The organism is Sphingobium limneticum, from assembly GCF_008710155.1.
Lineage (GTDB): Bacteria > Pseudomonadota > Alphaproteobacteria > Sphingomonadales > Sphingomonadaceae > Sphingobium > Sphingobium limneticum.
Genome location: NZ_VYPZ01000009.1, coordinates 54,812 through 110,876 on the forward strand (window position 1 = coordinate 54,812; position 56,065 = coordinate 110,876).

General features: G+C 65.2%; 57 protein-coding genes and 1 riboswitch (2 of these 58 cut by a window edge). Of the genes, 12 read left to right on the forward strand and 45 right to left on the reverse strand.

Going from position 1 to position 56,065, the window contains the following annotated elements; translation table 11 throughout:
* From gcvPA to F4U94_RS12910, 26 genes are all read right to left on the reverse strand, one after another.
* A protein-coding gene (gcvPA, locus tag F4U94_RS12785) for an aminomethyl-transferring glycine dehydrogenase subunit GcvPA (protein WP_120250624.1) crosses the window boundary here: on the reverse strand, window positions 1-176 show its 5' portion. The gene continues 1,183 nt to the left of window position 1, outside the view; the window shows 176 of its 1,359 coding nt (coding positions 1-176); the start codon lies at window positions 174-176; its stop codon lies beyond the left edge, outside the window.
* A gap of 147 nt (window positions 177-323) precedes the next feature.
* On the reverse strand, window positions 324-695 hold the full coding sequence (gene gcvH, locus F4U94_RS12790) for a glycine cleavage system protein GcvH (RefSeq protein WP_120250625.1): 372 nt from the start codon (window positions 693-695) through the stop codon (window positions 324-326).
* Window positions 696-722: 27 nt separating this feature from the next.
* Entirely contained in the window at window positions 723-1,871 is a 1,149-nt protein-coding gene (gcvT, locus tag F4U94_RS12795) for a glycine cleavage system aminomethyltransferase GcvT (protein ID WP_120250626.1), read from the reverse strand.
* 177 nt (window positions 1,872-2,048) lie between these two features.
* Window positions 2,049-2,148, reverse strand: a riboswitch (glycine riboswitch).
* 54 nt (window positions 2,149-2,202) lie between these two features.
* A complete protein-coding gene (locus tag F4U94_RS12800) occupies window positions 2,203-2,493 on the reverse strand; it encodes a DUF6966 domain-containing protein (RefSeq protein WP_120250627.1) in 291 nt (96 codons plus the stop codon).
* Window positions 2,494-2,589: 96 nt separating this feature from the next.
* Window positions 2,590-3,750, reverse strand: a complete 1,161-nt coding sequence (locus F4U94_RS12805) for a deoxyguanosinetriphosphate triphosphohydrolase (protein WP_120250628.1) — start codon at window positions 3,748-3,750, stop codon at window positions 2,590-2,592.
* A 316-nt stretch (window positions 3,751-4,066) separates the two neighbouring features.
* The gene (locus F4U94_RS12810) at window positions 4,067-6,016 is read right to left on the reverse strand and encodes a tetratricopeptide repeat protein (RefSeq protein ID WP_428842948.1); all 1,950 of its coding nucleotides are present in this window, start codon (window positions 6,014-6,016) and stop codon (window positions 4,067-4,069) included.
* 123 nt (window positions 6,017-6,139) lie between these two features.
* Window positions 6,140-7,588: a cell division protein FtsZ gene (gene ftsZ / locus F4U94_RS12815; RefSeq protein WP_120252129.1), complete on the reverse strand. Its 1,449-nt coding sequence runs from the start codon at window positions 7,586-7,588 to the stop codon at window positions 6,140-6,142.
* A 107-nt stretch (window positions 7,589-7,695) separates the two neighbouring features.
* A complete protein-coding gene (gene ftsA, locus F4U94_RS12820; protein WP_120250630.1) occupies window positions 7,696-8,979 on the reverse strand; it encodes a cell division protein FtsA in 1,284 nt (427 codons plus the stop codon).
* 6 nt (window positions 8,980-8,985) lie between these two features.
* Window positions 8,986-9,930: a cell division protein FtsQ/DivIB gene (locus F4U94_RS12825; protein ID WP_120252130.1), complete on the reverse strand. Its 945-nt coding sequence runs from the start codon at window positions 9,928-9,930 to the stop codon at window positions 8,986-8,988.
* The gene (locus F4U94_RS12830) at window positions 9,923-10,873 is read right to left on the reverse strand and encodes a D-alanine--D-alanine ligase (protein WP_120250631.1); all 951 of its coding nucleotides are present in this window, start codon (window positions 10,871-10,873) and stop codon (window positions 9,923-9,925) included. The genes F4U94_RS12825 and F4U94_RS12830 overlap by 8 nt, the downstream gene beginning before the upstream one ends.
* On the reverse strand, window positions 10,870-11,778 hold the full coding sequence (murB, locus tag F4U94_RS12835; protein ID WP_172598773.1) for a UDP-N-acetylmuramate dehydrogenase: 909 nt from the start codon (window positions 11,776-11,778) through the stop codon (window positions 10,870-10,872). Before murB ends, F4U94_RS12830 begins: the two co-directional genes overlap by 4 nt.
* A gap of 5 nt (window positions 11,779-11,783) precedes the next feature.
* Window positions 11,784-11,981, reverse strand: coding sequence for a hypothetical protein (locus F4U94_RS12840; protein ID WP_120250633.1), 198 nt, complete (start codon window positions 11,979-11,981; stop codon window positions 11,784-11,786).
* Window positions 11,981-13,420 carry a UDP-N-acetylmuramate--L-alanine ligase gene (gene murC, locus F4U94_RS12845; protein WP_120250634.1) on the reverse strand — a complete coding sequence of 480 codons (1,440 nt, stop codon included), beginning with the start codon at window positions 13,418-13,420 and terminating at the stop codon, window positions 11,981-11,983. Before murC ends, F4U94_RS12840 begins: the two co-directional genes overlap by 1 nt.
* On the reverse strand, window positions 13,417-14,583 hold the full coding sequence (murG, locus tag F4U94_RS12850) for an undecaprenyldiphospho-muramoylpentapeptide beta-N-acetylglucosaminyltransferase (protein WP_120250635.1): 1,167 nt from the start codon (window positions 14,581-14,583) through the stop codon (window positions 13,417-13,419). Before murG ends, murC begins: the two co-directional genes overlap by 4 nt.
* Window positions 14,580-15,782 (reverse strand): FtsW/RodA/SpoVE family cell cycle protein, encoded by a 1,203-nt coding sequence (locus tag F4U94_RS12855; RefSeq protein ID WP_120252131.1) that lies wholly within the window; start codon window positions 15,780-15,782, stop codon window positions 14,580-14,582. Before F4U94_RS12855 ends, murG begins: the two co-directional genes overlap by 4 nt.
* A gap of 47 nt (window positions 15,783-15,829) precedes the next feature.
* Window positions 15,830-17,236: a UDP-N-acetylmuramoyl-L-alanine--D-glutamate ligase gene (gene murD, locus F4U94_RS12860; RefSeq protein ID WP_120250636.1), complete on the reverse strand. Its 1,407-nt coding sequence runs from the start codon at window positions 17,234-17,236 to the stop codon at window positions 15,830-15,832.
* A gap of 4 nt (window positions 17,237-17,240) precedes the next feature.
* Window positions 17,241-18,314 carry a phospho-N-acetylmuramoyl-pentapeptide-transferase gene (mraY, locus tag F4U94_RS12865; protein ID WP_120250637.1) on the reverse strand — a complete coding sequence of 358 codons (1,074 nt, stop codon included), beginning with the start codon at window positions 18,312-18,314 and terminating at the stop codon, window positions 17,241-17,243.
* On the reverse strand, window positions 18,314-19,705 hold the full coding sequence (locus tag F4U94_RS12870; protein WP_120252132.1) for a UDP-N-acetylmuramoyl-tripeptide--D-alanyl-D-alanine ligase: 1,392 nt from the start codon (window positions 19,703-19,705) through the stop codon (window positions 18,314-18,316). The genes mraY and F4U94_RS12870 overlap by 1 nt, the downstream gene beginning before the upstream one ends.
* Window positions 19,706-19,802: 97 nt before the next feature.
* On the reverse strand, window positions 19,803-21,257 hold the full coding sequence (locus tag F4U94_RS12875) for a UDP-N-acetylmuramoyl-L-alanyl-D-glutamate--2,6-diaminopimelate ligase (RefSeq protein WP_120252133.1): 1,455 nt from the start codon (window positions 21,255-21,257) through the stop codon (window positions 19,803-19,805).
* On the reverse strand, window positions 21,257-22,960 hold the full coding sequence (locus F4U94_RS12880) for a peptidoglycan D,D-transpeptidase FtsI family protein (RefSeq protein ID WP_120250638.1): 1,704 nt from the start codon (window positions 22,958-22,960) through the stop codon (window positions 21,257-21,259). Before F4U94_RS12880 ends, F4U94_RS12875 begins: the two co-directional genes overlap by 1 nt.
* Window positions 22,960-23,610, reverse strand: coding sequence for a colicin transporter (locus F4U94_RS12885; protein ID WP_120250639.1), 651 nt, complete (start codon window positions 23,608-23,610; stop codon window positions 22,960-22,962). The genes F4U94_RS12880 and F4U94_RS12885 overlap by 1 nt, the downstream gene beginning before the upstream one ends.
* Entirely contained in the window at window positions 23,607-24,560 is a 954-nt protein-coding gene (rsmH, locus tag F4U94_RS12890; protein WP_120250640.1) for a 16S rRNA (cytosine(1402)-N(4))-methyltransferase RsmH, read from the reverse strand. The genes F4U94_RS12885 and rsmH overlap by 4 nt, the downstream gene beginning before the upstream one ends.
* A complete protein-coding gene (locus F4U94_RS12895) occupies window positions 24,557-25,054 on the reverse strand; it encodes a division/cell wall cluster transcriptional repressor MraZ (RefSeq protein ID WP_120250641.1) in 498 nt (165 codons plus the stop codon). Before F4U94_RS12895 ends, rsmH begins: the two co-directional genes overlap by 4 nt.
* 186 nt (window positions 25,055-25,240) lie before the next feature.
* Complete coding sequence (locus F4U94_RS12900; RefSeq protein WP_232015716.1) at window positions 25,241-26,548, reverse strand: GldG family protein; 1,308 nt, start codon at window positions 26,546-26,548, stop codon at window positions 25,241-25,243.
* A 108-nt stretch (window positions 26,549-26,656) separates the two neighbouring features.
* Window positions 26,657-26,968, reverse strand: a complete 312-nt coding sequence (locus F4U94_RS12905) for a hypothetical protein (protein WP_120252135.1) — start codon at window positions 26,966-26,968, stop codon at window positions 26,657-26,659.
* Window positions 26,969-27,009: 41 nt separating this feature from the next.
* Window positions 27,010-28,005 (reverse strand): cysteine synthase A, encoded by a 996-nt coding sequence (locus F4U94_RS12910; RefSeq protein WP_120252136.1) that lies wholly within the window; start codon window positions 28,003-28,005, stop codon window positions 27,010-27,012.
* A 196-nt stretch (window positions 28,006-28,201) separates the two neighbouring features.
* Here F4U94_RS12910 and F4U94_RS12915 point away from each other — a divergent pair, with 196 nt between their 5' ends.
* Window positions 28,202-29,188 (forward strand): cell wall hydrolase, encoded by a 987-nt coding sequence (locus tag F4U94_RS12915; protein WP_120250642.1) that lies wholly within the window; start codon window positions 28,202-28,204, stop codon window positions 29,186-29,188.
* A 363-nt stretch (window positions 29,189-29,551) separates the two neighbouring features.
* A complete protein-coding gene (locus F4U94_RS12920; RefSeq protein WP_056683165.1) occupies window positions 29,552-29,680 on the forward strand; it encodes an entericidin A/B family lipoprotein in 129 nt (42 codons plus the stop codon).
* A 329-nt stretch (window positions 29,681-30,009) separates the two neighbouring features.
* Here the strand turns inward: F4U94_RS12920 and tatC are convergent, their stop codons facing one another.
* From tatC to F4U94_RS12965, 9 genes are all read right to left on the reverse strand, one after another.
* Window positions 30,010-30,798, reverse strand: coding sequence for a twin-arginine translocase subunit TatC (tatC, locus tag F4U94_RS12925; protein ID WP_120250643.1), 789 nt, complete (start codon window positions 30,796-30,798; stop codon window positions 30,010-30,012).
* Window positions 30,795-31,262 (reverse strand): Sec-independent protein translocase protein TatB, encoded by a 468-nt coding sequence (gene tatB / locus F4U94_RS12930; protein WP_120250644.1) that lies wholly within the window; start codon window positions 31,260-31,262, stop codon window positions 30,795-30,797. The genes tatC and tatB overlap by 4 nt, the downstream gene beginning before the upstream one ends.
* A 26-nt stretch (window positions 31,263-31,288) precedes the next feature.
* On the reverse strand, window positions 31,289-31,537 hold the full coding sequence (locus F4U94_RS12935) for a twin-arginine translocase TatA/TatE family subunit (RefSeq protein ID WP_120250645.1): 249 nt from the start codon (window positions 31,535-31,537) through the stop codon (window positions 31,289-31,291).
* A 28-nt stretch (window positions 31,538-31,565) separates the two neighbouring features.
* Window positions 31,566-32,159, reverse strand: a complete 594-nt coding sequence (gene scpB, locus F4U94_RS12940) for an SMC-Scp complex subunit ScpB (protein WP_120250646.1) — start codon at window positions 32,157-32,159, stop codon at window positions 31,566-31,568.
* Window positions 32,156-32,935: a segregation and condensation protein A gene (locus tag F4U94_RS12945; RefSeq protein WP_120250647.1), complete on the reverse strand. Its 780-nt coding sequence runs from the start codon at window positions 32,933-32,935 to the stop codon at window positions 32,156-32,158. Before F4U94_RS12945 ends, scpB begins: the two co-directional genes overlap by 4 nt.
* The gene (nagZ, locus tag F4U94_RS12950; protein WP_120250648.1) at window positions 32,932-33,945 is read right to left on the reverse strand and encodes a beta-N-acetylhexosaminidase; all 1,014 of its coding nucleotides are present in this window, start codon (window positions 33,943-33,945) and stop codon (window positions 32,932-32,934) included. Before nagZ ends, F4U94_RS12945 begins: the two co-directional genes overlap by 4 nt.
* A gap of 66 nt (window positions 33,946-34,011) precedes the next feature.
* Entirely contained in the window at window positions 34,012-34,734 is a 723-nt protein-coding gene (locus F4U94_RS12955; protein ID WP_120250649.1) for an SPOR domain-containing protein, read from the reverse strand.
* A 13-nt stretch (window positions 34,735-34,747) separates the two neighbouring features.
* The gene (gene argS, locus F4U94_RS12960) at window positions 34,748-36,475 is read right to left on the reverse strand and encodes an arginine--tRNA ligase (RefSeq protein WP_120250650.1); all 1,728 of its coding nucleotides are present in this window, start codon (window positions 36,473-36,475) and stop codon (window positions 34,748-34,750) included.
* Between the two features lie 193 nt (window positions 36,476-36,668).
* Complete coding sequence (locus tag F4U94_RS12965) at window positions 36,669-37,277, reverse strand: hypothetical protein (protein ID WP_120252137.1); 609 nt, start codon at window positions 37,275-37,277, stop codon at window positions 36,669-36,671.
* 174 nt (window positions 37,278-37,451) lie between these two features.
* On the opposite strand from F4U94_RS12965, the gene ispH reads away from it, so the two are divergent.
* The 3 genes from ispH (at window position 37,452) to rnhA (ending at window position 39,931) form a co-directional block, all read left to right on the forward strand.
* Window positions 37,452-38,411 carry a 4-hydroxy-3-methylbut-2-enyl diphosphate reductase gene (ispH, locus tag F4U94_RS12970; protein WP_120250651.1) on the forward strand — a complete coding sequence of 320 codons (960 nt, stop codon included), beginning with the start codon at window positions 37,452-37,454 and terminating at the stop codon, window positions 38,409-38,411.
* 99 nt (window positions 38,412-38,510) lie between these two features.
* Window positions 38,511-39,488 (forward strand): homoserine kinase, encoded by a 978-nt coding sequence (thrB, locus tag F4U94_RS12975; RefSeq protein ID WP_120250652.1) that lies wholly within the window; start codon window positions 38,511-38,513, stop codon window positions 39,486-39,488.
* Window positions 39,485-39,931 (forward strand): ribonuclease HI, encoded by a 447-nt coding sequence (rnhA, locus tag F4U94_RS12980; protein ID WP_120250653.1) that lies wholly within the window; start codon window positions 39,485-39,487, stop codon window positions 39,929-39,931. The genes thrB and rnhA overlap by 4 nt, the downstream gene beginning before the upstream one ends.
* A gap of 9 nt (window positions 39,932-39,940) precedes the next feature.
* Here rnhA and F4U94_RS12985 read toward each other — a convergent pair whose 3' ends face one another.
* Together F4U94_RS12985 and F4U94_RS12990 are read right to left on the reverse strand one after the other, a co-directional pair.
* On the reverse strand, window positions 39,941-40,732 hold the full coding sequence (locus F4U94_RS12985) for a nucleotidyltransferase family protein (RefSeq protein ID WP_120250654.1): 792 nt from the start codon (window positions 40,730-40,732) through the stop codon (window positions 39,941-39,943).
* A 40-nt stretch (window positions 40,733-40,772) separates the two neighbouring features.
* Complete coding sequence (locus tag F4U94_RS12990) at window positions 40,773-42,305, reverse strand: M23 family metallopeptidase (RefSeq protein ID WP_458225674.1); 1,533 nt, start codon at window positions 42,303-42,305, stop codon at window positions 40,773-40,775.
* A 227-nt stretch (window positions 42,306-42,532) separates the two neighbouring features.
* Between F4U94_RS12990 and F4U94_RS12995 the strand changes: the two genes are divergently transcribed.
* The 7 genes from F4U94_RS12995 to F4U94_RS13025 all read left to right on the forward strand — a co-directional run bounded on the left by F4U94_RS12995 (window position 42,533) and on the right by F4U94_RS13025 (window position 48,817).
* A complete protein-coding gene (locus F4U94_RS12995) occupies window positions 42,533-45,349 on the forward strand; it encodes a helicase-related protein (RefSeq protein ID WP_172598826.1) in 2,817 nt (938 codons plus the stop codon).
* Entirely contained in the window at window positions 45,342-45,638 is a 297-nt protein-coding gene (locus F4U94_RS13000) for an RNA-binding S4 domain-containing protein (protein WP_120250655.1), read from the forward strand. The genes F4U94_RS12995 and F4U94_RS13000 overlap by 8 nt, the downstream gene beginning before the upstream one ends.
* Window positions 45,639-45,708: 70 nt before the next feature.
* On the forward strand, window positions 45,709-45,963 hold the full coding sequence (locus tag F4U94_RS13005; RefSeq protein WP_120250656.1) for an antitoxin: 255 nt from the start codon (window positions 45,709-45,711) through the stop codon (window positions 45,961-45,963).
* Window positions 45,960-46,271 (forward strand): type II toxin-antitoxin system RelE/ParE family toxin, encoded by a 312-nt coding sequence (locus tag F4U94_RS13010; protein ID WP_197716403.1) that lies wholly within the window; start codon window positions 45,960-45,962, stop codon window positions 46,269-46,271. The genes F4U94_RS13005 and F4U94_RS13010 overlap by 4 nt, the downstream gene beginning before the upstream one ends.
* A gap of 152 nt (window positions 46,272-46,423) precedes the next feature.
* The gene (fdxA, locus tag F4U94_RS13015; RefSeq protein ID WP_120250657.1) at window positions 46,424-46,762 is read left to right on the forward strand and encodes a ferredoxin FdxA; all 339 of its coding nucleotides are present in this window, start codon (window positions 46,424-46,426) and stop codon (window positions 46,760-46,762) included.
* A 243-nt stretch (window positions 46,763-47,005) separates the two neighbouring features.
* Entirely contained in the window at window positions 47,006-47,533 is a 528-nt protein-coding gene (locus F4U94_RS13020) for a CarD family transcriptional regulator (RefSeq protein ID WP_120250658.1), read from the forward strand.
* A 126-nt stretch (window positions 47,534-47,659) separates the two neighbouring features.
* Entirely contained in the window at window positions 47,660-48,817 is a 1,158-nt protein-coding gene (locus tag F4U94_RS13025) for a pyridoxal phosphate-dependent aminotransferase (protein WP_120252141.1), read from the forward strand.
* Window positions 48,818-48,984: 167 nt separating this feature from the next.
* Here F4U94_RS13025 and F4U94_RS13030 read toward each other — a convergent pair whose 3' ends face one another.
* The 8 genes from F4U94_RS13030 to F4U94_RS13065 form a co-directional block, all read right to left on the reverse strand.
* On the reverse strand, window positions 48,985-49,242 hold the full coding sequence (locus F4U94_RS13030; RefSeq protein WP_120250659.1) for a hypothetical protein: 258 nt from the start codon (window positions 49,240-49,242) through the stop codon (window positions 48,985-48,987).
* An 80-nt stretch (window positions 49,243-49,322) separates the two neighbouring features.
* Window positions 49,323-49,826, reverse strand: a complete 504-nt coding sequence (locus tag F4U94_RS13035) for an asparaginase domain-containing protein (protein ID WP_120250660.1) — start codon at window positions 49,824-49,826, stop codon at window positions 49,323-49,325.
* Between the two features lie 61 nt (window positions 49,827-49,887).
* A complete protein-coding gene (locus F4U94_RS13040) occupies window positions 49,888-50,715 on the reverse strand; it encodes a pyrroline-5-carboxylate reductase family protein (protein ID WP_120250661.1) in 828 nt (275 codons plus the stop codon).
* 5 nt (window positions 50,716-50,720) lie between these two features.
* Window positions 50,721-51,227, reverse strand: coding sequence for a type III secretion system chaperone family protein (locus tag F4U94_RS13045; RefSeq protein ID WP_120250662.1), 507 nt, complete (start codon window positions 51,225-51,227; stop codon window positions 50,721-50,723).
* A 42-nt stretch (window positions 51,228-51,269) separates the two neighbouring features.
* Window positions 51,270-51,560: an accessory factor UbiK family protein gene (locus F4U94_RS13050; RefSeq protein WP_120250663.1), complete on the reverse strand. Its 291-nt coding sequence runs from the start codon at window positions 51,558-51,560 to the stop codon at window positions 51,270-51,272.
* Window positions 51,561-51,604: 44 nt separating this feature from the next.
* On the reverse strand, window positions 51,605-52,153 hold the full coding sequence (locus tag F4U94_RS13055) for a TspO/MBR family protein (protein WP_120250664.1): 549 nt from the start codon (window positions 52,151-52,153) through the stop codon (window positions 51,605-51,607).
* 24 nt (window positions 52,154-52,177) lie between these two features.
* Window positions 52,178-55,282, reverse strand: coding sequence for an efflux RND transporter permease subunit (locus F4U94_RS13060; protein WP_120250665.1), 3,105 nt, complete (start codon window positions 55,280-55,282; stop codon window positions 52,178-52,180).
* Window positions 55,282-56,065: the 3' portion of an efflux RND transporter periplasmic adaptor subunit gene (locus tag F4U94_RS13065; RefSeq protein WP_120250666.1), read on the reverse strand. Its footprint extends 278 nt past the window's final position; only the last 784 of its 1,062 coding nucleotides appear in the window; its start codon lies off the right edge, out of view; the stop codon is at window positions 55,282-55,284. The genes F4U94_RS13060 and F4U94_RS13065 overlap by 1 nt, the downstream gene beginning before the upstream one ends.

Genomic DNA, 56,065 nt, shown 5'->3' on the forward strand with positions numbered 1-56,065 from the left:
AGCGCGCCCATGTGGCGCTCGACCGCCAGTTCGCTGGCATGATCGGGCAGGCCGGCGATGGTGCCGGTCAGGCGGGCCTCTGCAGGCACGTCCACGAACAGGTCATCGATGGACGACGCGCCGATGACGGACAGCATATCCTGCCGGTCGGTGTCGGTAAGGGGTAGGTAGCGCATATATTTCTCCACTCCCCTCCCTTTCAAGGGAGAGGCCGGGGGTGGGTCCGCCGCGCCAGCGGCGGCTCTTCGGGACAGGTTTCAGGCTCCCTGCGGTCGCCACCCACCCCAACCCCTCCCTTGAAAGGGAGGGGCTTTTCTTGTTGTTTAGAGGCTCGCCACGAACTTCTTGTAGGCGGCTTCGTTCATCAGGCCTTCCAGCTCGCTGGTGTCGGCGATGCGCAGTTTGAAGAACCAGCCATCTTCCTCCGCGTCGCTGTTGACCAGCGCGGGTTCGTCTTCCAGCGCGCTGTTGCTTTCGACCACTTCGCCCGAGATCGGGGCATAGACGTCGGACGCGGCCTTGACCGATTCCACGACGGCGGCGTCGTCGCCCTTGTCGAAGGTCGTGCCTTCGGCGGGCAGTTCGACGAACACGATGTCGCCCAGCTGTTCCTGTGCATAGTCGGTGATGCCGACGGTGGCGATTTCGCCCTCTACGTCGATCCACTCATGTTCTTCGGTGAAATAACGGCTCATTCTACTACCCTCCGAAAATATGCAGACTCAGGCCTTGCGGCGATAACGATGCGGAACGAACGGCATCGGCGCAACCTCAGCGGCGATGCGCTTGCCGCGCACTTCTATTTCGAGCGCGGTCCCTTCCGCGCTGTGCGGCAGGCTGACCCAGCCCATCGCGATCGGCGCGCCCACGCTCGGCGCGAAGCCGCCGGATGTGACTTCGCCGACCTGGGTGGCGCCGATATGGATGGTCGCGCCTTCGCGGGCCGGCAGGCGGCCTTCGATCTTGAGGCCCACGCGCTTGAAACCCGGCCCATCGGCCAGTTCCTTCATGACGCGGGCGTGACCGATGAAGCCGCCTTCCTCGCGGCGGCGCTTCTGGATCGCGAAGCCCAGGTCCGCACCGATGGTGCTGACGGCGGGCGACAGGTCATGGCCGTAGAGCGGCAGGCCGGCCTCCAGACGCAGCGAATCGCGCGCGCCAAGGCCGATCGGCTTGACCTGCGGCAGTGCGCACAGCGCATCGGCGAGCAGGGTCGCGTCGTCGGCGGGGATGCTGATTTCAAAGCCATCTTCGCCGGTATAGCCCGAACGACTGATCCAGAGCGGCACGCCGCGCCAGGTGAACAGGCCCGACTGCATGAAGAGGAGGTCGGCGGTTTGCGGGATGAGCGCAGCGAGCGCCTCGCCCGCTTGCGGTCCTTGCAGCGCCAGCAGCGCCTGATCGGCCATATGATTCATGACGACGGCGTCGGGCAGATGTTCGATGATCCAGCCGATATCGTCATATTTGGTCGCGCCGTTGACGACCATGTAGATGGCGGCGCCTTCGAACGCGCCGTCGCCCGGCCGCGATACCATCAGGTCGTCGAGAATGCCGCCTTCATGGTCGAGCAGCATGGAATAGCGCTGACGGAAAGGCTTCAGCCCCTTGATGTCGCTGGGCAGCAGGGTTTCGAGCGCGTCGTCCACGCCCTCTCCACTGAAGGTCAGCTGACCCATATGGCTGACGTCGAACAGGCCGGCATGTTCGCGGGTCCAGCTATGTTCGGCCATGATGCCTTCATATTGGATCGGCATATGATAGCCGGCAAAGCCGACCATGCGCGCGCCACGGGCGCGGTGCCAGGCGTCGAGCGGGAGCGCTTCGAGCGGCAGGTCTTCGAAATGCGTGGCGTCTTGCGTGCCGGACATGAGCGGCCTTTCCGTGCAGGAGGTGGTAGCGACAGCATAGACAGGCCCGGAGTCGGACCTGTGACAACTGCCACCCCCTCTGTCACGGAACCTGAGAGCTTTGACCAGCGGCCTTGCGGCCACATGGCTTACCCCTTCGGTGGGACAGCATCAGCCGTCCGCTTTCCAGAGTGCCTTGCGCGCGATGCGGTCCTTTAACCTGAGAGATTCCGGGGCGGTTGCTCCTTCGGTGACGGGGTGGCCTCAAAGGCTTCCCATGCTCTCCCGCATCGTGCCCGGCGAACGAATCCGCCAGAGACGGATGTCGCATTGCGTCAAACGCACGGGCGCGTCAATCGGCTTGTTCTTCCTGCGCCAGACGCTGCGCCATGGCGCGGGCCGCGGTGCGGCAGCTGTTCAGTTCAGCCTGGGCGGCGGGATCGGTCAGGGTCAGGTCGGCAAAGCTCCCCTCCCCTTCATACAGGGCCAGATACCGTTCGACTCCGTTGAAATTGGAGTCCGCGATCATGCGGTGGAGAAGGTCGACCTTGTCCGCCCAGACGCGCGCATCATGGCGACGCAACAGGCGGGAAAGATCGTCGAGCTGGGCGGCGAAAGCCGCGATCTGGGGATGAAGTGCCATGGCGCATAGCTACAAGGATGCGGCAGCGGGCGGCAAGATGCGGGGTAGGAACGGATCGTTTCGGATCAGGAAAAACAGCCTTGATGACGAGTAGGTTTATGCGCCCACGCCCGCCTTCCCGAATATCTCCGCATGGCGCTTTTCGGCGTAGCGGTCGGTCATGCCGGCGATGAAATCGGCGATGTGGCGGCTGCGGCTGGGTTCTTCGAGCGTGCAATCGTCGCGCCATTCGGGCGGCATCAGCGCCGGATCGGCCTGATAGGCGGCGAACAGGTCGGTGACGATGACGCGCGCCCGGTCGGCCGCCGCCAATTGTTCGGGATGATGGTAGAGGGTCGCGTACATGAAGCGCTTGAGATCGCGCTCCTGCTCGGCAAGTTCGGGCGAGAAGGCGACCAAGGTGCGGCCCAGCGCGCGGACGTCCTCCACCGTTTCGACGCGCGACTGCGCGATATTGGCGCGCGTGGCGGCGAGCAGGTCGTTGGCCATGACGCCGATCTGTTCGCGCACCAGTTCCCGCAGCAGGCGATCGGGCGCGACATCGGGATAGCGGGTGCGCACCCGGTCCCAGCAATTGGCGACGAAGGGCACGGTGAGAAGCTGGTCGAGCGTCAGCAGGCCGGCGCGCAGGCCATCGTCGATGTCATGATTGTCATAGGCGATATCGTCGGAAATCGCCGCCAGCTGCGCCTCCAGCGAGGCGTGGCTGGTGAGGTTCATCGGGAAAAGCGCGTCCAGTTCGCGCATCGCCCAGCCCGGATGCGCGATCGGGCCATTATGCTTGGCCAGCCCCTCCAGCATCTCCCAGCTGAGATTGAGGCCCCGAAACCGCGGATAGGGGCTTTCGAGCAGCATCAACGTGCGCAGCGTATGGGCATTATGATCGAAGCCGCCATGGTCTTCGAGCGCGGCTTCCAGCGCATCCTCGCCCGCATGGCCGAAAGGCGGATGGCCGATATCATGGGCGAGGCAGAGGGCTTCGGTCAGATCTTCGTTGAGGCCCAGCGTACGCGCGGTAGTGCGGCCGATCTGCGCGACCTCCAGGCTGTGGGTCAGGCGGACGCGAAAATGATCGCCATCGGGCGAGACGAACACCTGCGTCTTGTGGCGCAGGCGGCGGAAGGCGATGGAGTGGATGATCCGGTCGCGGTCCCGCTGAAACACGTCGCGCGGCCCCCGCACCTCCCCGCCCGGCTCGGCATGAAGGCGGCCATGGCTGGCGTCGGGATGGCAGGCATAGGAAGCAAGCGTCGTCATGCTGTGCCTGTTAGCCCAAAGCGGCCCGGGTTTGAACGGCTAGTGAGGGGTGGTTGCATATTTGGTGATGCGGCGGCGGGTTTGGGTGGGTGCGGACAGGCGGCTTTTCCTAGCCCTCTCCCGTTTTCACGGGAGAGGGTTGGGTGAGGGTCTTTCTTCTTGCTGGTAGGAAGTGCTTGCTCAGAAAGAAAAAAAGACCCTCACCGACTGCGACTAGGCAGCAAGCTGCCAAGTCTTCGTTGCCTCTCCCGCGAAGGCGGGAGAGGATAAAAGGAGCGTCCATCTTCTGGTTGTAAATGGACATCTTATAGCAACCTCACTCCCCGGCCAGCTTCTCCACCTCTTCGCCGGCTTCGCTGCGCCAGGCGAAGACGTCCGCGCCATCCTTCTTCAGGCTGGTTTCCAGTTCCTTGGCGCGGGTGAAGCTGGCGAAGGGACCGACCAGCAAGCGATTCGTGCGGCCCCAACTGGCGCTCCACGCGCCTTGCGGGGCCAGGATCGTGTATTTCTTGCGCAGGCCCTTCATGGTGAAGCCAAGCGCGCCCTTGCTCTGGCCGACGCCGACCTGAAGCCAGTTGCGCGAGGGATTGGCCGCGAGCCGCTTCTTTTCTTCCGCTGCGGCCTTGGCCTTCGCATCGGCTTCGGCCTTCACCTTAGCCGCGGCGTCCTTCTTGGCCTTGTCGGCCGCCGCCTTGGCCGCGGCCTGCCGTTCGGCGCGGCGGGTGGCCTGAATCGTGGCGACCTCGTTCAGGTCGACGGCGGCAACGCTCGCCTGGCGCTCGCCCTGCGGCACATCGATGGCGCGGATGATGTCGGCCAGCGTGCGGACCATTTCGGGGTCGGGCTGCTGCGCGGTGGCGGGCGACTGGGTGACGGGCGCCGGCGACGCCTCAGCGCTGGGCGTCGTTGCAGCCGGTGCCGGCTGAGGCGATGCCGTCGCGGGCGTTGGCGGCGTGGGCGCCTGCGCGAGGGCAGTCGCGTTCAGTTGCGATCCACTGCTGGCCGGCGGGTTTTGCGGCGGCGTGGCGCGCGGCGCGTTGTTCTGGATCGATTCGAAGCCCGGCGCCGGCGGTCCCTGCATGGCGGTGGACGGGAAGCTTTCTCCGGGCCGCAGCGGGACAGTTTCCGTGCGGGTCTGCGCGCCGTTTCCGCGTTCATCGGACGGAAGCGACTGCACCTGCGGCGCTGGCGCCGAGCGGCTGGGTTGCGGCGTGGGCTGTTGCAGGATCGGCTGGCGCGTGGGTTGCGGCACTGGCGGCCTGGTCGCGGCCTGCGCCACCTGTGCCTGAGCCGGGCGGGTTTGCGCCGGCGGTGTTTGTGTCGGACGGCGAGCAGCGGCCAGCCGCTCTTCGCGGGCCTTGCGGGCGGCCTCACGCTGCTGGCGGCGCTGTTCGCTGCGGCTGAGCGGTTTCGTCTTTTCCGGCGTGGCGGCTGCGACGGTGACCGGCTTGGCCACGGCGATGCCGGGCGCCGGCGGGGTCGGCGTGATTGCCGCGATGCTGGTGCCGATCTGCTGCGGAAAATGGCCGAAATGCACCGCTGCGGCCTTTTGCGCGGCGGTCAGATAGGGCATTTTCTGCATATAGGGGGTGATGGCGCCGGCCAGCTGCGCGGGCATGGTCTGCTCCGCAACCTTCTTCGCGTCGGCCTGCTTATTGTTCATCGCCAGGATGAAGGCCTTGTAGCGCCAGGCGGCCCGATCGCTCTTGTAGAGCAAGGGTTCGAGGATCTTGTCCGACGCAGCGACCTGACCGGAGATGCCGAGCGAAGCGGCGTAGCGGCGCACCAGTTCGTCATCATTGGGCGTGCGTTGCAACGCCGCCTGATAATCGCGCTGTGCGCCGGCCTGGTCGCCGGTCATATCCTTGGCCAGACCGCGATCGGACAGGATGGTCGCGTCGGGATAGCCGAGGCGTTGCGCCTGATCGAACAGGCGCAACGCCTCGGCCGGGTTCTGCATCTTGAGCATCACCCGACCAAGGCCCGCCTTGATCCGGCCATTGCCGCTCTCGATCGCGTCGGCGCGCGCGTAAAAGCCCGCAGCCGCGCGCGGATCGTCCAGCGCCAGCGCGGCTTCACCCGCCCCGATCAACGCCGCGACGTCGCGCGGATTGGCCGCGAGCCGGGCCAGATTGGCATTGAGATCGGCCGCACCGAGCGGGCGGACCAGTTGGGACTGGTCGAGTTGCGCCTGCGCCATGCCTGTCGGCAGCACGATCGCACCGGACAGGCAAAGTCCGAGAATCCAAGGAGAAGTCTGTTTCACATCCGGGCCTTAATCGATCGCATGCTGAATAGGAAATTGGCGCAACGAAAAAGCGCGCCGGGTTGCCCCAGGCAACCGACAGCGCGCTTCATCATGTCCTCACGGCCGGAGCCGGCCTGAAAATTACTGGTTGCTCTGACGATTCAGGAAGCGGGGGATGTCCACGCCCGGCGCAGCATCGTCAGCGCCCGGCGCCTTGTCCGCACCGCGGGTCAGACCGGCCATGCGCTCGAACAAGGTGCCGCCGGTGGCGACACGCGGTGCCGGCGCGGCAGGGGCAGACTGTTCGGCCGCTTCGGCACCAAGCACCAGTTCGTCTTGACTGCTATCCTCGTCATCGAACACCGCCGCAGGCTTGGGCTGCGAGAAGGACGACGGGACCGGAGCCGGCGCAACCGGCGCAGGCGCGGCGGGTACGTCGAGTTCCAGCGTCTCGGGCTGCGGCGCGGGGGCCGGCGTCGGCGCAGGTGCGGCGACGGGGGCCGGCTGTGCCACGACCGGCGCAGGCTTGGGCGCTGCTGCGTGCGGCTGCGACTGGGGCACCGAAACCGACGGGCGGTTGGCGAAGCTGAACGGCTGCGTCAGCGGTGCGGCATTGCCGCCGGCTTCCGCTTCGATACCGGTGGCGACCACCGACACGCGGATCTTGCCGTTGAGGCCGTCATTGAAGGCGCTGCCCCAGATGATGTTCGCGTCCGGATCGACCAGTTCGCGGATATGGTTGGCAGCTTCGTCCACTTCCATCAGGCGCATGTCGTCGCCACCGACGATGGACACGATCACACCCTTCGCGCCGCGCATCGACACGCCGTCGAGCAGCGGGTTGGCGATCGCCTTTTCGGCGGCCTGAAGCGCACGGCCGTCGCCTTCGGCTTCGCCGGTGCCCATCATCGCCTTGCCCATTTCGCCCATCACCGAACGCACGTCGGCAAAGTCGAGATTGATGAGGCCGGGCATGATCATGAGATCGGTGATCGAGCGAACGCCCTGTTGCAGCACTTCGTCCGCCATCTGGAACGCTTCCTTGAAGGTCGTGTTCGGATTGGCGATCAGGAAGAGATTCTGGTTCGGAATGACGATCAGCGTATCGACATGCTTCTGCAACTCTTCGATGCCGGCGTCGGCCGACTTCATGCGGCGATTGCCTTCGAAGGTGAAAGGCTTGGTCACGACGCCGACGGTCAGGATGCCGCGATCGCGCGCAGCCTTCGCGATGACGGGGGCCGCGCCGGTGCCGGTGCCGCCGCCCATGCCGGCGGTGATGAAGCACATATGCGCGCCGTTGAGCGCTTCTTCGACCGAAGCGATGGTTTCTTCAGCGGCCGCCTTGCCGATTTCGGGGCGCGAACCGGCGCCCAGACCTTCGGTGATTTGCGGGCCAAGCTGAATACGCCGTTCGGCCGGCGAGCTGTTCAGCGCCTGCGCGTCGGTATTCGCCACGATGAAGTCCACGCCTTCGACCGAAGCGGCAATCATGTTCGCGATGGCATTGCCGCCCGCGCCGCCGACGCCGATCACCGCGATGCGCGGCTTCAGTTCGTCCACATGCGGTGGGCTGATTTCAATGCTCATAAATTCTGCTCCCTCAGCTTCCTCGTCAGGAAGCAACGCCGTCATACAATGTTAACACCAGAAAATAGCGTATTTCACCAGCTATTTTCGTCTTTATAGCATTTCGTCTAATAGTTCGTCTTCATCGCGCGCATCATACGCTGCCACCAGAGCGGGGCACCCAGACGATGCACCGTTTGCGGCGCAGGCGCCATCGTACGGAGATCAACCGGGTTGGAAGCGCCGTAAAGCGCGAGGCCCGCCAATGTCGCGAAGGCCGGCCCACTATGCGCTTCGGGCATGGCGGACAAGCCCCTTGGTCGCCCGACGCGCACGGCACGGCCCAGAGCGCCCTGCGCATAATCGGCAATGCCCTTCATTTCCGCGCCGCCGCCGGTCAGAACGACCTGACGCCCGGTGGAGTTGAAGCCCATGCCGGCCAGCGCCGCATTCACTTCGGTCATGATCTGATTGAGCCGTTCGCAAATGACGCCGACCAGCGATGCGCGGGTGATCTTGCCCCCTTCCGCATTGGGACCGGCGGCTTGCCCCGGAATCGCAGCTTCGCCATGGGGCGGCGCAATCTCTATCATCTCGCGGAAATCGCGGGGGTTCTGCATGGCCGAACCATAGAAGCATTTGATCCGCTCCGCCTGGCTGCGGCGGATGCCGAAGGAGGAGGCGATGTCGTCGGTAATGTCGGCCGCCCCCATCGGGATGGAATGAAGGCCGACCAGCATGCCGCCGGCGTAGAGCGACACATTGGTGACGCCCGCGCCCATTTCCACCAGGGCAACGCCCAGGTCGCGCTCTTCCTCCGACAGGCAGGCAAGGCCGGTCGCGATCGGCGCGGCGACGATCGAATTGACGTTGAGATAGGCGCCACGTACGCACAGGTCGAGATTGGCGAGCGGCGCGCCGTCCGCCAGCACGACATGGATGTCGACGCCCAACAGGTCGGCGTGCATGCCGAGCGGCTTCTTCACCGGCACCTTGCCATTGATGGTGAAGCAGGTCGGCTGGGCATGGAGGACGATGCGACCATCGGGGTCGATGCCCTGCTGCCCGGTGGTCAACAGGTCGTCGATATCGGGCTGCTCGATGCGATAGCCGCCCATGTCGCGCTCGACCGTGACGACGTCGCTGACGAGGGAGCCACCCGAAAAGCTGACCCACACATCCTCGATATTGGTGCCTGCGACCCGCTCCGCCTGCTCCACGGTTTCGCGGACGGCCAGTTCGGTACGCTCCATGTCCGCGATGAAACCCCGGCGCACGCCACGGCTTTCCCGCTGACCCGTGCCCAGGATCGCGAGTTCGCCGGTGTCGGTGCGACCTGCGATCAGCGCCGACACTTTCCAGGAGCCAATGTCGATCGCGGTAATGAGCTTTTCGACCTTGGGCTGCGCCATCTTGTCTTAGCCTTCCTCGCCTGCGTCCGGTGCCTTGGCGGTGGCCGCTGCGGCGTCGGTCGGCTTTTCCTCGACCTTGCCCTGCGGCAGGCGCAGGACGAAGCGGTCGGGATCGCGCATGTCGAATTTGACGATGCCCCGGCCAAGCAGCCGATTGACGCCGTCCATCCGCGCGAAATTCACTAGAGCACCAGCCGAATCCTTGTCACCTTCCGGCAGGGAGAGCGTCTCACCCGATTGAAAGCGCAGATCCCAGCGGCGGTTCCCGACCCAGGTCGCGCCGGCCAGCATGGGCTTCAAGGCCGGGGCATTTTCCATCAGACGATTGAGGCCGGCAGTCTGGCGATTGGCATTGGGCCCGACAACCAGCGGCAGATCCGGCATGGCGCTGGCGGAGACGGACTGAAGCACCACGCCCTGCACGTCGATCAGGTGCAATTGCCCCTCATGCTGCCACACGGCAACGGGGTCGCGCTCGACGATGTCGACCACAAGCGTATCGGGGAGGCGACGGGAAATGCGCGCATCCTTGACCCAGCCGAGTTTGAGCATATCCGCCCGCACCTTGGGCAGGTCGAGCGAGAGCATGGAGCGATCCACCTGGCCCAGCGCGATATTGTAGACGGCCAGTTCGTCCATCCGCTCGACGCCGCGCACCTCGACCTTGTCGACTTCGAAGCCGGCGCGGGCAGCGATGTCCGCCGCCTGCTGCCGGGCCATGCCGGGCAGGCCCGCGAAGATGGCGATGGAGATAAGGATCGCGCCGAAAATGCCGACGATCGCCCAGCTGGCCATGCGTTGCAGGGTCGCTTCGCTGACGGGCAGATATTCGATGAGCTGATCGACCCAGCTGCGGCGCTTGAGCGCACGGCCGCGACCGCCTTTCGTCGCCCTGCCCTTCGCGCTGCTCAGCCGTGCGGTGCCGCCGCGCCGGATACGTGCCTCAGCCATCGCCATGTCCCCCGGCGCGGTCCAGCGCCTCTGCCACAATAGTCTCTACCAGCGTGGCATAGTCAATGCCCAGCTTCGCCGCCTGTTCGGGGACGAGGCTCAAGGGCGTCATGCCCGGCTGGGTATTGACCTCCAGCAGGAAGAGCCCCTCGATCCCCTGCGTATCGTCCCAGCGGAAATCGGCGCGCGAAGCACCCTTGCAGCCCAAAAGCTGATGGGCGCGCAGGGCGATCGCCTTGCACGCTTCCGTAATTTCGGGCGGCAGGTCGGCGGGACAGATATGGTCCGTCATCCCGTCGGTATATTTGGCGTCGAAATCGTAGAAGCCGCTCTTGGGGCGCAGTTCGGTGACGAGCAAGGCTTCGTCGCCCAGCACGGCGGTCGTCAGTTCGCGGCCGCGAATATAGGGTTCGGCCAGCAGTTCGGGGAAGTCCTGCCAGGGGCCGACACTGTCGCGGCCGATAGGGTTGCCATAATTGCCCTCCGCCGTGACGATGGCGACGCCGACCGAGCTGCCTTCGTTGACGGGTTTCAGCACATAGGGGCGTGGCAGCGGATCGGCGGCGAAGAGGCTTTCGCTCTGCACGATATGGCCGCCGGGCATGGGAATGCCATGCGGCACCAGCGCCTGCTTGGTCAGCTGCTTGTCGATCGCGATGACCGATGTGGCCAGGCCGCTATGGGTGTAGGTGAGGCCCATCAGGTCCATCATGCCCTGCACGGTGCCGTTTTCACCGGGGACGCCGTGGAGCGCATTGAAGATCACGTCGGCCTTGGTTTCGGCAAGGCGCGCGGCGACGTTGCGGTCCATATCGATGCGCGTGACCTTATGGCCGCGCGATTCCAGCGCCTTGGCGACGCCCTCGCCCGACGACAGGGACACGGGGCGCTCCGCCGACCAGCCGCCCATGAGGACGGCGACATGCCAGGGACCACGGCTCATGCGATTTTTCCTTCGATCTTTTTAACACCCACTCGCTGAATTTCCCATTCCAGCTCGACGCCGCTCTTGTCCTTCACGCGGCGGCGGACTTCTTCGCCCAGCGCTTCGATATCGGCGCTGGTGGCGTCGCCGGTGTTCAGCAAGAAATTGGTGTGCTTTTCGCTCACCTGCGCGCCGCCCAGTTGCAGGCCGCGACAGCCCGCTTCGTCCACCAGCGCCCAGGCCTTATGCCCCTCCGGGTTCTTGAAGGTGGAGCCGCCGGTCTTGCTGCGCAGCGGCTGGCTTTCTTCGCGTGCCGTGGCGATGCGGTCCATTTCAGCCTGGATCGCGGCGGGTTCGCCCGGTTCGCCACGAAAAGTCGCGCTGACCACGATCGCGCCGTCGGTCAGGTTGGAATGGCGGTAGGTATAATGGAGGTCGCGGGCCAGCAGCGTGATCTGTTCACCCGATCGCAGCACGACGTCGCACGACACCAATATGTCCGCCGTCTCACGGCCATAGGCGCCGCCGTTCATGCGTACGAAGCCGCCGACCGTGCCGGGAATGGAGCGCAGAAATTCGAGGCCGGAAATGCCCACATCGCGCGCGGTCGAGGAAACCAAGATGCCCGATGCACCAGCGCCGCAGGTCAGCGTGACGTCATCGAGCCGATCGACCTTCGCGAAGGGCTTGCCCAGACGCACGACCACGCCCGGCACGCCGCCATCGCGCACGATGAGGTTGGAGCCGAGGCCGAGCGCCATGACCGGCACTTGCGGATCGAGCATGGCCAGGAAATCGGACAGGTCATCCGCATCCTTGGGCTCGAACAGCCATTGCGCCACGCCGCCCGCCTTGAACCAGACGAGCGGCGCCAGCGGGGCGTCAGCCTTGAGCGTGCCGCGAACGGGCGGGAGGGCGGTCATGGTCGTCAACCGCGCATGCCCCACAGGTTCATCCAGCCCTTCATCGCCTTCATGCCCGCCTGCCCCGCATCATGCGCGGCGAGGCTGGTCTGGACCTGCTTCTGCGCGGCCTCCACCATGTCGCGCGCGACCTCCACGCCCTGCATCTGGGCGTCGATCATGCGCTTCTGCATTTCCAGGCCTACGGCGAACAGCTCGAACATCAGACGGCTTCCTTCACGCTGTTCACGGCAGCGGCGAGGCCCGCCGCCCATTTGGTGATGTCGCCTGCGCCAAGGCAAATGACCATGTCGTCGGGCTGGATGTCGGCGGCGATGACGGCGGCCAGATCGGCGGCATCGGCCACGGTTCCGGCATGACGATGGCCGCGCCGTTTGAGGCCGGCGACCAGTGCGGCGCTGTCCACGCCTTCGATCGGCTGCTCGCCCGCCGTGTAGACGGGGGCGGCATAGACGATGTCGGCGTCGTTGAACGCCTGCTGGAACTCGTCCATCAGGTCGCGCAGGCGGGTGAAGCGGTGCGGCTGGACCACCGCGATGACGCGGCCCTTGGCGCCTTCGCGTGCGGCGGCGAGGACCGCCTTGATCTCCACCGGGTGGTGGCCATAATCGTCGATGACGGTGGCGGTGCCAGAGTTTCCGGTTTCTTGGCGAACCTCAATCTCGCCGACCTTGGTGAAGCGGCGCTTCACGCCGCCGAATTTGGCGAAGCCGGTCTGGATGGTCGCATCGTCGATGCCCATTTGCAGCGCCACGCCGATCGCCGCCATGGCGTTCAGCACATTGTGGCGACCGGGCATCGGCATTTCGATCCCCTCGATCCGGCGGGTCGACCCGTCGCGCTCGCGAATCTGGATGTCGAAGCGGTTGCCGCCGGGGATCGGCTGAACATTGTCGCCGCGAATATCGGCCTGGGCCGAGAAGCCGTAGGTCACGATGCGGCGGTCCTGCACGCGCGGCAGGATGGCCTGCACTTCGGGATGATCGAGGCAGAGCATCGCCGCGCCATAGAAGGGCACGTTGCCGACGAACTCGACAAAGGCGTCCTTCACCCGGTCGAAGCTGCCATAATGGTCCAGATGTTCAGGATCGATATTGGTGACGACGGCGATCGTGCCGTCGAGGCGCAGGAAGCTGCCGTCGCTCTCGTCGGCTTCCACGACCATCCAGTCGCTGTTGCCGAGGCGCGCGTTGGAGCCATAGCTGTTGATGATGCCGCCGTTGATGACCGTGGGGTCGACGCCGCCCGCGTCCAGCAGCGCGGCGACCATGGAGGTGGTCGTCGTCTTGCCATGCGTGCCGGCGATGGCCACGGTGGATTTGAGGCGCATCAGTTCGGCGAGCATTTCGGCGCGACGGATGACCGGGATACGGTTTTCCAGCGCCAGTTCGACCTCCGGATTGCCGCGCTTGATCGCGGTGGAGGTGACGACCACGGCGGCGTCGCCCAGATTTTCGGCCTTGTGACCGATCATCACCTTAATGCCCTTGGCGCGCAGCCCTTCCACGACATAGCCTTCGGCCACGTCGGACCCTTGCACGCTGTAACCCAGATTGTGCATCACTTCGGCGATACCGGACATGCCGATGCCGCCGATGCCGATGAAATGGATCGTGCCGATGTCTGTGCCGACACCCTTCATGCGGGAACTCCCTGGAGATTAAGCGTGGTCGGGGTCGGGCCGACCGTGACCGGATCATTGACGATGGGGGCATGGCCGATGCTTTCCAGCAGGTCGGCCATGTCGCGCGCGGCGTTGGGACGGCCGCAATTGCGGGCGCGCTTGGCCGCATTTTGCAGCGCGCCGGGTTCCAGCGCCATTTTCTGCATTTGCTTGGCCAGTTCGACCGCGGTGAAGCGCGCTTGGCTGATCGTACGCGCGCCGCCGGCTTCGGTCATTTCCTTGGCATTGGCGGTCTGATGATCGTCCATCGCGCTGGGCAGCGGGATGAGGATCGCGGGGCGGCCGGCGCAGGTGAGTTCGGCCAGCGTCGAGGCGCCAGCGCGGGCGATCACCAGATGCGACCAGCCCAGCTTTTCGGGCACATCATTGAAATAGGTGGCGAGGTCGGCGGGGATTTCCATCTCCGCATAGGTCTTGCGCACGCGCTCGATATCCTCGGCACGGCATTGCTGCGTCACTTGCAGGCGGCGGCGCAGCGCGACCGGCAGCATCGACAGGCCTTCGGGCACGACGCTGGACAGGATGGAGGCGCCCTGGCTGCCGCCGATCACCAGCACGCGGAAGACGCTTTCGTCGGTCAGCGCGGGAAACTCCTCCTCGCGCAACTGCTTCACTTCTTCGCGGACCGGATTGCCGATCAGGTGGACCTTGGCCGCATAGGCGCTCTTGAGGCGCTGGACGTCGGGATAGGCGGTGGCAATCGCATCGACCCGGCCCGACAGGATGCGGTTCACCCGGCCCAGCACGGCATTTTGTTCGTGGATCGCGGTCGGGATGCCGTCCGCCAGCGCGCCGAGCAGCGCGGGCATGGCGGGATAGCCGCCAAAGCCGACCACGGCGGTCGGGCGGAAGGTTTCGTTCAGTCGGCGGGACATGGCACGACCGGCCAGGATCGCCTTGAGCGCGCCGGGCCAGCTGAGCGGGTTCTTCGTCATGCGACCGGCGGGCATGATATGCACCTGCGCCTTGTCGAACAGGCCGGGGATCTTCGCGCCGCGCTCATCGGTGACGAGGGCGACATGATGGCCGCGCGCCATCAGTTCCTCCGCCACGGCGTGCGCTGGAATCATATGACCCCCCGTCCCGCCGGCGGCGAGGACGAAGTGACGGGAAATGCTCATCGACCACTCCATTTGACGACCGTGTGCCGACCCATGAAGGGGTTGCGCCGCGTGAATGCGAGCAGCAGGCCGACGCCGATACAAAGCGCTAGCATAGAGGAGCCACCGTAGCTGATAAAGGGCAGCGTCATGCCTTTTGACGGAAATATCTGCGCATTGACGCCCATGTTGATGATTGCCTGAAGCCCGAACTGGGTGGTGAGGCCGGCGGCGGCGAGGATGGTGAACACATCCTCCTCATCCAGCAGCCGCAGCAGCACGCGCACCACGATGGCGAGATAGACGCAGGCGATGGCGATGCAGGCAAGCAAGCCGAACTCTTCGCCGATGACCGAGAAGATATAGTCGGTATGCGCTTCGGGCAGGCGGAACTTGTTCTGTCCCCCGCCCGGCCCGACGCCGGTGAAGCCGCCATGGGAAATGGTGCGGAAGGCAAGGTCGGTCTGATCCGGGCCGGCATCCAGCTGGACACCGATGCCCAGAAAGTCGTTCACGCGCTGCCGCCCATTTTCATAGAACATATAGACGGCGACCAGCCCCGCCAGCGCCACCCCGCCCATCGCGCCGATGAAGCGCATCGATACGCCCGACAGCAACAGCAATACGCCAAGGCAGGCGCAGAAAATCACGGTCTGGCCGAAGTCGGGCTGACGCATCAGGATGATGGCGATGAGGCCGGTGACGCAGAAGCTCAGCGGCACGACCGGCAGGCTCATATCCTTGGTCCGCAGCGACAGCAGCCAGGCGAGCGCCACGACGAAGACGGGCTTGAGGAACTCCGAAGGCTGAAAGCGGAAGCCCGGCAGGTCGATCCAGCGCTTCGCCCCGTTCACGGTGGACCCAAGGATCGGCACGCACAGCAGCATCACGAAGAAGAAGGCGCAGCCGAAGATGGCGAGCCGCCGCGCCTGCGGCCGGGGCAGCATGGAGATGATGAGCATGACCGGCAGGCCGATGAACACCCACATCAGCTGGCGGTAGAAATAGATCAGCGGATTGACCGCGACCGAGGCGGTCGATCGGTCGATCGCGGCGACGGGGGAAGCAGCGGCGACCGCCACCAGCCCGATCGCCATCAGCGTGACGATGAGCGACAGCAGAACGCGGTCGATTTCCCAGAACCAGATGGCGAGCGCCGTCCGTTCGCGCGGCACGGTGCGGGTGCGGAAACCCTTCACCAGTTCGCCAGCCTTGAACATGCGCGTCGTCCCTTCCCTGCCCATCGTGTCGCCCCCGACTTGGTGGTTTATTCGCCAATAGAGTCCAGCGCCGCAACGGCGGCGGCGAAGGCATCGCCGCGCGCTTCGAAATCGCGAAACTGGTCGAAACTGGCGCAAGCGGGCGACAACAGCACCACATCCCCCGGCTGCGCGATGCGCGCGGCGCGGCGGACGGCGGCGCTTAGCATTTCACTGTCGTCCACCGCCATAGAGGCACGAAGCAGATCGGCGAACATATGCCCCGCTTCACCGATGGTATAGGCGTGGGCGATGTTGGCGAAATGCGGGACGCACTCGTCCAGATTGTCGGACTTGGCGACGCCGCCCAGGATCCAGTGGATGCGGGGCTTGCCGTTCTTCGCGGGCCATGCGGCGAGCGCAGGCGCGGTGGAGGCGGCGTTGGTCGCCTTGCTGTCATTGACGTAGAGGACGCCATTATGGGTGCCGACGGCCTGCATGCGGTGGGGGAGCGAAGCGTAGCTGGCGAGGGCCGCGGCTATGGTCGCTTCGTCGATCCCCAGCGCCTGTGCGACAGCGACAGAGACAGCGGCGTTCTGCGCATTGTGCGGACCTTGAAGGGCGGGCCAGGTGAGTTGAGCGACGGGATCGATATCCCCTGACCCAACCTCAACCACGTCATCCCCGCGAAGGCGGGCATCCATCTCCCCGGACTCGCGTACGGAGGCAAGGTCCGGAGATGGGTTCCCGCCTTCGCGGGAATGACGGAGTTGTGTGGCGATCCCTCGGCTCGGCTCATCCTCGGTCGCGATGACCGCCACATGCCCGGCCGACTGCATCGTGAACAGCCGTGCCTTGGACGCGACATAGCCTTCGAAGCCGTCATAGCGATCGAGATGGTCCGGCGTGATGTTGAGCAGCACCGCGACGTCGCAGTCGAGGCTGTGGGTCAGGTCGATCTGATAGCTGGAGAGTTCCAGCACATAGACGCCCACGCCATGCAGGTTCGGCTCCAGCGGCGGCTGACTCAGGATCGGCAGGCCGATATTGCCGCCCATCACCGTGGGGAAACCCGCCTGTTCGATGATGTGGTGGATCAGCGCCGTGGTGGTCGACTTGCCGTTGGTGCCGGTGATGCCGACGACCTTGTGCGGCGGCAGCGTCGGCCGGGCGAGCGCGAACAGTTCGATGTCGCCGATGATCGGCACGCCCGCGATCTTGGCGCGCATGGCGATGGGGTGGCGGTTCAATGGCACGCCCGGCGACACGACGATGCCGTCGAAACCGGCGAGGTCGATCTCCATCGGATCGCCCAGCTCCGCCTTGCCCGCGACCAGCGCGCGCGCTTCATCCCGGCTATCCCAGGCGACGACGCGCGCGCCGCTGGCGACCAGCGTGTCGACCGTGGCAAGGCCCGAGCGGGCAAGGCCCAGCACGGCGTAGGTTTTCCCCTTGAAAGCCTCCGAAACGATCATCCGCTTACCTCAGCTTCAAGGTGGCAAGGCCGGCGAGCGCCAGGATGAAGGCGATGATCCAGAAACGGATCACCACGGTCGGTTCGGCCCAGCCCAATTGTTCGAAATGATGATGGATCGGCGCCATCTTGAACACGCGCTTGCCGGTGCGCTTGTAGAAGAAGACCTGGATGATGACGCTCAGCGCTTCCACCACGAACAGCCCGCCGATAATGCCCAGCACGATTTCATGGTGGGCGGTGACGGCGATCACGCCGATCGTGCCGCCCAGCGCCAGCGATCCGGTGTCGCCCATGAAGACGGCGGCCGGCGGCGCGTTGAACCACAGGAAGGCCAGGCCCGCGCCGATGATCGCGCCGCACAATATGGTGAGGTTGCCCGCGCCCGGCACATGGGGGATGCCCAGATAGGCGGCAAAATCCGCGCGGCCGACCAGATAGACGATCAGCATGAAGGCCAAGCTGGCGATGATGACCGGCATGGTGGCGAGGCCGTCGAGGCCGTCGGTCAGGTTCACCGCATTGCCGAACGCCACGATGACGAAGGCGGCAAAGCAGAAGTAGAACGGCCCCAGTTCGATCGCCGGGCCATTGTAGAAAGGCACGTAGAGCGCGGTATTGCCATGCTGATGAACGATCATCCAGGCGGCGACACCGGCGATGAGAAATTCGAAGATCAGGCGCATCCGCCCCGAAAGCCCCTTATGACTGGCCTTCGTCACCTTGTCATAATCGTCGAGGAAGCCGATCGCGCCGAAACCCAGGGTCACGAACAGGCAGGCCCAGACATAGGTGGATTGCAGGTCCATCCACAGCAGCACGGAAACGACCATGGAGGTCAGGATCATGAGGCCGCCCATGGTCGGCGTGCCGCGCTTGGCCAGATGGCTTTGCGGGCCGTCGTCGCGGATCGGCTGTCCCTTGCCCTGACGGACACGCAGCCAGCCGATGAATTTGGGGCCGATGACGAGGCCGATGATGAGCGAGGTGAAGATCGCCGCGCCCGCCCGGAAGGACAGGTAACGGATCAGGTTGAAAATACCTGCGAAATCCAGGGTTTCGGCCAGCCAGTAGAGCATTAGTTCGTATCTCCGTCACGGGCGGCCTCGGCCAGGGCAGCGACCAGGCGGGACAGGCCCACGCCGTTGGAGCCCTTGACCAGGATCGCGTCGCCCGCGCGCATTTCGGTTTGGATGAGGGGGATGGCCGCCGCCGTGTCGGCAACATGGACATGGGGAATGGCGCTGCCCAGCGCATCGGCCAGCGGCGCCATTTCCGCGCCGACCAATATGACATAATCGACCTGTCCCGCGCCCAGCGGTTCGGCAAGGCCGGCATGGAGTTCGACGCTGCGGTCGCCCAGTTCGCGCATGCCGCCCAATATGGCGATGCGACGATCGGCCTTTTCCCGACCAAGCTGGGTGAGCGTCGCCTTCATGGACAGCGGATTGGCGTTGTAGCTTTCGTCGATCAGCAGCGCTTCGCCACCCGCGACCGGGAGGATGCGCCGTTCGCCCCGGCCTGGCAGGCCCGGCATTTCGGCCAGCGCCAGGCCCGCCGCCGCCAGATCGCCGCCGACCGCCTCGACCGCGGCCAGCACGGCGAGCGCGTTGGACACCCAATGGTCGCCCGGCGCCGCGACGGTGAAGCAGAGTTCGGCACCCGGCAGGGTTGCCGTGACCAAAGTGCCTCCGCCCGGCGCGGGCACGGCTTCGCGCGCGCAGATATCGGCCTGCGGGCTGGTGCCGAAGGTCAGGATGCGGGCGGCGTGGCGCTCCGCCTTGTTGTAGAGCAGCGCGACATGCGGACTGTCATAGGGGATGATCGCGGTGCCGCCAGGTTGCAGTCCCTCGAAAATCTCCGCCTTGGCTTCGGCGATCTTCGCTTCGGTGCCGAAAAATTCGATATGGGCTGGCGCGATGGCCGTGACGATAGCGACATGCGGACGGACTTGTCGTGTTAGCGCAGACAGTTCGCCGGCATGGTTCATACCCATTTCGAACACGCCATAGGACGTATCGCGCGCCATGCGCGACAGGCTCAAGGGCACGCCGACATGATTATTGTAGCTTTTGACCGAACGATGCACCTCGCCCGGCGCGGCACGATCCAGCGCCTGAAACAGCGCTTCCTTCGTGCCGGTCTTGCCGACCGATCCGGTGACGCCGATTACCTTGCCATTCATGCGCTTGCGCGATGCTTTTCCCAGCGCCTCGAGCGCGAGAGCGCTGTCGGGGACGAGGATATGGGGGTGTTCGACCGGTTCGCTGACGATCGCGCCGGCCGCGCCTTGGCCGAACGCCTTGTCGACGAACTTATGGCCGTCGGTCGCCTCGCCCTTCATCGCGACGAACAGGTCGCCCTGCCCCACTTCGCGGCTGTCGAAGGCGACGCCCGAAACGGCAAACGGCGCCGACGCGGCGCCGCCTGTGGCCTCGGCGATTTCGGCGGAGGTCCAGAGGTCGGTCATCGACGCCATCCTCCATTCGGTTCGAGCTTGTCGAGAACCATATGCGCCAAACGGTTCTCGACAAGCTCGAACCGAACGGAAAGGTGGGAACCCAGAATCAACCCGCGCACTCCCGTGCGACGGTGACGTCGTCGAAGGGCAGCACGCGGTCGCCGATGATCTGGCCCTGTTCATGGCCCTTGCCGGCCAGCAGGACGATATCGTCCGCGCCCGCCTGACCGATGGCGGCGGCGATGGCGGCGCGGCGACCGCCGATTTCCTCGGCCTGCGGCGCGCCCGCCAGCACGGCGGCGCGGATGGCGGAGGGTTCTTCCGAACGGGGATTGTCGTCGGTGACGATGACATGGTCGGACAGTTCGGCCGCGACCTTGCCCATCAGCGGGCGCTTGCCCGCATCGCGATCGCCGCCGGCGCCGAACAGGGTGATGAGCTTGCCGCGCGTATGCGGGCGCAGCGCCTCTATCGCGGCCTTCAGGCCGTCGGGCGTATGGGCATAATCGACATAGACGGGGGCGCCCGCCTTGCTGATGACCGCGCGTTCCAGCCGGCCGCGCACCGGCTGGACCCGGCCGAGCAGTTCCATCACCTTGGCCGTGTCACTGCCGGTCGCGATGACGAGGCCGGCGGCGGTCAGCGCATTGGCGGCCTGATAGGCGCCGATCAACGGCAGATTGACCTTGTAGATCTTGCCATCGGCTTCAACCTCCAGCGTCTGGCCCAACTGGGTCGGGGTGCGGTTGACGAGGCGCAATGCCTGTCCCTGCACCCCGACGCTCAGCACCCGAAGCCCCCCCTTCGTAGCGCGCTGGATGACCTTGTCCGACCACGCATCGTCAGCCCAGACGACGGCCGTGCCGTCGGCCGACACGACTTCGTCGAACAAGCGCATCTTGGCGTCGAAATAGCTGTCCATGTCGCCATGATAATCGAGATGATCGCGCGACAGGTTGGTGAAGGCGCCGGCGACGACCGGCAGCCCCTCGGTGCGATATTGGTCCAGGCCATGGCTGGACGCCTCAAACGCGGCATGGGTGATGCCTTCGCGCTTCAGGCCCGACATATTGGCGAGGAAGGTGACGATGTCCGGCGTGGTGAGGCCGGTCGACACCTGATCGACCGCCGTGGTGACGCCCAGCGTGCCGATCGACGCGGACTTGTGGCCCAGCATGCGCCACAGCTGGCGCGCGAGTTCCACCGTGCTGGTCTTGCCATTGGTGCCGGTGACAGCGACGGTCATGTCCGGGAAGGGCGCGAAATAGCGTGCGGCCATCAGCGCCAGCAGGCGGCGGGGATTGGCGTGGGCGATATGGATCGCCCCTTCCACCTTCGCTTCGGGGCGGGCGACGATGGCGACAGCACCGGCCTTCACCGCGTCGGGAATATAATCCTCACCATTGACGCGCAGGCCCTGAAATGCGCCGAACACGGTGCCGGGCGCGACCTTGCGATTGTCGATGGCGAAGCCGGTCACAGACGCGTCAAGGCCGGCGGTGCCGCCGACCTTGTCCGAACCATCCACATCCAGCCCCTCGATAAGCGACCCGAGGCGCATCATTCTTTCTCCTTGTCGCCGTGCAGCAGCGGCATCAGATCCGAGATATCCACGTCACGGCTTTCGTCCGGCATCACGCCCAGCATCGGGCCGGTGCGCTCCACCACCCGCTTCACCACCGGAGCGGCGGTCCAGGCAGCGGTGCGCAGGCCATATTGGCCGGTCGCCTCGTCCATGATCGCGACCACGACATAGCGGGGATTGTCCATCGGGAAGGCAGAAGCGAAAGTCGTCACGAGCGAAGTCTTGTTATAGCGCCCCTCCTGGGGCTTTTCGGCGGAACCCGTCTTGCCTCCCACCCGGAATCCCTTGGCGTCGGCGCTTCGTCCTGTACCCGCCGATACGATCATCCGCAACAGTTGGCGCATCCGCGCGCTGGTGGCGGCGGTGAAGACGCGGCGTCCTTCGGGCACTTCGTCCGGGCGCAGCTTGCGCATGGTGGCGGGGCGCCAGATGCCGCCATTGACCAGCGCCGCATAGGCCGCCGCCAGATGCAGCGGCGTGACCGCGATGCCATGGCCGTAGGCCGTGGTCATGCTGGTGATGCGGCCCCAGCTGGACGGCCAGATGCCCTTGGCCCGTTCATTGAACTCGATCGGCGCGCGCTGGTCAAAATCCAGGCTGCGGAACATCTTTTGCAGCGGCTCCGCGCCCATTTCGTCGGCGATGCGCGCCGTGCCGATGTTCGAGCTGTGGACCAGGATTTCCGGCACGTTGATCCAGCGACCCATGGAATGATCGTCGCGGATGCGGAAGCCGGCGACGGCGAGCGGCGCGGTGGCGTCATAGCGCTTGCTCATCGACGTCACGACACCGGCATCCATGGCCGCCGCGATCGACAGCGGCTTGAAGGACGAACCCAATTCGTAGCGGGCCTGCACCATATGGTTGCAAAGCGGCGATTCGCTGCACGTCTTGCCCGCATAATTTTGCAGCTTGTTGGGATCGAAGACGGGGATGGAGGCCATGGCGATGATCTCGCCGGTATTGGCGTCCATGATGATGCCGCCCGCGCCCTTCGCCTTGGTCTGTACCAGCTGCGCGTAAAGTTCGCTTTCCAGCGCGCCCTGCACCCGGCTGTCGATCGAGATGGCGAAGGGCTTGCCGCGTTGCGCGGCCTGCGTCAGCCGATCGTTGAAGGCCGCTTCCACGCCCATGCCGCCTTGCCCTTCGGCATTGGGCGCAAAGCCCAGCACATGGGCCGCCAGCGTGCGCTGCGGATAGAGGCGTTCCTTCTCACGCGGAAATTCGATGCCGATTTCGCCCAGCGCGTTCACCGCTGCCACTTCTTCGGGCAGGGCGCGGCGGCGCAGATAGGCCCAGCCACGGCCGGTCAGCTTCTTGTAGAACGCCGCCTCGGGTTCGTCAGGGAAGATTTCGTGCAGCTTGCGGGCCAGTTCGCCCGGATCGCCGATCAGCTTGGACGGGCGCACCGCCACCGAATAGGCGTCCATGGTGCGCGCCAGCGGCACGCCGTTGCGATCGACGATATCCGCGCGCGCCGGCAGGAAGGGCGACAGGCTGCCGTCCCCCGCATTGCCATGCGCGAAAATGCCGACCCAGGCGAGTCGGCCGATCAATATGGCAGTGATGGCAAGAAACAGGATCAGCAGCAGCATCAGCCGGTTGTGGGCGATGGCGGTCAGGTTGACCCGCGCTCGCCCGGCCCGCTCGCCGCCCGGCTGGACAATGATCGTGGCCATCAGCGCGCCTCCTTGCGCTTCTCGCGCGCCGCCTTGGCGCTCAGGTCGCCCAGCGTGCTGTCATCCAGCAGCTTGGCATCGAGCATCGCCATCCGCTCCGCCTTGCGCGCGATCGGATTGGGCTTCGACACGTCGGCGTCGGCCTTCGCCTGCTGCGCGGGGGTACGCGGCGCGGGCTTGGGCAGCTTGTCGACGGCGTCGGCAGCATGGGCTTCGCGGATCACCGCGATATCGCTGCGAATCTGGGTTGCGGCGGGGCTTTCGGGCGCCTTTTGCGGGGCGGAGGGCAGGTCGGCCGGGGTTTCGACCATCGCCACCATCACCGGCGGCGCGACATAATCGGGACCGTTGGGCTGGACCCCGTCCAGATGGGCCAGCGCCCGCTCACCACCCAGATATTGCTGGGCGCTGGGCGTCGAATACATGAAATCGTCCTGATTCCAGCGTTCCAGCTGACGCATGGAGGCGCGTGCGCTGAATTCAGTTTCCAGATAGCGGATGTCGGCCTTCGTCCGTGCGATCTGCGCCCGGACCTTCATCAGTTCGTTGCGTTCGGTCGCGACTTTGAGCGACACCATATAAGCGCCCAGCGCACCCAGCGCGACCAGGATCACCCAGATCAGGCTCTGCAACCTTTTGACGGCGATCATGAACGGGCACTCCGAAGAGACTGGTGGGCGGGGGCAGACGTACGGATGGCAGCGCGCAGCGTGGCGGATCGGGCACGGGGGTTGCGCGCCAGTTCGGCCTCGCCCGCCTTCACCGCCTTGGCCGGTTTGGCGAAGGTGGGCTGCGGCCCGGCGGCGCGTTCGGGCATATGCCTGGACCCGCCGCTGTCGCCGCCGCTGCGGTTGCGCAGAAATTGTTTGACGATGCGGTCTTCCAGAGAGTGGAAGGTCACGATCGCGAGGCGACCGCCCTCCTCCAGCAGCGCTTCGGCCGCTTCGAGAGCCAGCTCCAGCTCCTCCAGTTCGCGGTTCACATGGATGCGGATCGCCTGGAAGGTGCGGGTCGCCGGGTCTTTCTTGTCATGCGGCTTGTGGCCCAGCGCCTTGCGGACGACGGTGGCCAGCTGGCCGGTGCGCTCCAGCGGGCGCGCCTCCACGATCGCGCGGGCAACCCGGCGCGACTTGGGCTCGTCGCCATAGCGGTAGATGACGTTGGCGATCTCTTCCTCAGACGCCGTGTTGAGGAAATCGGCGGCGCTCATGCCGTCCTGGCTCATCGTCATGGTGAGCGGACCGTCCGACTGGAAGGAGAAGCCCCGCTCCGCCCGATCCAGCTGCATCGACGATACGCCGATATCGAGCGTGATGCCCGACAGCTTCTCGATGCCGCGCTCCGCCAGCAATTCCGCCATGCGCGAAAATTCGCCGGGGATCAGCGTGATCTGATGCGCGTCGGCCACCGCCTGCCCTTCCCGGATCGCATCGGGGTCGCGATCGAAGGCGAAGACGCGGGCGCCGGCACGGGCCATCGCACTGCTATAGCCGCCTGCGCCGAACGTGCCGTCGACATGGATCTCGCCGGGGGTGATGGCGAGGGCGTCGAGGACTTCGTCGATCAGGACGGGGATGTGCGGGGCGGCGGAGTCGCTCACTTGGCAGCCCCTTCCGCGCGCGCATCGATCCAGCGGCGGACCTTGTTGCGGATCAGCGCCGGACGATCCGGGCTTTCGACCAGGGCTTCGGGCTTCCAGATCTGGAAATAGCGGCCCACGCCATAGAAGAAGATCGCGTCCGTAATGCCGGCTTCTTCCTTGATATCGGGGTGGAGGAAGAATCGGCCGGCATCGTCGAAATTCACGTCCTCGATCGTGCCGAGGCGGTTTTCGCGTTCCAGATCGGCGTTGAAATCGCGCCCGCCCTCATAGGCCTGGCGCTCCAGCTTCTCGACCTCTTCGAACAGGAACTGTTTGTGGGACAGGCCGAAGCCGGTGGCGCAACCATTGTCGAAATGGACCGACAGGCACAGGCGATTCTCGCCGCCGCTGGCCTGCTTGACCAGCTTGCGCATCTCCAGGGGCAGCACGAAACGGCCTTTGCCGTCCGCGACGCTGAATGCGTTGCCCGAATAGAGAATGACGTCCGACACGATGGCGACCTGGCCCCTTGTTTTCGGGGCACAGGCCGTCCGTCGCCGGAATCATGAGAACACCATCCAGCGCACAGGACAACGCAAAGCCTGACGAACCCCAATGCCTGTTTTCCTACCAAGCATGGGGGTGGACTGCAATGGGAAAGCATGGGTGGCGATGGGAAAAGACGGTGAAATACGGGGCTAACCGGATTTGTTATCTTTTACCCCGCCATGTTCTTTTTTTGTTCCAGCGCTGAAACCGCGCCTTTCCCGGCGAAAGGCCATCGCACCCATCATCGCCCATATCGTCCCAACCAAAAGCGCCCAGCGAATGGCGCGGGTGACGTCCCGCGAGTCCCGCATCCAGCGCCGGTCGCCGGATATGGCGGCGGCGCCCAGCCAGTGGACGAGCAGTGCGGGCGTATCGGCCACCCAATAGCGGGGATCGAGCGGATGAGCGGGATCGGCGAGCCAGAGCCGGTCGTCGATCGGATCGGCGTCGCCCATCACCAGCGCCGCCCCCTGCCCCATCTGCTTGCGCTGGACGATCCCGTCTTTCTCTGCGGTGGGATAGGCGCGCATGCCCGACAGGGTGATGAGCATGCCATCGGGGGCGAAATGACGGATTTCCTCACTTTTGATGGCGGACGAGCGGAAACCCCAATGGCCGAGCAAGGGCTGCAACAGGCTCGCAGCGGGGGCACGGCGGCGATCCCCCAGCGGCAGGTCGGATGGCCAGCGCAGCAGCGGGTCGGCCAGCACCAGAGCCGTCCCGCCATCCCGCACCCATTGGTCGATCGCGACCAGTTGCACCGGCGTCAGCGCGCGCGGCTGGGCCAATAGCAGGCGGCGGGCGCCGGAGGCCTTGAGTTGGAGCGGGTCGTCCAACGGCGTGACGGCGAAGCGGGTACGCAAGATCGTGACGATCGGCGCATCGCGCAGCCCACCCCTTCCCGCTTCATCCCAGAAGAGCGGCAGGCCGGTGATGACGGCGAGGCTGGGGCGATCCGGGACAGGCTGGACCGGCTGGGCTGGGCCGCGCCAGAGGAGGAGCGCGGCGAGAGTGAGGAGGCCAATCCCGGCAGATATAGATACGAACCCACCCCTGCCCGTTCCCCGGCCTGCGCCAAGGAACGCTTCATATGCGCCAGCGTCATGGCGCCCTGGCATGAGCAAAGCGCCGCCGAACATGGCGAGCAGCACCACCGCCAATAGCCCCACTGCCGCCAACTGATCCGGCGCGCGAGCAGCCGCCAGCGTGCAGAAGATCAGCGCCATCCCGACACCACCCAGCGCCACCCAGGCCTGCATTGGCCAGCCACGCCGCGAGAGCAGCAGGCCAGCCCCGGCCAGTAGCAAGGCGGCAGGCCATCCCCAATCCCATGGATCGGCCTGCCCGGTCAGGAAAGCGCGCTTCAGGCCGGCCAGAAAAATCCCGAGCGGCGGCAGCCAAAGCCACAGGAATCGCTTCAGGCCGGCCATCATTTGCGCAGACTTGTCATTCGCCATGGCGGGCGCAGCAAAGCAATCCACGGCGCGGCCTTGGATTCGTTGAGCCTTGCCCGCCTTTGGCCCGATACGCTCGTAATGACGATGAAAATGGAGGCCACGCCGCCCCTAGCGCTGTTGCTGCGCGGGATCGCGGTCCATGGGCTTGCGGATATTGGGATCGGGCTGGAGGTCGGGCACGATCGGCGCCTGCTCCGGCGCGGGTTGTACGCCCAGTTCCGCCAAAGGCTCCTTGGGCGAGACGGCATTTTGCGTTTGGCTGAGCGTCGGCACCACCGGCGGCGGCAGCGCGGCGTCGTCCATCCGCGCCTTTTCGATCACGATATTGGCAAGGCCCACGAGCAGCACGACACCCGCCAGACCGGTGAGGCCGATCTGGACGCGCTGTAACCCTTCCTGACGGCGGGGTGCTTCAGCCATGCTTGCGCTCTTATTCTCTTCGCCGCGACCCGTGTCGACGATCATGCAGTGTGCGCGAGCCAGGGGAAGACCGTCAAGCCCTTAGATTCCAGCCATTGCCGGTTGTAGAGGGTCGACAGGTACCGGAAGCCGGTGTCGCACAGGATCGTCGCGATCCGCTTGCCCGGCCCCAATTGCTTCGCCAGCGCCACCGCGCCCGCGACATTGATGCCCGACGACAGGCCCAGGCACAGCCCTTCTTCGGCCAGCAGGCGGCGCACCCAGAGCAGGCCGTCTTCGTCGGAGATGCGAAATTGCGTGTCGATCGGCGCACCGTCCAGATTGGCGGTGATGCGCCCCTGCCCGATGCCTTCGGCGACCGACGATCCTTCCGCCTTCAATTCGCCATGGGCATAATAGTTGAACAGCGCCGCGCCATGCGGGTCGCTCAAGGCAATGGTGATCGCCTCATCCTTGGCTTTCAGGCCCAGGCCCACGCCCGCGATCGTCCCGCCGGTGCCCGCCGCGCAGGTGAAACCGTCGATACGGCCGTCCATCTGCGTCCAGATTTCTTCGGCCGTGCCCACGATATGCGCCTTGCGATTGGCGATATTGTCGAACTGGTTGGCCCAGATCGCCCCTTCCGTCTCCTCCGCCAATCGGCGCGAAGTGTGGACGAAATGGCCGGGGTTGGAATAGGGCGCCGCCGGCACGGTGACCAGCTCGGCGCCCAGAGCGCGCAGCGTGTCCATCTTTTCCCGGCTCTGCGTCTCGGGCATGACGATGATCGACTTATAACCCTTCGCATTGGCGACCAGCGCCAGGCCGATGCCGGTATTGCCGGCCGTCCCCTCCACGATCGTGCCGCCAGGCTTGAGCAGCCCCTTTTCCTCGGCATCGTTGACGATGAACAGGGCAGCGCGATCCTTCACGGAGGCGCCGGGATTGGCAAATTCGCATTTGGCGAAAATGTCGCAGCCCGTCTCCTGCGAGGGGCCGGCGAGGCGCACCATCGGCGTGTTGCCGATCAGCGCGAGACTATTGGGTTGAAGCAGCATGGCACCCGCATAGCGGAGCCGGCGCGGCTTTGCCAAGCAAGGGAATGATGATCGGGGCAAAGCGCGCATTTTAACCTTTGCGCCCATCACCGTCCCATCGCGGAACAAAAGGAAATGCGATGAGGAAACGATAAGGAATTTCCGCTAAAGGCTCCGGCAGCAGGGCGGCGGCGGGTCGCGGGGTTACGGAGTTTGCATGCGGTTTCTGGCGCAGATGCGGGGATGGAGGGGGCATGGGGCGATCCTGGCGATCGCGCTGCTGCTGCTTGTCGCGCCGCGCCTGATCACCGCCGCGCCGCTCGACATGCTGGGCGGCGATCAGGATATCGGCCATGCCGATCCGTCCGAGGAATCGGCGCAGAATTTCCCCGGCTCCGCCTTTTTCTATGCGCAGGGCGCGTTCGATCCGGTGCCGGGCGTCGCCACGGTGCAGAGCGAGCATGTGCTGGGACTGGATGAGGCGCAAGCGGCGCCGGCGATGGTGTTTCGCGGGCTGACCGGCATCGACAGCTATCGCGCGCTCAATTGCCTGACATCGGCCATCTATTATGAAGCCGCCAATGAGCAGGACGATGGCCAGCGCGCGGTGGCGCAGGTGGTGCTGAACCGGGTGCGCAGCCCACTCTGGCCCAACACGGTATGCGGCGTCGTCTATCAGGGGTCGGAACGCACCGATTTTCGGTGCCAGTTCACCTTCAGCTGCGACGGCGCCATGGCACGGATGCCGGCCGCCGCCGCGTGGGTCCGGGCGCGGCGCGTGGCGGAACAGGCGCTGGCCGGCCATGTCTACACCCCCGTGGGCCTCGCCACCCATTATCATACGCTGGCGGTCCGGCCCGAATGGTCGTCCAGCCTTCAGGCGGTGGCGGTGATCGGCGCGCATATCTTCTACCGCAATCCGGGGTTCAACGGCACGCCGGCCGCCTTCCGCATCCCCTATCTGGGGCGGGAGACGATTTCAGGCCCCGCCCGCACCAGCTGGCCCGCCAAGCCGGCGATGGCGGTGGAGACGCTGGCGCCCGCTTATGTCCCGCTGCCCCCGGCGCCGCTGCCGGCCGGTCCGGCACAGGCTGCGCCGCCCATCGGATGGGCGCCCGCCCCCAAGCCGCAACCGGCCGATGACGGCCTGCCGGAATCCACCATCCGGCCGGAATTTCGCAATACGGGTCGGCCGTTGATCTGATCTTTTTCCCTGACCACCGCGATTTTCTTATGGTTAAAAATGCGGTCACCATCGAAGCAACTGTAAAAAAAGCATTTAAAAAAGTGCATTTTTTTGGCCTTCGCGGGAACCGATCCGGGTCGCAGAGGGTTTTATATTTCGGATAGCAAATCTTTTGCCCCCCGCTCTTGCTATCCACAAAATATGAGCCCGGAATGCATCCCCCCCCGACGCGTTCCGGGCTCAGAATTTTTCCGGGGCAGTTTTCTTCTTGAAATCATTATTCTTTCCGGCTGCGGAACGTATCTTCCCAGCGCGGGTTCTTCCCTTCGTCACCAGGACGGCGCCGCCGTCCGGTCACAGAATTTGACGAGGAGACTTTCGATGACGAAGAAGATCCTGGCTGCCGTGCTGCTCACGGGTTCGCTGATGGTCGCCGCGTGCAACACGGTCGAGGGCGCTGGCCGCGACGTGCAGAGCGCCGGCAAGGCCGTGGAAAAGAGCGCAAACTAAGCGCCGCGGATTTAGCGTTTCACTACCCCCTCCCTAGCATGGCCCGCCCGTCAAACGGCGGGCCTTTTTTTTTGAAAATGATGTTGTGGCGGGCCGGTGGTTTCGCTCAGAGGCGCGTTTGAGCCATCCAGATGCCGTCACCCCAGCGAAGGCTGGGGCCTCAGGCGGCAGCAGAAGAAGGCTAGTCGTCTTGCGCTATCCGTTTACGCAGCGTTCGCGTCCTTGAGATCCCAGCCTTCGCTGGGATGACGGCATTTTGGGCGCTCAATCTGAACCCAATCCACCCATTCAGGCGCGCCATAGCCATAACGCCCGTTAATCCGGAAGACTTAGGCCGACACCTCTTCCGCTTCTTCGGCTGCTTCGATTTTCGCGGCCCTGCGGTCGGTGAACCAGATGGCGATGATGGTGATTTCATAGAGCAGCAGCAGCGGGATCGCGAGCATCAGCTGCGACACCACATCAGGCGGAGTCAGCACGGCGGCCAGAATGAAGGCGGCGACGATCATGTAGCGGCGCATGCCGATCAGCTGCGCGCGCGTCACGAAACCGGCGCGGTTGAGCAGCATCAGCAGCACCGGCATCAGGAAACTGATGCCGAAGGCCAGGATGAACTGCATGACCAGGCCCAGATAGGCGTCCGCGCTAGGCAGCGCCTCCACCGACAGCCCGCTGCTATTACCCTGAAATTCCAAGAAGAAATGGAAGGCCGTCGGCATGACCACGAAATAGGCCAGGCTGGCGCCCATGGCGAACAGGAAGGGTGTGGCGAGGATGAAGGGCAGCAGCGCCTTCTTTTCCTTGGCATATAGGCCCGGCGCGACGAAGGCCCATAGCTGGTTGGCGATGATCGGGAATGATAGGCAGAAGGCCCCGAAAAAGGCGATCTTCACCTGAACGAAAAAGGCTTCGTACAGTTTGGTATAGACCAGCTTGCCGCCGCCGTCGCCGAACGCTTCCTTGAGCGGATGGACCAGGATCGCGAACAGCTGTTCGGAAAAATAGAAGCAGATCGCACCGGTCAGGACCAGCGCATAGACGCATTTGAGCAAACGGCCACGCAACTCGATCAGATGGTCGAGCAGGGGGGCCTTGCTGTCATCGATATCGCCGATCATGCTGCCGCATCACCCTTGTGAGGCTGAACGGCGGGGGCTTCGGCCACATAGGGCGGCCCGTCGTTCGCCGAGGTCGGAGCGGGCGATGGGGGCGCGATCGGCGCCGATTCGGCCACGAAGGGCGGATGTTCGACCGGGGCCGACTCCGCGACATAAGGCGGCGCATCCTGTGCCCCATCCTGCACGGACGATTCGACGGGAGCGGGCAGCGCATCGCCCGACACTTCGGGCGGATGCTCTTCCATGATCCGCTTGTTCTGCGCGGCCCATTTCTTTTCCAGCTCTTCCAGTTCCACTTCGCGCACCATGGCGTCGATGCCGGTGCGGAAATGACGGGCCATGCCCTGCGCCTTGCCCACGATCTGCCCCACCTTGTAGAGCGCGCGCGGCAAGTCCTTGGGCCCGATCACGATCACGGCAATGATCACGATCACCAGAAATTCAGACGAATCGATACCAAACATGCGGGACTATCGGCCTTGCTGGAGGATCAGGCCTTGGTCTTTTCTTCGGTCGCGCTCGGCGTCGGCGCGTCCTGTTCCGGCACGCGATGACCGTCGATGCGCACGGCGGGCTTTGCCGGCGTCACATCATCATCGCTATCGTCGGCCATGCCCTTCTTGAAGCTCTTGATGCCCTTGGCAACGTCGCCCATCAGGCCGGAAATGCGGCCGCCACCGAACAGCAGCATGACGACCAGGAGCACGATCACCCAGTGCATCAGCGAAAAGGAACCCATTTTTCAATACTCCTAGTAGAAGGCCTATCTAGGCCTCTTCCTCGTCATTTTCCAGAACGGATTGCCCGCCCATACCCTCCAGCGCCAAATCGACGGGGTCGAGCAGGCCAGCGGCGCGCAAATCGTCCATTCCGGGAAGGTCGCGACGGCTGCTAAGCCCGAAATGTGACAGAAAATCTACGCTGGTCGCATAGATGAGCGGACGACCGGGCACTTCGCGGCGGCCGGCGGGGCGGACCCAGCCCGCTTCCATCAGCACGTCCAGTGTCCCCTTCGCCACCTGCACGCCCCGGATCGCTTCGATTTCCGCGCGGCTGACCGGCTCATGATAGGCGATGATCGCCAGCGTCTCCATGGCGGCGCGCGACAATTTGCGCGGCTCGTCCTTCTCGCGCCGCAGAATATGGGCGAGATCGCTCGCGGTCTGGAAATGCCAGCGCCCGCCCCGCTCGACCAGATTGATGCCGCGCCCGGCATAATGGTCGGACAGGGCCTGCAACGTCGCGGCGAGATTACCGCCCTCCCCCACATGCAGCTTGAGTTCTGCGGGGGTCAACGGCGCTTCGGCCACGAACAGGGCCGCCTCCACCGCGCGGAGAAAATCGTCAGGCTCGCTGCTCATGCCGGGCTTTCCTGATTCGGCGCGGGCGCGCGGAGGTAGATGGGCGCGAAGATCCCGTCCTGCTGCATCTCCAGCCGCCCCTGCCGCGCCAGCTCCAGCGCAGCGACGAAGCTGCTGGCCAGCGCCGATTTCGCCTTTGGTGCGTCCAGGTCGGGCGGCAGGAAGGATTCGAGCCGGGTCCAATCGATCGCCGTGCCGACCAGCGATCCGACCCGCTGGATCGCCACGTCCAGCGTCATTACCGGGCGCACAGCGATGGTATGGACCACAGGCTGGGTCCGGGCGCGAATCTGGCCATAGGCCTGAATCAGGTCGTAGAGGCTGGCGCGCCATTGCGCCTTCTTGATCAGCCGCAGCCCTTCGGGATTGCGTCGGGTGAACACGTCGCGTCCCACCCGGTCGCGCGCCATCAACCGGGCCGCAGCATCGCGCATCGCGTGGAGCCGCTGGAGCCGCAATTGCAGCCGCAACGCCATGTCTTCGGGGCTGGGATCGTCCTGCTCCTGCCGGGGCAGCAGCAACGCGGATTTGAGATAGGCGAGCCAGGCCGCCATCACCAGATAGTCGGCCGCCAGTTCCAGCCGCAATTGCCGCGCACCGTCGATAAAGCCCAGATATTGCTGCGTCAGCGCCAATATGGAGATTTCGCGCAGATCCACCTTCTGCGTGCGCGCTAGGCTGAGCAGCAGATCGAGCGGCCCCTCCCACGCATCGAAGCTGACGGTGAGCGTCTCGGGACTGGGAACAGCTGGCTGGCTGAACAGATCCTGCGTCAAGCGAGCGCCAAGTCCAGCAGCGAATCGCGGGTCGCCAGCAACTCTTCCAGTTCCGGCTGATCCGCGCCGCGCGTGACCGACGCCATCGCCCGGTCCAGCCGCGCGCGTGCCTGATCGGTGATATCGGGCAGAAGGCCGGCGATGCCGACCATATCGTCCATCCGCCCCCAGCAATTGAGCGCCAAGTCGCAACCCGCCGCGACCACGCCAGCCGCCAGTTCCGGGATGCTGCCCCGCAGCGCCTTCATATCGAGATCGTCGGACATCAGCAGCCCGTCGAAGCCGATACGCTGGCGGATGATTTCGCCGATGATCTTGGACGACAGGCTGGCCGGCTGCTCCGCATCCCATTCGGTGTAGACGACATGGGCGGTCATCCCCATCGGCGCGCGATTGAGGGTGCGGAACGGCGCCAGATCGGTTTCCAGCGCATTGAGGTTGGCATTGACGATCGGCAGCGCCAGATGGCTGTCCACCATCGCCCGGCCATGGCCCGGCATATGTTTGACGATGCCGACCACGCCGCCTTCGGCCAATCCTTCCAGCGTGGCGCGGCCCAGCGCCGCGACGCGCATCGGGTCCGCACCCAGGGTGCGATCGCCCATGATATCGCTCGCGCCATCCTGCCGCACGTCCAGCAGCGGCAGCGCATCGACGGTGATGCCGACCTCCGCCAGAGTGAGCGCGATGGCGCGGGCGTTGGCGCGCGCGGCGGCGATCGCACTGGATGGGGCGATGTCATAGAGCCGGTCGAACGCCGCACCGGGCGGGAAGCTGGGCCAGACCGGCGCCTGCATCCGCGCGACCCGGCCGCCCTCCTGATCGATCATGATCAGCAGATCGTCGCGGCCATGCAGGCTGCGCAAATCGTCGGTCAGCGCCCGCACCTGCGCCCGGTCGGCGATGTTACGCTTGAACAGGATATAGCCGGCCGGCTCGACCTCCGCAAAGAAGGCGCGCTCGTCGGCGGTCAGGGTTTCACCGGAAAGACCGAAGATGACGGGTTTCATGGGGTAGATGGTAGCGGGTGAAACCGGGATTGTCGAAGGGGAAGAGCAGCGCCCTTCCCCTTCCTATCAATTCACAACCATGCAGCTCTCGCCGGCGACTTTCAGCTTGCCGCAGATCGTGCCGGCCTGCCCACCGGCGCTGGCGCGCAGGCGGTAGACGGTGCCGCCGCCGACCTGGGCCGGTTCGACCGTCATGGCGAGCGGGGCGAGATAGGCGAAGCGCTTGGACAGCTTGGCCCAAGCATCCTTAGCGCCCGACGCGCTGCCATAGGCGCCCAGCTGGATCATCGCGCCGCCGGCCGCCGGCTTGGCCGTTGCGGCCGGGCGCGCGCTCGTTTCGTCGGTGACGCGCGCGGTAACGCTGGCGGCGGGCTTGTTCGGCGCGGCGGGTGCAGCGCCGGCCGGCGCGGGTGCGGTCTTGGCGATCGGCGCTTCGGGCACGCGGCTGGGGTCGATGCGACCGTCGCGCGCTACGCCTTCGCTGGCGGCGAAGCTGGCATCGCCCTCACCATCGAATTTCTTGGCGTCCGCCTCATTGGCGGCAATCTTGTAATCGTCGGTCGGCGCCGCGATCAGCTGCCCCTCGCCCGCACCGCCAGCGCCATTGCGATTCTGCATCCACCAGACGCCAGCGACCACTGCACCGATCAGCGCGAGGCCGAGCAGGATCAGGCCGAGCAACCGCAAAGGCGATATGCGGTCGTCCGCCTCGTCATCGATGGCAGGCTCCAGCCAGGGCAGACGATCCTCATCGTCCAGATCCAGTCGTCCGCGCGCATAATCGCTCATGGTGTTCAGCGCCTCACTGCATTTCCGTCAGGGCCGCAACGCCCATCAGCGCCAGACCGTTGCGGATAATCTGCCCTATTCCTTGCGCGAGGAAAAGGCGCGTCGCGGTGAGCGCCGGATCGTCGGCCAGGATGACGCGCGCGCGCGGATCGTCATTACCCATATTCCACCAGCCATGGAAGGCGGAGGCCAAGTCGTTGAGATAGAAGGCAACACGGTGCGGTTCGCGAGCCTGCGCGGCCCCTTCCACGACACGCGGGAATTGCGCCGCAAGCTTGACCATCGCCAGCTCCGCCGTCCCAAGAAGGGACAGATCGGGCGCGGGCAGCACGATCCCGGCCTCCTGCGCGCGGCGGCCGAGCGAGGAAATGCGCGCATGGGCATATTGAACGTAGAAGACCGGATTATCCTTCGACGCCTCCACCACCTTGGCGAAATCGAAGTCCATCTGGGCGTCGGCCTTGCGCGTCAACATGGTGAAGCGGACGACATCCTTGCCCACTTCCTGCACCACATCGGCCAGCGTGACGAAATTGCCCGCGCGCTTGGACATCTTCACCGGCTCGCCGTCGCGCAGCAGGCGGACCATCTGGATGAGCTTGACGTCGAACCGCGCCTTGCCTTCGGTCAGCGCGGCGACGGCAGCCTGAATCCGCTTCACCGTGCCGGCATGGTCCGCGCCCCAGATGTCGATCAACTGGTCGGCGCTCTGTGCCTTCTGGTAATGATAGGCCATGTCGGCGCCGAAATAGGTCCAGCTGCCGTTCGACTTCTTGATCGGGCGATCCTGATCGTCGCCAAATTGGGTCGAGCGGAACAGCGGCAGCTCCACCGGCTCCCAATCGTCGGGCAGTTCGCCCTTGGGCGCTTCCAGCACGCCGTCATAGACGAGGTCGTGTGCGCGCAGCCAGGCTTCGGCCGCCTCGGGCTTGCCGGCCGCCTGCAATTCCGCTTCCGACGAGAAGAGATCGTGATGGATGCCGAGCAGGGCCAGATCGTCACGGATCATGTCCATCATCCTTGCGACAGCAAAGGTGCGGAAGGTGACGAGCCAGTCGGCTTCGGGCGCACCGACGAAGCGGTCGCCATATTCGGCGGCCAGTGCCTGCCCCACCGGCACCAGATAGTCGCCGGGATAGAGGCCTTCGGGGATCGCGCCCACATCCTCGCCCAGCGCTTCGCGATAACGGACATGCGCCGAACGGGAGAGGACATCGACCTGACCGCCCGCATCGTTGATATAATATTCGCGTATGACCTTATGTCCGGCATATTCCAGCAGCGTGGCGAGCGCATCGCCCACCACCGCGCCACGGCAATGGCCCATATGCATGGGGCCGGTCGGGTTGGCCGAGACATATTCGACATTGACGGTCACGCCCTGCCCGAAATCGGACCGGCCATAATCATCGGCATCCGCATGGATCGCGGCCAGTTCCGCGCGCCAGGTCGGGTCGTTCAGGGTAAGGTTGATGAAGCCGGGACCAGCGATGGACGCGCTGTCGACCTCATCCAACGCCTGCAACTTGGTGACGATCGCATCGGCCAGCGCGCGCGGGTTCGTGCCCGCGGGCTTGGCCAGCACCATGGCGGCGTTGGTGGCAAGGTCGCCATGCGACGCATCGCGGGGCGGCTCGACCGTCACCGGCTTGCGGTTGAGGCCGGCAGGCAGCGTGCCTTCGGCCTCCAGCGCGTCAAGCACGGTATCGAGATGGGCGGTGAAACGGGTGTAAAGGGACACGGGACAGTTCCTCGAAAAGCACGGGGTTCTGTTTGCCTACATGAACCCCTTGTTCCCCGGCGCAGGCCGGGGTCCAGTTCTACAGGGCGGGACTGGACCCCGGCCTGCGCCGGGGAACAGTGTACGCCGTTCGACATCTGACATCAGCGCCGCCTTCCGAAATACTCCCGAAAGCGGACCGAAAGATCAGCTCTTATCGCGTAGCATTATATCGGAGCTGATCCTGGGTCAGGTTGAAACCCACGAGCAGCTCAAAGCTGGTTTTCTGGAGCGCCGCCTTGACGTCCGGCTGGGCGAAGGGATCGATCGCCGCGTCGGCGTCGCCGGCCTTGCGCTTCGCCGTGATCTTCTGCTGGATCTCGGCGGGCAGCGTGGCGGCGGCCTTGTCGACATAGCTGCCGGCCTTCGCCTGCGCGCTGGCGCGATAATCGCCGGCGGCGAAGTTCAGCGTCACCTGCCCCACCCGCTTGGCGATCACGGCGTTACCGCCACGCACCACGGCCGAAAAATAGGGCAAGGTCACCTGCCGCGCGGCGCTGGCGTCGCTGCGCCGCGCGTTCACGGTGAAGGTCGCCTCGGTATAGAATTGCGCGCCGTCCGCGCAGGTGGAACGCAGGTTGGTGATGTCGGCCACCACGTCGATCGCCGCCGCATCGGTCCGGCCGGGCGCAGTGAAGAGCGTGATGTCGCCGGTCTGCGCGGGGATCGCCGCCGTCGGGCAGGCCGAACGTACCGCGACGATACCGCCGGTCGCATCAATCTCACCACGCCGCGAGCAGCCCGCCAGAGCCAGGGCCAACATTCCGGTCAGGGCGATATGAGACAATTTCACAGGCAGATATTCCTTCGATTGGCCCACAAGACCAGACGCTTTGCGCTTCCTTATCCATCCGCCGCCTGCCACGCAACTGCCCATCCCCTCCAACCAAAAGGAAGCGGCTTTCATCCGGCGCCACATTCGCCTAAGCGACAGGGCATGACGCACGCGCCCACTGCCCGCCCGCCGATGAAGCTCCTGATCGCCGCTCCGCGCGGCTTTTGCGCCGGAGTCGACCGCGCGATCATCATCGTGGAAAAGGCGATCGAGGCCTATGGCGCCCCGGTCTATGTCCGCCATGAAATCGTCCACAACAAATATGTCGTCGACGGGCTGAAGGCCAAGGGCGCGATCTTCGTGGAAAGCCTCGACCAGGTGCCCGATGGCGTACCGGTCGTCTTTTCCGCGCATGGCGTGCCCAAGGCGGTGCCGGCCAAGGCGGAACAGCGCGGCCTGTCCTATCTGGACGCCACCTGCCCGCTGGTCAGCAAGGTCCATCGCCAGGCCGAACGGCAGGTCGCGGTCGGCCGCCATATCCTGTTCATCGGGCATAAGGGCCATCCCGAAGTCATCGGCACCTTCGGCCAGGTGCCCGAAGGCACGATGACTCTGATCGAAACGGTCGAGGATGCAGAGGCTTTTGCGCCGGCCGATGCCGACAATCTCGCCTTCCTGACACAGACCACTTTGTCGGTGGACGATACCGCCGCGATCGTCGCCACGCTGGAGCGCCGCTTCCCCACGATATCCGCGCCCAAGGGCGAGGATATCTGCTACGCGACGTCGAACCGCCAGACGGCGGTGAAGGCGATCGCGGCGAAGTGCGACGCTCTTTATGTCATCGGCGCGCCCAACAGCTCCAATTCGCTACGGCTGGTGGAAGTCGCCGAACGGGAGGGCACCCCTGCCCGCCTGATCCAGCGCGCGGCCGAAATCGACTTCGACTGGCTGGAGGGCGTCACGACGCTGGGCCTGACGGCCGGCGCCTCCGCCCCTGAAATATTGGTGCGCGAAGTGGTGGACCGGCTGGCCGAACGCTTCGCCGTCGAGGAGGAGCAGGTGGAAACCGCGCGCGAGACGATCGCCTTCAAACTGCCGCGCGGCCTCGAAACGGCCTGACCCGATTTTCATCCGTCATTGCAAGCATAGCGAAGCAATCCAATGGCGCGACGATGGATTGCTTCGCTACGCTCGCAATGACGAGCTTCAGGATAAATAATGGCCGTCTATACCCACGTCCCCGCCGAAGAGATCGACGCCTTCCTCACCCGTTATGACGCCGGCCGCCTTGTATCGGCCAAGGGCATTGCCGAAGGGGTGGAAAACAGCAATTATCTGCTGGAAACCACCGGTGCCGACGGGCGCGGCCATCGCTATATCCTGACGCTCTATGAAAAGCGGGTGGATGAGGCGGACCTGCCCTTCTTCATGGACCTGCTCGACCATCTGGGCGCGCGCGGATGCCTCGTCCCCCGCTTCATCGCCGATCGGGAGGGCAAGCGGCTCCAGCAATTGTCGGGCCGCCCCGCTTGCCTGATCGAGTTCCTGACCGGCATCAGCGTCACCGAACCGACCGCCGGGCAGGCACGCGCGGCCGGCGTGGCGCTGGGCGAATTGCACAAGGCGGCGCAGGGCTTTGCCGGCGAACGGCGCAATGCGCTCGACAAGGCCGGCTGGCACGCGCTGGCGGCCAAATGCGGCGAGGATTTCGACCAGATCGAACCCGGCCTTGGCGTGCGTGTCGCGGCGGAACTGGCCTTTCTCGACGCCCATTGGCCGGCCGACCTGCCCCGCAGCGTCATTCATGCCGATCTCTTCCCCGACAATGTGCTGATGCTGGGCGACGAGGTGACGGGCCTCATCGACTTCTATTTCAGCTGCACCGACATTCGGGCCTATGATCTGGCCGTCACGCACAGCGCCTGGTGCTTCAGCAATGACGGCGCGATCTGGCATGGCGAACGGGCAGCGGCGATGGGTGCAGGATATGTCGCCGCGCATGGCCTGAGCGACGCCGAACGCGCCGCCTTCCCCATCCTGTGCCGGGGCGCGGCTTTGCGATTCCTTCTGACCCGCGCCTATGACTGGATCAATACGCCCGCCGACGCGCTGGTGACGCGCAAAGACCCGCTGGCCTATCTGCGCCGGCTGGATTTCTACGCCAAGGCCGACCCCGCGGAGTTGCTGGGCGCATGACCGACCTTCCCAAAGTGGAGATTTTCACCGACGGCGCGTGCAAGGGCAATCCCGGCCCCGGCGGCTGGGGCGCCGTGCTGCGCTTTGGCGACAAGGAGAAGGATATCTCCGGCGGCGAGGCGCAGACGACCAACAACCGCATGGAAATGATGGCGGCGGTCGAGGCGCTCAATATGCTGAAAAAACCGTGCCAGGTGACGCTCTATACCGACAGCAAATATGTGATGGACGGCATCACCAAATGGGTGTTCGGCTGGCAGAAGAAGGGCTGGCGGACCGCCGACAACAAGCCGGTCAAGAATGTCGAAATCTGGCAATTGCTGCTCAAGGCCGCCGCACCGCACAAGGTGACGTGGCAATGGGTGAAGGGCCATGCCGGCCACCCGGAAAATGAGCGCGCCGATGCGCTGGCCTGCGCGGCAGCGGAGAGTTTCCGGAAATAAGGCGGCCGGTCAGCGCCGCAGGATCGCCTCGATCAGCGTCACATCTTCGGGCTTGTCGGCGTCGATACAGGCTTCCGGACTGTCCATCGCAACCAGCCGCGCGACAAGGCCGAACTTGCGGCCGATCCGCGCCATCCCGCCCCTCAGCGTCAGGATGCGCAGCAATGCGCCGAGCAGCGCAAACGGGCCGAAGGCGGCGAGGATTTTCCAGCCCTTCTTGCGGTCCTGCTCCACCTCCTGCCACAGGCTGATGATCGCGCTGGCCTTGTCGCTGCCGAACCAGAAGATGTTCGCGCCCGACCACCAGCCGTCACGGAATTTGAGCCAGGTGCGGCGCGACTGCGGATAGCGCGCCAACAAAGTCGCCCGCTCCACCATGGCGACCGCGACATCCGCGCCGCTCGCTTCCGCCACGAACTGGTCCAGCATGGCGCGGTCCAGCAGCACATGGTCAGCCGTGGTCATCAAAATCGGGAACGGAACCTCGCCCCCCTCCAGCAGCGCCAGCAGCGAAGAGGCGATGCCCTGCCCGCCCTTTTCGAAGCGCACGCGCGGATGGTCGGCCAGCCAGGCGGTGGCGGGATCGGCTGCGAAAAGGTCGGCGCGCTGGGTCAGGATCACCACCTGCCCGATCGCGGGATGATCCAGCAGCGCGCGCGCCGGGCGATTGATCATCGGCTCGCCACCCACCGGGACGAGCGGCTTGACCGCCACGCCGGCGGCCTGCGCCAAAGGATCGGGAATGGGACGCGCGCCCGCGAGCAGGATGGCGGTGACTGCGGCGGGGAGAGGAGAGGTCATCGCCGCGCGTTAGCGGAGCCACCCCGTGGCGGAAAGAGACTTATTTGCCCGAAGCCACGGGAGCGGCCGGAGTCTTTTGTGCAAAATTGTCGTGCAGGCCGACACGCAGCCCCTGATATTGCGCCAGTCGCGCGCGGAAGGCGGACAGTTCCGCGCCGGCCAACTGCGCCGTCGTGGTGAACTTCACCGACAGCGGATTGACCGTCGCGCCATTGCGATACAGCTCATAATGGAGATGTGGTCCGGTCGACAGGCCGGTCGATCCGACATAGCCGATCACCTGACCGCGCCGCACCCGCTGACCCGGTGCCGCCGCGATACGACTCATATGCGCATAGCCGGTGGCCAGGCCGCCGCCATGCTGGATGCGGACATAATTGCCATGGCCGCCATGCCGCCCGGCAAAGGCGACCACGCCGTCGGTCACGGCATAGATGGGGGAACCGTAACGCGCCGCGAAATCGATGCCGGCGTGCATGCGGGTATAGCCCAATATCGGGTGACGCCGCTGGCCATAGCCCGACGACATGCGCCCGGCGACCGGGGCCGACAAGACGCCGCGCCGTTCGCCCACGCCCGACGCCTCGAACCATTCGGTGCGGCCGTCCTTCGTCCATTTCAGCATGTCGACGGACTTGCCGCGCGATCGCCGGAGGCCGGCATAGAGGAGGTCGCCCACCTCCACATCGCCGGTTTCGGCGCGGCGATATTCGGTGACGATGTCGTAGCGGTCGCCCGCACCGATGCCGCCCAGATCGACCTGCCCCGCGATGACGCGCAGGAAGGCCTGGACGGCCTTGGGCGGCGCACCGGCCGCGCGGGCCGAGCGATAGATGCTGTCGCCGACCACGCCCTGAATGCGCAGCGGCGTATTGTCGACACGGATGGGGATGCGCCTGACCGACAGCACACCGCCTGCGCGCGTCAGTTCCAGATTGAGGTCGAGCCGGGCGCGGAAGGCCAGCATGTCGAGCGGACGCGGCCGGTCGCGACTGGTGCGACGGCCCAATATGATGTCGAGCCGCGTGCCGGGCTTCACGCCCTCGCTCATGTCGCCGCCGACCATCGCGGTCACGGTGGCGACGTCGCCGCCGCTGACCCCGGCGCGCGACAGGGCGCGGGCCAGCGTATCGCTGCTGCCGATCTGGGCACTGAGTTCGATCTGCGGCCGTTCCGGCGTCTCGCGCAACGGCTGCACCGCGTCGGTCGCGCCCATATGCCGCCCGCTGTCCGCGCCGAGCGCGAGCGGGGTCATCATCTGGCTGCGCACCTCGTCATAATGCGCGTCGCTCAGACGAGCGCCGGGCAGCCCCGGAATCGGCTGAAAGGAAGGCGAGAGATAAAGCGCCGTGGCGCAGAGGCCAAAACAGGTGGCGAGGCCCCGGAACCAGGTGAGGCTACCGACCCGTTCGGCAAGGTCGGGAACCAGATCGACCTCATCCGCCCAGTCGCGCAGGCGCGTGCGCCAGTCGCGGGATTGCGGCGCGGCGCCGGCGCGCGCGAGGGAATCGGCCATCCACAGCGACATCGACGCGCCGCCCTGTTGCGATCCCAACTGGCTTTCCTGAAACAAACCCGCGACCCCAAAGGCATTTTTATCATTGCTGCGCCGGCAACATCCCCCGCGCCATGCGTGGGCGGGACTGTTGTGAACGCATAGGGTTAAAGTCAAATAAAGACGTTCGCATGACCGATGACGGTGCGACGAACCGTGCAGACGGCCGGACAGGATCGGCGATCAGGACGAGAACCGCAAAACCCCTTGCTACCCGCCCGGTCCTGCCCGACATAGCGATCATCATGGCCCAGTTCGCCCGTTCCCCCATCACCGCTGTCCTCGGTCCGACCAACACCGGCAAGACGCACCTCGCCGTCGAGCGCATGTGCGGCCATTCGAGCGGCATGATGGGCTTTCCGCTGCGCCTGCTGGCGCGCGAAGTCTATGACCGGGTGGTCGCGATCAAGGGACCGCAATTGGTCGCCCTCATCACCGGCGAGGAAAAGATCGTGCCGCCGGGCGCGCGCTATTTCCTCTGCACCGCCGAATCCATGCCGCTCAGCGGTGGGCGGGAAACGGGTATCAAGGAGGATTTCGCCTTCGTCGCGCTGGACGAGGCGCAATTGGGGTCGGACCCGGAACGCGGCCATATCTTCACCGACCGGCTGCTGCGCGCGCGCGGCCGGGAAGAGACGATGATCCTGGGTTCCGCTAGCATCAGCCGGGTCGTGAAAACCCTGGTGCCCGATATCGAGATCATCGGCCGACCGCGCTTTTCCACCCTCTCCTATGCCGGCGCGAAGAAGCTGTCGCGCCTGCCCAAGCGATCCGCCATCGTCGCCTTCTCCGCCGAAGAGGTCTATGCCGTGGCCGAAATGCTGCGCCGTTTCCGGGGCGGCGCGGCGGTGGTGATGGGCGCGCTCAGCCCCCGCACCCGCAATTCGCAGGTGCAGATGTTCCTGAATGGGGAAGTCGACTATCTGGTCGCGACCGATGCGATCGGCATGGGGTTGAACCTGGACGTCGCCCATGTCGCCTTCGCCTCCCTGCGCAAATATGATGGCCGTCGCAGCCGCCGCCTGACCGTCAGCGAAATGGCGCAGATCGCAGGGCGCGCGGGCCGTCATCACAAGGACGGCACGTTCGGCAGTCTGGGCGGCGAAGATGGCGACGCCGCCTTCACGCCCGAAGAGATCGAAGCGATCGAAGCGCATCGCTTCCCGCCGATCGAACAGCTTTTCTGGCGCAACGGCACGCCGAACACCGACCGGCTGGAGCATCTGCTGGCCGATCTGGAGCAGAAGCCGCAGCGCCCCGAACTGCGCGCCGCGCCCGAAGCCGTGGACCTCGCCGTGCTGCGCCGCATGGCCGACGATCCGCTCGTGGTCGAGCGGGTCAAGGGCAAGCGGCAGGTCGAACGGCTTTGGAGCGCCTGCGGCCTGCCCGACTTCCAGAAGCTGGGCGCGGATCATCATGGCCGCACCGTCAGCCGCATCTGGCAATTTCTGTCCGAAGGCATGGGCCACATTCCGCGCGACTGGTTCGCCCAGAATCTGGCCCGGCTCGATTCGGTGCAGGGCGATATCGACACGCTGTCGGGCCGAATCGCCGCCGCGCGCACCTGGTCCTATATCGCGCATCGCCCAGACTGGCTGGCCCATCCGGTCGAAATGGCGGAGCGCACCCGCGCGCTGGAGGAAAAGCTGTCCGATGCGCTCCACGCCGCGCTGACGCAGCGTTTCGTCGATCGGCGCACCTCCGTCCTGCTGCGCGATATCGGGCAGAATGCGAGCAACCTGCCGGTCACGGTGGAGCCGGATGGGAGCGTCTGTGTCGATGGCGAGACGATCGGAAAACTTGACGGCTTCCGATTCTCGGTCGATCCCGCTACGCGACATCAGGATCGAAAGATGTTGCTGGCGGCCGCGGAACGGCGCCTTGGAAAGGTATTACGAGTGAAGGCTGAAGAATTGGTGGGCGCAGCGGATACGGATTTCGCGCTCATGGACGAAGCAGGACAGGCACCGGGCATCGCCTGGGGCGAAACGCCGGTGGCGTCGCTGCTGGCGGGATCAAGCCTGCTGGCTCCGGAAATTCGGCTGGATCGCGCGCTACTTAGCCTGGGTCAGGATGTGCAGAAGCAGGTTGCGACCCGCCTCGCCGCCTGGGTCGAGGCGCAGAAGCAGAAGCATCTCCTCCCCCTCGTCAAGATGAGCGAGAGCGCGTCCGATCCGGAAGTCCCCGCCGTCGTGCGCGCCGTCTTTGCGCAGCTTGGCGATGCCGGCGGCGTGATCGCGCGCACCGATCTCGATTCGGCGCTCGGCCATCTCGACAAGGATCAGCGCCATCTGCTGCGCAAGGCGGGCATCGATATCGGCGTGCTCGACATTTATCATCCCGGCCTGTTGAAGCCCGGCGCGGCGCGCTGGCGCTCGGCGCTGTTGGCGGCCCGCATCGCCAAGCCGTGCCTGCCGCTGCCCGGCCCCGGCCTGACGCTGATCCCGGCGGGCGAGAAGTTCGAACAGATGGGTGCGCGCATCGCCGGCTTCCGTGGTTTCGGCGACCAGATGCTGCGTATCGACATGGCCGAACGCATGGCCCGCTCGGCGCATGAGGCTATCGCCAAGAACGAAGCCTTCACCCACACCAGCCCACAGATCGTGTCGCTGGGCCTTTCCGAACCCTCCTTCCTGCAACTGATGCGCCTTGCCGGATTCCGTCCGGTCACGCCGCCGGCACCGGCAGCGGTGGAAGAAGCCCCTGTGGAAGCCGCCGAAGCCCCGGTTGAAGGCGTGGAAGCGGCTGAAGGCGCACCCGAAGCGCAGCCTGCGTCCGCCGCCGGCGCCAACTGGGCGTTCAGAGGCCGGCAGAAGCCGCGTGGCGATCGTCCGCAAAACGGCCGCCCGCATCAGGGTCAACAGGCTCGCAACCAGCAGCCCCGCGACGGCAAGGATGGCGGCAAGGATGGTGGCAGGCCTGGCGGCGGCAATCGTCGTTCCGACAAGGATGGCCGCCCGCCGCGCTCCGGTTCGCCCCGCCCCGCTTCGCCGGGCAGCACGCCGGCGCCTGCCAATAACGCCTTTGCCGGTCTGGCGGACCTGCTCGGCCGCAATGGCTGACCCGGTGTCCGGCATCGGCCATGGGCCGACGCTGCGCATCGACAAATATCTGTGGTTCGTCCGGCTATGCTCCAGCCGGTCGAACGCACAGAAATTGGCGGAGGATGGCCATATCCGCCTGAACGGTCGCCGGATCGACCGTGCCCATTCGCCGGTGCGGACGGGCGACCTCATCACCTTCCCCCATTTCGACAAGGTGCGCGTCGTCCGCGTCGTCGCCCTGCCGTCACGGCGCGGCCCCGCGCCGGAAGCCCAGGGCTGCTATGAGGAACTGACGGTCGGCGGGTGAACTGCCATAATGCCTGCTGCCCAAGCCAGAAATTTATGATAAGGTGCGTTTCCGCAAGCGAGATACTGCTATGAGCCGCCTGACGATCGACATGACTGAACAGCAGCATGAAAGTCTCAAGGCGTCGGCCGCCTTGCACGGCAAGACGATGAAGGAATATGCGCTGGAAAAGCTTTTCTCCGATCAGGTTGATGGGGTTGACGCTTTGGATGAACTGAAGGCTCTGCTCGGCGCGCGGATAGCGGAGGGCTTGGACGGCCATATCGCGACGGTAAGCGCTGCAGACATTGTCGAGAATGCCTTACGCAGGGCACGCCACGCTTGATCCCTGCCTATGTCCTGACGGCAACGGCAGAGACAGAGCTACAGGACATTATCGCTTATACATATGATCGCTGGGGCGAGGATCAGGCACGCGCCTATGCTAACACGCTACTTGGTAGCATGACGGCATTGGCAGCCGGTCACGAGCGCTATCGGGATTTAGCGGACCTGCATCCCGGCTTACGCACGGCAAAGTCCGGTCGGCATCATATCTTCTGCCTTGTCCGGGTCGATGCCCCTGCTCTTGTCATCGCCATTTTGCATGAACGGATGGATCTGATGATGCGCCTTAACGAACGGCTGACATGATCGCCCGATTTACCTGGCGCAGTGCATCGCAAAACTGCGAGTCGTTCGCACGAAACCGGCCCTAAAGCCCTGACAACAATATCCTCATTGACCTTCGCGCGTGTGGGGCATAGCAGGGCCGCGCTTTTTCCAATCCTACGAGTGCCCAGACAATGACCTATGTCGTGACCGACAATTGCATCCGCTGCAAATATATGGATTGCGTCGAGGTCTGCCCCGTCGACTGTTTCTACGAGGGCGAGAATATGCTGGTCATCAACCCGAACGAGTGCATCGACTGCGGCGTGTGCGAACCGGAATGCCCGGCCGAAGCGATCCTGCCCGATACCGAGAACGGCCTTGAAAAATGGCTGGAACTCAACACCAAATTTTCCGCCGAATGGCCGAACATCACGGTGAAGGGCGAAGCCCCGGCCGATGCCGACGAAATGAGCGGCGTGGAGAACAAGCTGGAGAAGTTCTTCTCGCCCGAACCGGGCGAAGGCAGCTAAGCTCGGCGCTCCAGCGTCCCATGTTGCGCCACAGGAACAGCACCACCCCCAGACATTGTGTCCGGGGGTGGTAATTTTGTTACGAATCTGCTAAATAGGTCCGCGACGGTCGGATGTTCCCTATCATCCGACTCTGGAGAATACGCTTCATGTCTTGACGGTGGCGCCGTGGACCCCTCGGCATTTGTCTCGCGCATCTGCCCCGCGACGGCCCGTTCCCCGGTTGAATTGGAAAGGTATCAAATGGCTGCCAAGGCGCTGTCCTTTGACGTTGGTGATTATGTCGTTTATCCCAAGCATGGCGTGGGCCGTGTAATCGAGCTTCAGAAGGAGCAGATTGCGGGCATGGAACTGGAGCTGTACGTGCTCCGCTTCGAAAAGGAGCGCATGACGCTCCGCGTGCCGACCAACAAGGCCGAAGGCGTGGGCATGCGCAAGCTGTCCTCCAACAAGACCCTCGAAGAATCGATGGAAACGCTCAAGGGCAAGCCCAAGGTGAAGCGCACCATGTGGTCGCGCCGTGCCCAGGAATATGAAGCGAAGATCAATTCGGGCGACCTGGTGTCGATCGCCGAAGTGACGCGCGACCTTTTCCGTGCCGACGACCAGCCCGAGCAGAGCTATTCGGAACGCCAGATCTTCGAAGCGGCGTCCAGCCGCCTCGCCCGCGAACTCGCGGCGATGGAAGAGACGGACGAGCCGACCGCGCTCAAGAAGATTCTGCGCATCCTCAATGAGGCTGCGCCCAAGCATGTGAAGGTCGAAGGCTGATTCCCTTCCCCTCTTCCGAACGATGAAAAGGGCGTCCGGCAACGGGCGCCCTTTCTCTTTGGACGCTGCGGAAAAGCCATCCTCGTCCGTTTCCTCCCCTGTAGGTAATGACAGGGGAATGATATGATGCACGACCAGTCGAACGCACGGCAGGATCTTCTAGAACGTGGCTATTCCCGGCGACAGGCCGCCCGTATCATGGGTGTGCTGGGCGCGGGCGTTGCAGCCGCCAGCGCAGGCACGCCGCTCTGGGCGCAGCGCAACGATGGCCCGGACGAAGGCAATGTCCCCAAGGTCCGCATCGGCTCCAACGAATGCTGGACCGGCCCCTTCCCCGTCGCACAGGCGGAAGCAGCCAAGATCATCGGCCATGCCAATTTCTACCATCCCGGCACCGAAGTCACCGATTTCAAAAAGACGCTCGCCACGATAGAGGGCGTGCCCGCCGACCATATCCTGCCCTGGCCCGGCTCCAGCGATCCGCTCTCGCGCATCGTCGTGGCCTTCTGCTCGCCCAAGAAGGGGCTGGTGACGGCGGACGTCAGCTATGAACAGCCCTGGGGCACGGCGGAATGGGCCGGCGCGAAAGTGACCAAGGTGCCGCTGACCAGCGACTATCGCCATGACGTGAAGGCGATGCTGGCCGCGGATCCGCAGGCAGGCCTCTATTATGTCTGCTCGCCCAACAACCCGACCGGCACGATCACGCCGATCGCGGACATCGAATGGCTGGTCGCCAACAAGCCTGCCGGATCGGTCGTGCTGGTGGACGAAGCCTATCTCCACTTCTCCCATGCCAAGTCCGCCGCCTATCTGGCCGCCAAGCGCGACGATGTGGTCGTGCTGCGCACCTTTTCCAAGCTGTTCGGCATGGCGGGCATGCGGCTGGGCGCGACCATCGCGTCGCCGGCGTTGCATGAGCAGCTGATGCGTTATGACGGCAAGCGCATGTCGACCAACCTGCCGCTGCCCTCGGTCGTGTGCGGCACGGTAGCCCTGACGCAAAAGGCGCTGATCGAACAGCGTCGCGCCGAAATGATCGCCGCGCGCGACTATACGTTCGCGCATCTCAAGAAGCGCGGGATCAAGTTCATTCTGTCGGACGCCAACATGTTCATGGTCGATTGGGGCAAGCCGGCCAAGGGCGTGCAGGATCAGTTCCTGGCGGCGGGCGTCGGCATCGGCCGCAACTGGGCACCCTGGCCCACCATGTCGCGCGTGACCGTCGGCTCCATGGCCGACATGCAGGCCTTCTGCGCCGCGCTTGACAAGATCATGGTCTGATATCGGCGAAGGGGCTGGCACCATAGGCCGCCAGCCCCTTCTGCATTAACGCCTATTGCGTTCGGGCCGAGCCTGTCGAAGCCCTGCTCTTCTTTACTGACAGTCGACAAGCAGAATGGCCGTTCGACAAGCTCAGGGCGAACGGCTGCTATGAAGAGCTTGGGAAACTAGTCCTTCTTAACCGCGCCGGCTGCGTCCTTGGCCGCGTCACCGACATCGCTGGCGGCATCGCCCACCTGCTGGGCTGCGGTCGACACCGCATTATCCTTGCTCGTCTGGCTGCTGATCAGGAAGAAGGCGGCCACCGCCACCACGACCACCAGCAGCAGGATCGCGATGGTCGTGCCACCGCCGCCACTGCGCTTTTCGATGATGGTCGTGTGCGTCACAGGACGCTCCTGATAATCGGACCGATTATCGGTCATGTCTTGCTCCTCCTCGTCATGCCACCCGCCCGTTTCAATGCCGGGCGGGGGATGTTGTTCCGGGAACGAGACGGTCGCGATCAGTCCTGCGTCGGGACGAAGGCGCCCTTGGCGCGATCCTTCACCACCTTGTCCGCGCGAAATACGGATCCGCTCATGGTGATGTAGACGCCCGGCTGTGCCACCTGCGCCGTGGCGAAGGCCATGCCGAGGTTGAAGCTGGCGTCGCTCTCGCCGAAGCGCGCGGGGGCCAGCGCGCCGACCAGCACGATGGTCTTGCCCTCGATGCCGGCCAGTTCCTTGGCGGTTTCGGTCATCGTGTCGGTGCCATGGGTGATGACGATATGTTTTTCGCGGGCGGCAGCGACGCGCGCGACGATCAGCGCCCGGTCCGTCTCGTCCAGTTCCAGACTGTCCTTGCGCGTCACTTCCTCGATGCGGAAGGGGCGCTTGACCCGCGCGACCTCCAACAGCTTGGCCATCACCGTTTCGCCGACCTGATAGTCCGACAGGGCATCGAAATAGACCTTGTCTATGGTCCCACCGGTGGTGAGCAGCAGGATCGGGGTTTCAGGCGACAACATGGGCGACTCCAGGGTAATTTGGGCGCGCCTTACCGTAAAAGCAGCTTGCCCGGAACCGTGCTTATTCGCCGCGTGCCATCGCTTCGCCGCGATCGCGGGCGGCGGCCAGCGTATCGGTCAGCAGCGCCAGCAGCCGGTCGTCGGCGTCCAGCACATTGAGGCCCTGGCGCGTCATGCCGCCGGGGCTGGCGACCTGATCGGCGAGCGTGGCGGGGCTGACAGGGGCGCGCGCGGCCATGTTCGCCGATCCCTGCACCGTCGCCAGCGCCATGCGCGCGGCCTGATCGGCAGGGATGCCGATCGCTTCGCCCGCGCGCGCCAGCGCATCGACGAAGCGGAACAGGAAGGCCGGGCCGCAACCCGACAGCGCCGTCACCTGATTGAACAAAGCTTCATCGGCGATCCATTCGACCAGCCCCAAAGGCTGGATCAGCGCGCCGATCGCATCGCGGGCGGCGGGATCGGTGGCGTCGTCGCTGAACAGCGCCGTCACGCCCTCGCCCAGCCCCACCGGCAGGTTGGGCATGGCCCGCACGATATCGCGCACGGCCGGAAAGCGGCTGCGCAGTTCGGCCAGCATCGTGCCGGCCAGGATCGACACGATCCGCGTATCGGCTGCGCAAAGCGGCGCCAGCGCGTCGGCGACATCGGCAATCTGATAGGGTTTCATGCCCAGCAGCACGGTCGTGCCGGCGGGCAGCGCGGCCGGATAGTCGGTCACCACCGCGACGCCATCGGCCACCGGCTTGCCGCTAGGACGCAGCACGGTGACGCGGGCAGGCTCAAGACCTTCGCTCAGCCAGCGGGACAGCATCTGCCCCACCATATTGCCGCAGCCGACAAGGAACAGGTGATTGGGGAACAAATGATCGGGCCAGATGGCAGTCATGCAGGTCAGGCCTCGCCGCGGGTTTCGATCAGGCTGGCGGAGATCGCCTCGGATGGCGACTTGCCGCCCCACAGGACGAACTGGAACACCGGATAGAAGCGCTCGCACTCGTCGATCGCGGTTTCGACCAGCAATTGCGCCTGATCCAGCGTCAGCGTGCCGCCGGCGCCGAGCAACGCGCCGTGCCGGAAAAGGATGATGCCGCTGGACGACCACAGCTCGAAATGGCCGAGCCACAGCTGTTCGTTGATCAGGCCCAGCGTCTCATAGATGGTGCCGCGCTTCTCTTCGCTGACGCGAATGTCGGGCAGCGCCAGCAGTTGCAGCACCTGATCTTCGTCTCGCCAGATGCCACGCAGCTCATATTGCGCCCACGACCCCTGGGTATTGGCGACGATCTCGTCCTCGCCGACCTGCTCGTAGCTCCAGCCGTGCGCCTCGAAATAGGCGGCCAGCATGTCGATCGGCGCGGCTTCCCCACCGCCATGTTCGAATTCGTCACTATCCATCATCGGCGCGCCTTATCACCGCATGCGGCGAAAGGACAGACGGGATCAATCTGCCTTGGGCTTGGCGGCCTTGACGCTCTTCGTCACCGGTTCGGTCGTCTTGCCTTCCAGCGCGTCGAGACGGGCCTTGAGCAGCTCGACCTCTTCGCGCGCGGCGGCGGCAACGGCCTTGACCGCGTCAAACTCTTCACGCGACACGAATTCCATGCCGCCGATCCATTCCTTCGCCCGCTCGCGCGCGTTGGATTCGAATTCGCGCGTCACGCCGGCCACGGTGCCGGCAGCGCCATTCACCAGCTTGGCCAGATCGTCGAAGAAGCGGTTTTCGCTCTGCATTGGTCAAATCCTCTGTGCGGCGCGCAAGGAAGCGCGCCTGTAAATCATATCTGGGTTCTGAGCGCCGGGGCCACAAGGGTCGCCGCGTCGGGGTTCAGGCGGCCGATCTCATAGTTGAGGAAGGAGGCGAAGGCCAGCCATGCCAGATAGGGCAGCAACAACACGCCGGCAAAGCGCCGAATCCGCCAGAAAAAGGCGGTCGTTACGGCCACAAATACGAATAGGATCAGGATCAGCGCCAGCGCGCTGCCGACCTGATGCGCGCGAAAGAAAAGCGGCGACCAGCAGAGGTTGAGCAGCAATTGCACGAGAAACAGGGCGATCGCCCCGCCCCGCCCCTGCGCGCCCCGCGCATGCAGCACGATGGCGAAGGCCAGCGCCATGAAGACGTAAAGGATGGTCCAGGCGACGCCGAAGGCCCAGCCCGGCGGCATCAAGGCGGGCTTGTCCAGCGCGTCGAACCAGCGATTGCCATAGCCGCTATTGGCAAGACGCCCGGACATGAAGCCGAGGAAGACGATAGCGGGCACCGTAACCAGCGCCCAGCGCAGATAGGCAAGACGCAACTGACCGGGCGACGCAATCTCGTTCATCGGCAACGCAGCTCCAAAAAGCCATTATTCAGCGGGTTCCGGCGAATCCTTGAGCGCCGAATCCAGCTTTCGACTGACGGTTTGCGGAGAAACCGTCCGCTTGGCAACGCGGGAATAGAAGATCGGAATGAGGAAAAGCGTGATGAGCGTCGCCAGGCTGACGCCGAACACCACGACGGTGCCGATCGAGTGGCGCGCGGCCGCCCCTGCCCCGCCGCGAATGACCAGCGGCACCGCACCGATGACGGTCGCGATGGAGGTCATCAGGATCGGGCGCAGGCGGCGTTTGGCGGCTTCGCGAATGGCCTGCGCAACCTCCATCCCCTCGTCGCGCAGCTGGTTGGCGAACTCGACGATCAGGATGCCGTTCTTGGCCGCCAGACCCACCAGCATGACGATGCCGATCTGGCTGTAGAGGTTGATCGACCCGCCCATGATCGCCAGCCCCAGCGCGCCGCCCGCTACGGCCAGCGGCACGGTGGCGATGATGACGCCGGGATGGATGAAGCTTTCGAACTGCGCGGCCAGCAGCAGATAGACGATCAGGATGGTGAGCCCGAAGACCAGCCAGATCGACCCGCCGGTTTCGCGCAGCGACTGGCTTTCGCCGCGATAGCCGATGGCCAGCACTTCGGGCGACTGACGCGCCTGATCCTCCAGGAAGGTCAGCGCCTGCCCCAGCGATGTGCCGGGCGCCAGCGCGGCGGTCAGGGTGATGGCGCGCAGCTTGTTGTAGCGGTTGAGCTGACGCGGGCCGGCGACTTCGCGCACCGTGACCAGCGCGGACAGCGGCACCAGCGCGCCGGTGCGGGAGCGGACGTTGATCCGCTCCAGATCGGCCACGGTCCGGCGGCCGTCCTCCTCCGCCTGCACCAGCACGCGATACTCCTCGCCCCGGTCGACATAGGTGCCGACGCGGCGGGAACCGAGCAGGCTTTGCAGCGCCTGGCTGACATCGTTCACCGATACGCCCAAGTCGCCGGCACGGGCCAAATTGGCCTCGATCCGCATCTGCGGCTTGGTTTCCTTATAATCGCTGTCGACGTTGATGAGGCCCGGATAGTCGGCCGCCGCCGCCATGATCCGGTCCCGCGCGGCGACCAGCCCTTCATAGGTGGAGCCGGCCAGCACGATATTGACCGGCAGGCCGCGCCCGCGCCCCAGCCCCGATCGCGGTGCCGCATTGCCGCGCACGCCCGCCTGATCGGCGATCACCTTGTTCACGATGGTCGCGACTTCCGCCGTGGTAATGGTGCGGTCTTCCCATGGCCGCAGGAAGGCGATGACGTTGCCGCCATTATAATCGTCGGTCGCGCCGAAGCCCGACGGGGTGCGGATGACCAGGTTCTGGAGCGTGCCGTCCTTGCGCAGGAAGGCCAGATCATCCTCGATCTTCTTCATATAGGCCATCATGCGGGCAAAGCCCGTACCTTCGGGCGCGCTGATCTGCGCTTCCACCACGCCGGTATCCTCGGCGGGGGCCAGTTCGCTCGGCAGACGGGTGAAGAAGAAGCCGGCCACGCCCAGGAAGAGGAAAACGCCCAGCAGCGGCAGCAACGGCTTGCCCAAGGCGCCGTCCAGCCAGCGGGCATAGCCATGTTCCAGCCGCTGGAACCGATCGTCGATCCAGCGCGCGAACCGCCCGCGCTCGGCGGTCTTGAGCAGCTTGGAACACATCATCGGCGCCAGGCTCAAGGAGATGAAGCCGGAAAAGGCGATGGCCGCGATCATGGCGATGGCGAGTTCGCGGAACAGCAGGCCGGTCTGGCCGGCCAGGAACATCACCGGCACGAACACGGCGCAGACGACCAGGGTGGTCGAAATGATGGCGAAGCCCACCTGCCGGGTGCCCAGATAAGCGGCGACCAGCGGATCGTCGCCCTGCTCGATGCGATGATAGACATTTTCCAGCACGACGATGGCGTCGTCCACCACCAGACCGATCGCCAGCACGAAGGCGAGCAGGGTCAGCAGGTTGATCGACAGGCCGAGCAGCCACATCACGGCGCAGGTGGCAAGCAGGCAGATCGGCACCGTCACGGCCGGGATGATCGTCGCGCGCACCGACCCCAGGAACAGGAAGATGACGAGGATGACGAGCAATGCCGCCTCGATCAGCGTGTCGTAGACATTGGCGATGGCGCGTTCGATGAACAGGGATTCGTCGGTGCCGATGGCGACGCGCATGCCCTGCGGCAGGGTCGGCTCCAGTTCCTTGATCAGCGCCTTCGCCTTCTGCGCAACGGCCAGCGTGTTGGCGCCCGACTGGCGGATGATGCCGATGCCGATCGCGGTGCCCTGGTTCGACCGGAAGCTGGTATAGGGGTTTTCCGCCCCTTCCTCGATCCGGGCGACGTCGCCCAGACGCACCTGATAGCCGTCTGTCCCGCGCCCCACGACCAGCCCGGAAAATTCCGCCGGCGTGGCGAAGGGCCGTTCGACGCGCAACGTCTGGTTCTGATCCTTCGATTCGAACCGGCCGGCGGGCAGTTCCACATTCTGGCTGCGCAGCGCCGCTTCCACATCGGCCGGGGTCAGGCCGAAAGCGGCCAGCTTTTCCGCGTTGAACCAGATGCGGGTCGAGGGCCGCGCTTCGCCGCTGATGTTGACGCGCGCGACGCCGTCGATGGCGGCGAAACGGTCGGCGACATTGCGGTCGAGATAGTCGCTGATCTGGATCGCGGTCCAGCCGGGACGGGAGAAAGCCAGGAAGAGGATGGCGCGCGCATCGGAATCCACCTTGCGGATTTCGGGCGCCAGCGCGTCTTCGGGCAGATCCTCCACCACCGAACCGACACGATCGCGCACGTCATTGGCGGCGGTATCGATATCGCGGGATGGATCGAATTCGATATTGATGTTGGACGTGCCGTCCTGCGACGTGGAGGTGATGGTCTGGATGCCCTGCACCCCTGCGACCGCATCCTCGATCAGCTGGGTGATGCGGCTTTCCACCACGGAGGCTGCCGCGCCGGTGTAACTGGTTTCGACCGATACGATCGGCGGATCGGTATCGGGATATTCGCGGACCGACAGGCTCATCCAGCCGACGACGCCGACGATGCAGAGCAGCACCGCGACGACCGCGGCGAAGACCGGGCGACGGACGGAAAGGTCGGACAGCTGCATCAGCGCGCGCCCTTGCCCGATCCGTCCTTGGGCTTTGCATCATTTTTGTCGCCGGCCAGCCGCACGGTGACGCCATCGGTCAGCTTGACAACGCCTTCGGTCACGACTTTCTGCCCCGGCTTCACCCCGCCTAATATCTCGACCCGGCCGTCCTGGCGGATGCCGGTGCTGACCTTGGTCCGCTTGGCCGTGCGATCTTCGACGATGAAGACGAAGCGCTCGTCGCCGTCACCCACGACCGACAGTTCGGGCACGGACAGCGACTGGCGCTGACGGGCCATCACGCTGACGGTCAGCAACATGCCGGGCTTCAACGCCTTGTCGGGGTTGGGCAGGATCGCGCGCACCTTCACCGCGCGGGTGGCGGGGTCGATGACCGGGTCGATCGTGGCAATGGTGCCGTTGAACGGCCGGTCGGGCCAGGCGGCGGACACGGCCTTGATCGGCATGCCATCCCGGATCATCGCCAGCCGGGTTTCGGGGATGGTAAAATCCAGCTTGATCCGGCTGATGTCGCTGACCGTGGCGATCGCCGTGCCGGCCGTCACGATCGCGCCGGGCGATACGGTGCGCAGCGACACCCACCCGCCGAAGGGCGCACGGATCACCCGGTCGCCGATCGAGGCGCGCGCCAGTTGCGCATTGGCGCGGGCGGCATTGGAGAGCGCGACCTGCTGTTCCAGCGTGGCGCCGGTGGCAAAACCGCGATCCTTGAGCGCCTGTATGCGCTGCAGTTGCTGGCCGGCCTGAAGCGCGGTCGCCTCCGCAGAGGCGAGTTCGGCC

Coding starts and splice junctions, on each gene's coding strand:
- gcvH (WP_120250625.1), bottom strand. CDS start 695: ATGAGCCGTTATTTCACCGAAGAACATGAGTGGATCGACGTAGAGGGC.
- gcvT (WP_120250626.1), bottom strand. CDS start 1,871: ATGTCCGGCACGCAAGACGCCACGCATTTCGAAGACCTGCCGCTCGAA.
- F4U94_RS12800 (WP_120250627.1), bottom strand. CDS start 2,493: ATGGCACTTCATCCCCAGATCGCGGCTTTCGCCGCCCAGCTCGACGAT.
- F4U94_RS12805 (WP_120250628.1), bottom strand. CDS start 3,750: ATGACGACGCTTGCTTCCTATGCCTGCCATCCCGACGCCAGCCATGGC.
- ftsZ (WP_120252129.1), bottom strand. CDS start 7,588: ATGAGCATTGAAATCAGCCCACCGCATGTGGACGAACTGAAGCCGCGC.
- ftsA (WP_120250630.1), bottom strand. CDS start 8,979: ATGGCGCAGCCCAAGGTCGAAAAGCTCATTACCGCGATCGACATTGGC.
- F4U94_RS12825 (WP_120252130.1), bottom strand. CDS start 9,930: ATGGCTGAGGCACGTATCCGGCGCGGCGGCACCGCACGGCTGAGCAGC.
- F4U94_RS12830 (WP_120250631.1), bottom strand. CDS start 10,873: ATGAGCCGTGGTCCCTGGCATGTCGCCGTCCTCATGGGCGGCTGGTCG.
- murB (WP_172598773.1), bottom strand. CDS start 11,778: ATGACCGCCCTCCCGCCCGTTCGCGGCACGCTCAAGGCTGACGCCCCG.
- F4U94_RS12840 (WP_120250633.1), bottom strand. CDS start 11,981: ATGTTCGAGCTGTTCGCCGTAGGCCTGGAAATGCAGAAGCGCATGATC.
- murC (WP_120250634.1), bottom strand. CDS start 13,420: ATGAAGGGTGTCGGCACAGACATCGGCACGATCCATTTCATCGGCATC.
- murG (WP_120250635.1), bottom strand. CDS start 14,583: ATGAGCATTTCCCGTCACTTCGTCCTCGCCGCCGGCGGGACGGGGGGT.
- F4U94_RS12855 (WP_120252131.1), bottom strand. CDS start 15,782: ATGTTCAAGGCTGGCGAACTGGTGAAGGGTTTCCGCACCCGCACCGTG.
- murD (WP_120250636.1), bottom strand. CDS start 17,236: ATGATCGTTTCGGAGGCTTTCAAGGGGAAAACCTACGCCGTGCTGGGC.
- mraY (WP_120250637.1), bottom strand. CDS start 18,314: ATGCTCTACTGGCTGGCCGAAACCCTGGATTTCGCAGGTATTTTCAAC.
- F4U94_RS12870 (WP_120252132.1), bottom strand. CDS start 19,705: ATGACCGACCTCTGGACCTCCGCCGAAATCGCCGAGGCCACAGGCGGC.
- F4U94_RS12875 (WP_120252133.1), bottom strand. CDS start 21,257: ATGCGCCTCGGGTCGCTTATCGAGGGGCTGGATGTGGATGGTTCGGAC.
- F4U94_RS12880 (WP_120250638.1), bottom strand. CDS start 22,960: ATGGCCACGATCATTGTCCAGCCGGGCGGCGAGCGGGCCGGGCGAGCG.
- F4U94_RS12885 (WP_120250639.1), bottom strand. CDS start 23,610: ATGATCGCCGTCAAAAGGTTGCAGAGCCTGATCTGGGTGATCCTGGTC.
- F4U94_RS12900 (WP_232015716.1), bottom strand. CDS start 26,548: ATGGCGAATGACAAGTCTGCGCAAATGATGGCCGGCCTGAAGCGATTC.
- F4U94_RS12905 (WP_120252135.1), bottom strand. CDS start 26,968: ATGGCTGAAGCACCCCGCCGTCAGGAAGGGTTACAGCGCGTCCAGATC.
- F4U94_RS12910 (WP_120252136.1), bottom strand. CDS start 28,005: ATGCTGCTTCAACCCAATAGTCTCGCGCTGATCGGCAACACGCCGATG.
- F4U94_RS12915 (WP_120250642.1), top strand. CDS start 28,202: ATGCGGTTTCTGGCGCAGATGCGGGGATGGAGGGGGCATGGGGCGATC.
- F4U94_RS12920 (WP_056683165.1), top strand. CDS start 29,552: ATGACGAAGAAGATCCTGGCTGCCGTGCTGCTCACGGGTTCGCTGATG.
- tatC (WP_120250643.1), bottom strand. CDS start 30,798: ATGATCGGCGATATCGATGACAGCAAGGCCCCCCTGCTCGACCATCTG.
- tatB (WP_120250644.1), bottom strand. CDS start 31,262: ATGTTTGGTATCGATTCGTCTGAATTTCTGGTGATCGTGATCATTGCC.
- F4U94_RS12935 (WP_120250645.1), bottom strand. CDS start 31,537: ATGGGTTCCTTTTCGCTGATGCACTGGGTGATCGTGCTCCTGGTCGTC.
- scpB (WP_120250646.1), bottom strand. CDS start 32,159: ATGAGCAGCGAGCCTGACGATTTTCTCCGCGCGGTGGAGGCGGCCCTG.
- nagZ (WP_120250648.1), bottom strand. CDS start 33,945: ATGAAACCCGTCATCTTCGGTCTTTCCGGTGAAACCCTGACCGCCGAC.
- F4U94_RS12955 (WP_120250649.1), bottom strand. CDS start 34,734: ATGAGCGATTATGCGCGCGGACGACTGGATCTGGACGATGAGGATCGT.
- F4U94_RS12965 (WP_120252137.1), bottom strand. CDS start 37,277: ATGTTGGCCCTGGCTCTGGCGGGCTGCTCGCGGCGTGGTGAGATTGAT.
- ispH (WP_120250651.1), top strand. CDS start 37,452: ATGACGCACGCGCCCACTGCCCGCCCGCCGATGAAGCTCCTGATCGCC.
- thrB (WP_120250652.1), top strand. CDS start 38,511: ATGGCCGTCTATACCCACGTCCCCGCCGAAGAGATCGACGCCTTCCTC.
- rnhA (WP_120250653.1), top strand. CDS start 39,485: ATGACCGACCTTCCCAAAGTGGAGATTTTCACCGACGGCGCGTGCAAG.
- F4U94_RS12985 (WP_120250654.1), bottom strand. CDS start 40,732: ATGACCTCTCCTCTCCCCGCCGCAGTCACCGCCATCCTGCTCGCGGGC.
- F4U94_RS12995 (WP_172598826.1), top strand. CDS start 42,533: ATGGCCCAGTTCGCCCGTTCCCCCATCACCGCTGTCCTCGGTCCGACC.
- F4U94_RS13000 (WP_120250655.1), top strand. CDS start 45,342: ATGGCTGACCCGGTGTCCGGCATCGGCCATGGGCCGACGCTGCGCATC.
- F4U94_RS13005 (WP_120250656.1), top strand. CDS start 45,709: ATGAGCCGCCTGACGATCGACATGACTGAACAGCAGCATGAAAGTCTC.
- fdxA (WP_120250657.1), top strand. CDS start 46,424: ATGACCTATGTCGTGACCGACAATTGCATCCGCTGCAAATATATGGAT.
- F4U94_RS13020 (WP_120250658.1), top strand. CDS start 47,006: ATGGCTGCCAAGGCGCTGTCCTTTGACGTTGGTGATTATGTCGTTTAT.
- F4U94_RS13025 (WP_120252141.1), top strand. CDS start 47,660: ATGCACGACCAGTCGAACGCACGGCAGGATCTTCTAGAACGTGGCTAT.
- F4U94_RS13030 (WP_120250659.1), bottom strand. CDS start 49,242: ATGACCGATAATCGGTCCGATTATCAGGAGCGTCCTGTGACGCACACG.
- F4U94_RS13035 (WP_120250660.1), bottom strand. CDS start 49,826: ATGTTGTCGCCTGAAACCCCGATCCTGCTGCTCACCACCGGTGGGACC.
- F4U94_RS13040 (WP_120250661.1), bottom strand. CDS start 50,715: ATGACTGCCATCTGGCCCGATCATTTGTTCCCCAATCACCTGTTCCTT.
- F4U94_RS13045 (WP_120250662.1), bottom strand. CDS start 51,227: ATGATGGATAGTGACGAATTCGAACATGGCGGTGGGGAAGCCGCGCCG.
- F4U94_RS13050 (WP_120250663.1), bottom strand. CDS start 51,560: ATGCAGAGCGAAAACCGCTTCTTCGACGATCTGGCCAAGCTGGTGAAT.
- F4U94_RS13055 (WP_120250664.1), bottom strand. CDS start 52,153: ATGAACGAGATTGCGTCGCCCGGTCAGTTGCGTCTTGCCTATCTGCGC.
- F4U94_RS13060 (WP_120250665.1), bottom strand. CDS start 55,282: ATGCAGCTGTCCGACCTTTCCGTCCGTCGCCCGGTCTTCGCCGCGGTC.